This is a genomic window from Nocardioides sp. NPDC058538 (genome assembly GCF_042719275.1).
In the GTDB taxonomy this organism is placed as follows: domain Bacteria; phylum Actinomycetota; class Actinomycetes; order Propionibacteriales; family Nocardioidaceae; genus Nocardioides.
The window spans coordinates 1-41,053 of the sequence record NZ_JBHXNY010000042.1 but is presented as its reverse complement, the minus strand read 5'-3'; the positions used below and the strand labels follow the sequence as shown (position 1 = coordinate 41,053).

Genomic DNA, 41,053 nt, shown 5'->3' with positions numbered 1-41,053 from the left:
GTCGAGTTGGCGCGCATGTGCCAACTCGACCGACCTAGCTGACGCCTCGGCAGGGTTTGCCGGCCTGCGGCACTGATCGCAGCAACCGACCTCATTCAACGCGTGGCGACGGTACGTTGGCAGGGTGGTCGATCCTCCGTGGGACCTTCTGCTGACTGTGGCGTTCCTGCTCACGGGCACCGCAGGGATCTGGATCCTCGTGGTCTGCCCACCGTCAGGCACGGAGACCGTTCTCCACCTCAACCACGCCGTGATGAGCTCAGCGATGATCCTGATGATCTGGGTGATCGTCTCGGACGTCGCCATCTGGGCACAGGTCGCGCTCTTCGCGGTTCTGGCTCTGGCGCTGCTCCCGGCCCTGCGGGCGAGCGACGGGGCCCGGCGCGCCGACCTGATCGGTCATCTCGGCCTCAACGCCGCGATGATCTGGATGCTCGCCGCGATGCCGCTGCTGATGGCTGACGTGGGTGGTCTCGAGGGTCATGCGAGCCACGGCAGCGCGGCGGCGATCGCACCGGCCGGGCACACTCCGGGCTGGGCGGTCGCGGTCAACTCGCTGTTCGTCGTGATCTGCGCGGCCGGGGTGCTGTGGTGGCTGGTGCGGGCAACCTCGGTGCGCGAGCATCGCCTGCCGGCCCTCGGCCACGGACTGATGGCTGCCGGGATGGGCACGATGCTCGTCCTCCTTCCCGCGTGAGGATCAGACTCCCGCGAGCGGCCGGCCGCTGTCCCGCCAGCCGAGCACGCCGCCCTCGAGGTTGTAGGCCCGGCGACCGGTCGCGGCGGCCCGGGCGGCGAACCGCGCCGACCGGTCACCCGTAGGACAGACGAACACCACCCGGGACCCCTCCGAGAACGGCATCCCCGCCTCCATGACCTGCTCGAGCAGGTCGTCGCGGAGGTTGATCGCCCCGGGGATGTGGCCGGCCTGGAAGGCAAGCGCCGTGCGTACGTCCACCACGACCACATGCTCACCCGCAGCGATCCACTCCTCGAGGTCCTCGGGCACCGCCGTAGGCGCCGCCTCCGAGGCAGGAGCGGGGCTCGCCGCGCCGAACAGGTCGGGCCGGCGGTGGCGGTAGTAGGAGAGGTACGGCTCCATCCGGTCGCACGCGATCACGACCGCCGTGACCGGGCCGCCGGGGCCGGACAAGAGCCGTTCCCGAGCGGCGGCATAGGCCGCCCCGGTGGTAGGCCCGGCGAGTACGCCGTGCCGGGTGGCGAGCTCGAGGCTCGCGGTGATCGCGTCGGCCGAGTCGACGGCGGCGATCGCGTCGTAGAAGCCGGGGTCGAAGAGCCCGACCTCCCACATCTCCGCCGCCGAGCGGATGCCGGGGATGAAGTCTCCTTCGGTGGCGACGACGCCGACCACGGCGGTCTCCGGGTTGCGCTCGCGCAGGTACGTCGCCGCCCCTCGGGTGGAGCCGGTGGTGCCGAGCCCGCCCACGAGCAGGTCGACCGGGCCTGCGTCGCGATAGATCTCGCGGCCGGTCTGCTCGTAGTGGGCTCGCAGGTTGTCCTCGTTGGTGTACTGCGAGGTGTGGTGGTAGCGGCCTGGCTCACCCGCCATGAGGTCGCCGATCACCCCGAACACGTCGTTGGGCGCGGTCGGGTCCGGGCACTCCGAGAGTCCGGGCATCTCGGTCACCTCGGCGCCGAGCAGCGACAGCATCTCGCGGACCTCCCGCACCCGGACCCGGTTGGTGAAGGCCCTGAACCTGACCCCGTGCATCGAGGCGATGACCTGGAGCGCCTTGGCGGTGTTGCCGCTCGATGCCTCCAGGACGACCTGCTCCTCCTCGGCGATCGTGTCGATGTGGTCGCGCAGCAGCGCCCAGGCGACGCGGTCCTTGACGGAGCCGAACGGGTTCGCCGACTCCAGCTTCAGGAAGATCTCGGCCTCGGGCACACCGTGGGCGGCCGGATCGAGCCGCAGCAGCGGGGTCTCACCGATCATGTCCAGCACGCTGTCGTAACGCATGGTCAGCTCCCGTGGTGGTCGTCTGCGACGAAGGTGAACCGTTCGCCGTCCCAGACCGCCGCGACCTTGGGCGGCGGCGGATGCCCGCCGGCCGCGGATGCCGACAGGTCCATCTGATAGGCGGCGGTGTTGACGAACGCGAGTACGTCACCGCTGCTCGGCTCGGCCTCGAGAAACACCTTGCGGCGGCTCACCAGGTCCGACTCCAGGCACAGCCGGCCGGCGAGGAACACGCCTTCCGCCGGCGGCTCACCACGTCCGTCGAGGAGCACCGGGTCCAGCAGGACCTCCTGGTCGGCGGGGGTGATCTGGTTGCGGGAGAGGTCGAGCACGACGAGGTCGCGCCCGGCGGCGCGCTTGCGGTAGAGCACCGAGGCCAGGGTGACCCCGGCATGGTCGACCAGGGCCTTGCCCGGTTCGATCCACAGCGTGAGCATGCACTCGCGCAGGACCTCGGCGACGGGTCGCCGTTCGATCTCGGCGGTCAGGAACCGCTCCAGGACGTCGGTGCCGGGGCGGTGGTTGCCGTACTTGTGCGCGGACGGAGCGCCTGCGACCGCTCCGGCTCGCCGGAGCCCGAGGTCGTGACCGGGCCACACCAGCTCACCCGTTCCAGCGGCGACCGCCTGCGAGTACCGCTGGAAGGGCTCGGGTTCCTCGACGAAGCGCTGGCGGAACCCGCCGCCGATGTCGATCACCGACGGCCGCAGGCCCTGCCGGTGGGCGGCGGCCACGACCGCCATCGACTCGGTCAGCGAGTCGACCCTGGCTGCCGGGTCGGCCGTGTCGAGATGGAACGCGACACCGCGCAGGTCGAGGCCGGGGGCGCGGCGTACGGTCTCGAGGGCGGCGCCGGCATCGGCGAGGTCGATGCCGAACCGGGACTGGGGCACCGCCGGCGAGGCGAACCCGGAGAGCCGCAGCAGCACCGGGACGGCGCTGCCGGCCGGCGCGGCGGCCGCGAGCCGGTCGAGCTCCCAGAGGTCGTCGGCGTTGGCGGTGACCCCCAGCGCGGCGATCCGTTCGATGAACGCCGGCGACTTCGGCCCTGTCGCCTCGATCCGGTCCGGCGTGAACCCCGCGGCCAGGGCCCGGTCGAGCTCGGCCGCTGAGGCGACGTCAGCGCCGAGCCCGGCGGCGGACGACTCGGCGAGGAGCGTGGCCGAGGCGTTCACCTTGTGCGCGTAGTAGATGTCGTACGGCAGGCCATGTTGCCGCAGCACGCCCGCGAGCGCAGTGGCGTTCTCGGCCACGACCTGAGGAAAGACCACGTGGAGCGGCGACCCGAACCGTTCGATCGCCTCACTCACCGCGGCGGCGTCGTCGAGGAAGCGGGCGGCGAGGGGGTGCCGCGCGGCGGGAAGCGGGTAACGAACGCTCACCCGTCGGCCACCGTGTAGCCGGAGTCGCGCAGGTCGGCGTAGACGCGGTCGCGCTGCCCGGCGTCGGTGAATCTGGCCCGCACGCGCTTGCCGTGCAGGTCCACCTCGATCAGCTCGGCGGCCTGGGCGTCGAAGACGGCGGTGATCGTCACCCGGCAGTGCCGGCAGGTCATGTCCGGGACCCCGAACTCCTGCTCCCCCGCGGCGAAACGGACCTCCCCGGCCCCGGAAGCGGGAGCCTCTGCGATCCGCACCGACTCGACCGCGGACCGGAACGCGCTGGTGAGCGCCTCGGCGACGGCGGCGAGCGGCTGGACGCGCTGCCCGTCGACCTGATGGGCCCGCTGCCCGAGGCAGACGGGCCGCTCCCCCGCCGGTAGCAGGGCGTACTGTCGCGAGATCTGGTCGAGCTCGACGTGGTAGCGCTGGATGGCTGCCCGCGCTCCCAGGCCGGCCTCGCGGGCCTGGTCCATCACGTCGTTGGCGTCGGCGATGGTGCGGAGCTTCATCTCGGCGAGCAGCGCGACGGTCTCTGTGGTGTAGCGCAGCCGCCCGCCGGTCCCCTCCAGGCTCGCGGGGATCATGCCCCTGCGGTAGGTGGAGGCCTGCAGCTCCCAGAACCAGGTCGAGGCCACCGTGCCGTAGAGCCCGGAGGCGCACATCGCCTCGGCGAACTCGACCGGGTCCTCAATCCCGACCTGTCCGGCGAGCATGCCGTGCTGGACGAGCGCGCGGCCGGCGGCCTCGGCTCCGACGCGGAAGATCTCGGCGGGCTCCTGGTCGGTGGTCGTATCGGCCAAGACGTCGAGCGCGTCGTCGTCGAGCGCGTCCGAACGCGCGGTGACGGGATCGGCCTCGGCGATCGCGTCACCGACCGCGATCACGGCCTCCCTGGCAGCGATCGGCAGGATCGGGCCGAGCGGGCCGGGTCCGATGTGGCCGCTGTTCGCGATCCCGCGGGAGTCGCGCCAGGTGATGCGGTGGGTGGCGCTGACGACCTGGTCGGGCCGGCACGGCCGCATGTAGGACTCCAGATAGCGCCGCTGACCGGTGGTGAGCGATCCCTCCGATTCCGGCCCGGGCTCCGGGCTGAGCTCCTCGACGCGGTACTCGACCGACACCTCGGCCACAGCCGGGGCCGGGCCGGCCAGGCCGGCCAGGAAGTCGGCACCGGCGACCTCGGCCAGGATGCGGGCGGCGGCGGCGCGGTCGTACCTGATGCCTTCGTTCTGCACGTGTCAGTCCCTTTCGGCAGCGGCGGCGAGGCCCTGCAGGAGTCGGTCGACGTCGTTCTCGTCGTTGTACAGGTGGAAGCTCACCCGGACCGCGTCCTCCCGCGGCCCGTCCAGACAGTGGTCGCCGGCGCGGACGTACACGCCGCGGCGTTCGAGGGCGAAGGCGACATCGGCGCCCGCCTGGCCGTCGAGGGCGAAGGCGGCGATCCCGCTGTGCGGCCGTCCCGGATCGACCGGCGGCCCGAGGAGGGTGACGCCTCCGATCCGGGCGGCGCCGTCGGCGAACCGGGCGGCAAGGGTGGCCAGGTGGCCGCCGACGCGGTCGAGGCCGATGGTGTCGAGGAACGCGGTCGCACTGGCGAGCCCCGCGGCGCCGGCCCCGTCGAGGCTGCCCTCCTCGGCGGCGTCGGTGAGCGGCGAGACGTGGCGCGCCGGCCCGCTGCGCGCCGCCGCCCGGTCGACCGCGATCCGATGATGCTGATCCCGGCGTACGTAGACCGTGCCCGTGCCGGGAGGCCCGAACATCTTGTGGCCCGAGACGACGGCGACCTCGGCCCGGGAATCGGCCAGGCGCAGGGGCAGCCGCCCGGCGCTCTGGGAGCAGTCGAGACAGACCGTCGCTGCCGGCGGGATCCCCAGCGCGTCGAGGTCGGTCAGGGTGCCGTGGAGGTTGTGTACGTCGGTGACGACGACGACCGCGGTGCGGTCGCTCGCCGCTCGGGCGAAGTCGTCGGGGTCGATGCGCCCCAGCCGGTCGCGGCGGTACGCCACCGCCCGAACGCCCTGGTGGCGCATCCGCTCGGCGAGCCGGAGCCATGGCCGAACCGTCGAGAGGTGGTCGCCCGGGCAGTAGAGGATGTCCCCGCCGTTCGCGAGCGCCGCCGGTGCCCAGCGGTCGGCGAGGAACGCCATCGCACCGGTGGCACCGCGGGTGAAGGCGACCTCGTCGGGGAACGAGGCGCCGAGGAACGCGGCAACGGTGGCGCGGGCATCCTCGAAGCGGCGCAGCGCGTCCCGGGCCCACGGATGTCCACCCCTGCCGGGGTTGGCAGCGGGCCCGCGCAGCTCGGCGGTGAGCTGGGCGATGACCGGTTCGGGACAGGGGGTGCCGGACGCGGCGTCGAGGTAGACGAGCTCAGGTTCGGCGGTGAGGGCCGGAAAGTGCTGACGGGAGCCGAGGCCGGGCACGGACGACTCCTCGGCCGGTCAGGGTTCGCGAGCGATCGTGAATCCGGCCTTGGCGAGCGTGGATCTGACGACCCTCGGTTCGAGCGGTCCGTCGGCGGTGACGCGGGCGCTCGACACGGCTCCCGGGTTCAGGTCGACTACGACCCCCTCGACGCCCTCCAGGCCACCGAGAGCGCTCGTCACGGTCTCGACACAGCGGTGACAGGTCATTCCATCGATGCGCACTTCGAACTGAACCGACATGAAACTGCCCTTCAGTAGGACTTCGGTGGTCGCCCAAAAATATCACCGAACGAGTGGCCGCGAGGTCGGTTCGCGTCGGTCGGCGCTCAGGCCGTGACCTGTGCGATCCCGCGAGCCACGAACAGCACGCCGAAGGCGAGGAGCACCACGATGCTGATGACGTGGTTGTGGGCGAGGAGCCATCCGGTCGCGGACCGGAGCCAGCCGCGGCCACGCTCGCCGGCAAGGACGAACACGAGCAGGGGGACGACGAAGTCGATCATGCTCGCCCCCAGCAGCAGCACGATGCCGCTGATCTGCGCGCTGAGTCTCACATCGGCGGTGACCACGATGCCCAGACCGGAGATCAGGATGGCCACGTTGGGGTTCACCACCGCCAGCAACAGGCCGGCGACGAGCACCAGGCCGACGGACGGATCACGTAGTCCCGAGACCCAGCCGGGCTCCTCCGTGGCCGCCCGGTGCGTCGCCCGTACCGAGGCGGCACCCGCAGCTGACTGCAGCCGCGGTCGGAGCCACGATATGACCGCCAGGGCGAGGAAGAAGACGCCGACGACGATGCTCATCCAGCCACGAGTCGTCGCCGGATCGTCATTGGCGGCATCAGCCGCGCGGCCCGCCGCCAGCGCGGCGACCGACAACACCCCGTAGACAGCGAGGAACGGCAGCGCCAGCGCGACGACGTTGCGGAATGGGTGCGAGGACCCGAGCAGCAGCAAGCAGGCGACAACCGCAGCCGGGGTGACCGCCAGCCCCACCATCTCCGGCAGCAGCTGCCCGGCGAGTTCCCACATGGGCACAACCTCGCCAACCGCCCGGCCGCCGTCCTCACCCCTTCCGGGGGAAACCGGTTCAGTCGCCTGCGCGCACGACGCAGCGGAACCCGACGTGCGACGTCGTGTCTCGCACGCCGTGCCCCTGTCGCGCGGCGGGCCGGTAGCGGCGGCAGTACTGCGGCGAGCACAGGTGCGACCCGCCCTTCGTCACCATCCGATCGGTCTCCTTGACCTTCTCGGCGCCGGTACCGGGGCGTTGGCTGCCGCCGCAGCAGGAGGGCGCAGCGACGTCGACATGCGGCGAAGGCGTACCCGACCCGGCCCGGCCGTGAGGTGGCGCGATGAGGTCACGGTGGTCGGGTGTCCAGGGAGTGCGGGTCCATTCCCACACGTTGCCGACCATGTCGTAGAGACCATGCCCGTTCGGCGGGTAGGAGGCGACCGGGCTGGTGCGGTCGTGGCCGCGAGGATCCTCGCTGCGCCACGGCCACTGTCCCTGCCAGGTGTTCGCCATCAGACGCCCGTTCGGAGACAGCTCGTCACCCCACGCGTAGTCGGCGCCCACGAGGCCGCCGCGGGCCGCGTGCTCCCACTCGGCCTCCGTCGGAAGCTCCTTGCCTGCCCAGTGCGCGTACGCTAGGGCGTCCTCCCAGCCGACGTGCACGACCGGGTGGTCCGGAATCTCGGTCCAGTCCGCGACCTGGCGTCCGGGCCGGCTCCCCACGTCGGCTGCGGGGCCGTCCGGGTGGCGCCACTGGGCACCGGGCTGCCAGCGCCACCACCGGGTCCAGTCGTGCAGCGGGACCGGCCCCGGGGCCTGGGTGAACACCTGCGAACCGGGCACCAGCAGCGCCGGGTCGGCACCAGGGAAGTCGGCCGGGTCGAGGTCGCGCTCGGCGACGGTGACGTACCCGGTGTCGTCCACGAAGGCCGCGAACTGCGTGTTCGTCACCGGGTGCCGATCCCACCACACGTCACCCACAGAGACCTCGACCACCGGGTGCTCCTCGGGGTAGAAGCGGTCGCTGCCCACCAGATCCAGGCCACCGGTGACGAGCACCTGCCCGGTCCTGGCGGTCGGTGAGGTCTCGACCTGGCGGGAGCCCATCTCTCAACATCCTCCGGTAGAAGCGCGGGTATCGCGATCGGTCGATCGTAGAAACGGGACGATCCCCTACGCACCACCCGAGACGGGTGAGGCGCCGGGCACGGCCCGGGCTCAGTCCAGCAGCGCGGCGAGGTGGCCGGCGACGGTCGAGGGATCCATGCCGAGGGCCCCCTGACCGACCGTCATCTCGGTCACCATCCGACCCGGCTCCTCGGCCGCCGTCCAGGGCCTGCTGAATGCGAGCGACTGCTCCTCCATCTCGGCGAGAAGACGGCTGTTGACCTGGTCCGGGTCGCCCGCTGCGTACAGCAGGAACGTGTTGGTGTGCGGCACGGGCGGCTGAACGGTGATGTAGGCCGGCAGGGCCGCGGCCAACGCCCTCCCCCAGATCACGCACTGGCCGATGTGCGGGAGCCGGTCCCGCAGGCCGACCAGCGCGGCGACCGCCTCGGCGGTGGACCGGTAGAGGGTGCCGCCCATCCGGTGCCGCCACAGCCGGGCCTGCGCGACGAAGTCCTCATCGCCCAGCAGCGCAGCGCCGGCGAGGCCGCCGAGTCCCTTGTAGAAGCTGGTGTAGACGGTGTCCGCGAGCCCGGCGATATCCGCCAGCGGCTTCCCGAACCACTGCTGCGACTCCCAGATCCGGGCGCCGTCGAGATGGAAGGCGATCCCGCGCTCACGGCAGCCTTCGGCCAGCTCCGCGAGCTCGTCGAAGGTCGGCAGCAGGCAGCCCGCGTCGCGCAACGGGATCTCGACCAGACACGCAGCCAGCGGCCCCGGGATCGCGTCCAGGTGAGCCTTCGTCGGAGTCGTACGCCCGGTGGTGAGGTGTTCGATCAGCAGGTCCTGAAGGATCCTCGGGCCGTCGTCCTCGTGGACGAGCAGGTGCGAGAGGTCGGGCATCGCGACCCGCCGGCTGCCCGCGTTGTCGGCGTGGATCCGCAGCGCCACCTGCTGCGCCATCACCCCCGAGGGGAAGTACGCCGCCGGCTTCCCGAGCAGCTCGCCGACCTCCGCCTCCAGCCGCGCCACCGGCCCCCGCTCGGCATAGACGTCCCACTCCTCGATCCCCAGCTCCCGGCACGCCTCGGCCAGCCCGTCGAACACCTCGGCCGGGCTCGCGTACGCCGGGAACACGCTCTCGCGGCAGGCGATCATCGCCGCCCGCAGCCGCTGCTCCAAAGACTGATCAGTCGCCGTCCCCACCGCCGTCGACCGCATCTCCGCCACCTTCGGGGCCGCGCGGGATCACATCCTCGAGCTGGTAGGCGATGGTCTCCTCCAGCGGCACCGACGGCGGGAGCTCGCTGAAGTCTTCCGGGGGCTGGTTCGTCATCCTCCGAGTATCGCCCCAACTCAGCGCTCCGTGCGCGGAATCGAGGCAGCGGCGCCCATGGGTAGATCGACCCACTACCCACCGCAGGCGAATGCGCCGTACGACCGACGCGGAGCGGCGAGGCGCGGACCTAGCGTCATCAGCATGGACACCACACACATCGAGACGATCATCATCGGTGCCGGCCAAGCGGGCCTGGCGACCGGCTACCACCTGCGCCGCCGCGGTCGCCCGTTCGTGATCATCGACGCGAACGCTCGGGTCGGCGACAACTGGCGGCGCCAGTGGGACTCGCTCCGGCTCTACTCCCCTGCCAAGTACGACTCCCTGCCGGGCATGGCGTTCCCGGCGAAGCGGTGGTCGTTCCCCGGGAAGGACGACGTCGCCGACTACCTGGAGACGTACGCCCGCACCTTCGAGCTGCAGGTGCGGCTCGAGACCCGAGTCAGCGGGCTCGAGCGGGACGCAGACGGCTTCCGGGTGACGACGGACCGCGGCACCTGGACCTGCGACAACGTCGTGGTCGCGACCGGTTCCTTCGGCCGTACGCCGAACGTCCCGGCCATCTCGGCGCAGCTCGACCCGGCGATCCTGCAGCTCCACTCCAGCGAGTACCGCCGGCCCGGGCAGCTGCGCGAGGGCCCGGTGCTCGTGGTCGGCGCCAGCCACTCGGGCTGCGACATCGCCTTCGAGGTCGCCGAGTCCCGGCCGACGATCCTGGCCGGCCGCGACTGTGGCGAGATCCCGCCGCGCCTGGAGTCGCCGGTGATGCACGTGATCTTCCCCGTGCTGCTCTTCGCGTGGCGCCACGTCATCACCCGGCGTACGCCGATCGGCCGCAAGGAGATGCCGGAGGTCCGGCGTCACGGCGGGCCGATGCTGCGGGTGAAGCGCTCCGACCTCGCCGACCGAGGCGTCGAGCGGGTCACCTCGAGGGTCGAGGAGGTCCGCGACGGGCTGCCCGTGATCGACGGTGCTCCGCGCGAGGTCGCCAACGTCCTGTGGGCCACCGGCTTCCGGCAAGCCTTCGACTGGATCCACCTGCCGGTCCTCGACGAGGACGGCTGGCCGCGGGAGATGCGCGGCGTGGTGGCGGAGGCCGACGGGCTGTTCTTCTGCGGTCTCAGCTTCCAGTACGCCTTCAGCTCGATGCTCCTGGCGGGCGCGGGACGCGACGCTGCCCTGGTCGCCGACCGGGTCACGGCCCGGATGCGGCAGTCCGCACCCCACTCGCTGGCCGCCTGATCCGAGTACGCTCTCCAGTGGAGGTGCCTGCTGTGGCCGACGTCCTGCTGGAGAGCGCCCGCGCCGACTTCGGCCGCGGTGACTGGGGCGCGGCGTACGCAGCCTGGTCGGGGGCCGACCCGGAGGTGCTCTCGGCCGAGGAGCTCGAGGACTTCGCCGTCGCCGCCGAGCTGACCGGACACCACGACGACACGGTCGCCGCCCTGCACCGGGCCTTCCGCATCAGTCAGGACGCCGCCGACCTCGGCCGCTCGGTCCGCTGCGCTTTCCGGATCACGATGACCGCCCACGTGCACGGGGAGAGTGCCCTGGCCCGCGGCTGGACCTCACGGGCGGAGAGCCTCGTCGCGGACGTGGACGACGGTGTCGAGCTCGGCTGGGTCGACTTCCTGCGGATGTTCCGGGCGCTGAGCGCCGGCGACTTCGCCGCGGCCGGCGGATTCGCCGACAAGGTCGCCGAGCGCGGCCGGCGCTACGGCGAACCCGACCTCACCGCGCTGGGGCTCTGCTCCCAGGGCCGGATGGCGCTCTACTCCGGCCGGGTCGCCGAAGGCCTCGCCCTGCTCGACGAGTCCATGATCCGGGTGATCGCGGGCGAGGCCTCCCCCGTCGTGGCCGGGCACGTCTACTGCACCGCGATCGAGGGCTGCCAGGAGATCAGCGACTTCGGCCGGGTGGCGGAGTGGACCGCGGCCCTCGAACGCTGGTGCGCCGCCCAGCCCGGCCTGTTGACGTTCACCGGCCAGTGCGCGGTCCACCGCGGCCAGCTGCTGCGGCTGCACGGCGAGTGGCAGCAGGCCCTGGAGGAGTTCGAGCACGCGATCCGCCGCTACCAGGAGGTGCACGCACCTGATGCGGCCGGGCTCGCGGCGTACGAGGCCGGCGAGGTGCTCCGGCTGCGGGGTGACCATGCCGAGGCGGACGCCGCCTACGAGCGCGCGGCCGACCGGGGGTTCGACCCGCAGCCCGGCCTCGCGCTGCTCTGGTCTGCTCGCGGCCAGCGCGCGGCGGCGCTCACCGCCGTCGAGCGGCTGCTGGTGGGGACCGATGGTCCCGTGCAGCGATGCCGGCTCTTGCCTGCCTCCGTCGAGGTGCTGCTAGGTGCCGGCGAGGCCGACCGGGCCCGGCAGGTCGCGGACGAGCTGGACGGGCTCGCAGGACACTTCGGCTGCGTCTGGCTCGAAGCCGCCGCCGCGCACGCGCACGGCGCGGTCGAGATCGCTGCGGGAGACCCCGCCGGTGCCCTCCCCTACCTGCGCAAGGCCCAGCAGCTGTGGGCTCGGGCCGAGGCCACCTACGAGCGGAGCCAGGCTCGACTGCTGACCGGGCGCGCACTGGCCGGCGTCGGCGACACCGAGTCGTCTCGGCGTGAGCTCGAGGCGGCGCGTACGGTCTTCCGACAGATCGGCGCCCGGCCTGCCGCCGACGAGGCCGACGGTCTGCTCGCCCCCGCGTCTCTGCCCGGCGGCCTCACCGCCCGGGAGGCCGAGGTCCTCCGCCTGGTCGCCTCCGGCCGCAGCAACGCCCAGATCGCCGCCGACCTGGTCCTCAGCGAGAAGACCGTCGCCCGTCATCTCTCCAACATCTTCACCAAGCTCGACGTCCGTTCCCGGACCGCCGCCACGGCCTTCGCCTTCGAGAACGGCGTGGTCTGAGCCACAGCGTTTTCCGGCAGCCGGTGCAGATGGATTTCACCCGGACCGGATGAGGACGCCACGACCTGGCCCGTCGAGGATGACGGTGTGTAGGGAGAGGGAGGGTGGCCGCCGCGATGGACCAGGTACTGACGCGTCGGTCGACCCGGCTCAACCTCGTCGCCGCCGTCGCCTTCGTTCTCGGTGGCTCGTTGTTCGCCCTGGGGGCAGCTCTCGCTCAGCTCGGAGTGACCAGCCTGCCCACCGTCAACCTCACGTACCTGGTCGGGGGCGGCTTCTTCACGCTCGGTGGCTACGTCTCGATCCTGCTCGCCGACGATGCCGACAACTCCGACAACGACCAGCGCATGCGCTGGTGGAGCTTCAGGCTGCGCCCACGCAGCTGGCGGAGCGCCTTCGTGCTGTTCGTGGGGACACTGTTCTTCGCCATCAGCCTGATCGCCGCCTTCGTCGCAGGCCTGACCCCGCGTCAGTCCGACGGCTGGATCTGGCTCCCCGACATGACCGGCTGTGTCTGCTTCCTGGTCTCGGGTCACCTGGCGATGCTCGACGTGGGCGCGGGGCACGTACGGGTGCTGGCCCACCTGGTCGGCTGGTGGGTCGTCGCGGTCAACCAGCTCGGGTCGGTCCTCTTCTTCCTCGCCGGCATCGCCGCCTTCACCCGCCCGGCGACCTCGAGCGCGATCGATACCGGCCTCGTCAACTGGGGGACGTTCGCCGGAGCAGCGTGCTTCGCGGTCGGCGGAGTCATCCAGGCATTCGACACACCCACTCCGACAAGAACGGTGATTCAGCAATGACACGACTCAGTGACACAGAGGCCGAGGGGCTCTACGGCAACCGGTTCCTGACGGAGGCGGCCCCGTCGACCGCCTTCCCCGAGACCGGAATGCGCCCCGTCGAAGCGATGCGCCTGATCGGCGAGGACCTGGTCATGGAAGGTGACCCGCAACGCAACCTCGCGACGTTCGTGACCACGTGGATGGAGCCGGAGGCGCAGCGGATCATCGCGGAGAACCTGCACCGCAACTTCATCGACCACGCGGAGTACCCCATCTCCGCCGAGATCGAGCAGCGCTGCGTACGGATGCTCGCCGACCTCTACCACGCCCCCGGCGAGACGACCGGCTGTCGCACCCAGGGCTCGTCCGAGGCGATCATGCTCGGCGCCCTGTCCCTGAAGTGGAAGTGGAAGCAGCGCAGGCAGGCCGCGAACGCCTCGGTGGACCGGCCCAACCTGGTGTTCGGCGGCGACGTCCACGTCGTATGGGAGAAGTTCTGCCGGTACTTCGACGTCGAGCCGCGGATCGTCCCGCTCGAGGAGAAGAGATACACCATCGGCCCCGATGACGTGGCGCCCCACCTCGACGAGAACACCATCGGCGTGGTCGCCGTCCTTGGCACGACGTTCACCGGGCACATGGACGACGTCGTCGGGATCAACCAGCTGCTGCTCGACGTCAAGAAGGACAAGGGTCTCGACATCCCGCTGCACGTCGACGCGGCCAGCGGTGGCTTCGTGTGGCCGTTCCTCTACCCCGACTCCCCGTGGGACTTCCGCCTCGAGCAGGTCCGCTCGATCAACGTCTCCGGACACAAGTACGGGCTCGTCTACCCCGGCATCGGCTGGCTGGTGTTCCGCGAGAAGTCCGACCTCGCCGAGGAGCTGGTGTTCTACGAGAACTACCTCGGCAAGACCGACGCGACGTTCACCCTGAACTTCTCGACGGGCGCGGCGATGGTGCTGGCGCAGTACTACAACTTCGTCAGGCTGGGTCGCGACGGCTACACGTACGTGATGAAGCAGATGCAGCAGAACGCCAAGGCGCTGGCGAAGAACCTCCGCGACAGCGGCCGGTTCGAGGTGATCGGCGACGACCTCGAGCAGCTCCCGCTCGTGGCGTTCCGCCTCACCGGCGACCGCACGACCTACGACGAGTCCGACATCGCCTGGCAGCTCTCGGCCGAGCGCGGCTGGATGGTGCCGGCGTACACGCTGCCGCCCAACGCCGAGAACGTGAAGATCATGCGCGCGCTGGTCAAGGAGACGATGAGTCGCGAGCAGGTCGAGCGGCTCACCCGCGACCTCGCCGACGCCTGCGCGACCCTGGACGAGAAGGGCGGCGCCCATCCGTCCGAGCGGGCGCAGGTCAAGCGAGGCACCGGGTACTGAAACTCGGTCAGAGGCCACGGATCCGGCAAAAGATCAACGTTGTCTTTACCCAGGCCGCCTGGTCAACGAGCTGGATCGGCGTACCGCGAAGGAGATCTCCGACTTCGAGGAGGAGCTGGAGGCGCACCTGGGCATCGATCTCGACCGCTTCACGGGCAACGATCACTCCCCGGATGATCTGGACATCGACTGGGACAGCATCCGCGACGATCTCCTCGGCGACCCGTCCATCGATAGAGCGATCACCCAGGTCTGGCCCCGGCTCGTCGCCGACGATCTCGTCCGCGACCTGCTGAACGACCTCGGCGTCGACCGTGGCGACGGGTGGAGCGACGCAGACCTCGCCCTCCTGGACGAGGCCCGCGCCCTCGTGGACGGGGCCCCGGAGACGACCTACGGCCACATCGTGGTGGACGAGGCGCAGCAGCTCTCCGAGATGCAGTGGCGCGCGCTGATGCGCCGCTGCCCGAACCGGTCGATGACGGTCGTCGGCGATCTCGCCCAGGCGGGCCCCTCGACCACTCTTCGGACCTGGGACGAAGCCCTGGAGCCGTTCGTCGGTGAGCGGTTCGCTCACCACAGACTGACGGTCAACTACCGTACGACGACCGAGATCCTGTTCGCGACCGAACCGCTCCTGGCCGAGATCGCCCCCGATCAGCGGCTCTCCAGATCAATCCGCCACGGCGAGCAGCCACGCATCGTCGAGGTGACCGAGGAGAGTCTCCACTCCACGCTGAGCACCCTGATCACCGCGATCGCCGACGAGCACCCGGGCGAGCTGATCGGAGTCATCGCCACCACCGAGCGCTCGCCGGCTCTGGAGGTGCACAGGGCAGGCGCCACGATCGTCGCCGCACCCGAGGCTCGCGGGCTGGAGTTCGACACCGTGATCATCGTCGACTCTGCGGGCGTACGAGCCGCCGGCGACGCCGGCCCGCGCGATCTGTACGTCGCCCAGACCCGAGCCACCAAACGCCTCCTCAGCCTGGAGTTACGATCTCGACCGTGAGGCCCACGGCCCGCCCCGCCGGGCAACGAACCCGCCCTCACCCTGGCCGAAGGAGCCCGATGTCCGCCGTTCACGTACCTTCCGGGTCCTCCGAGGGGGACTACATCCGCACGCCGAGCGGCGTCCTCGTTCCCGCCGAGATCGACGCCTTCCACCGGCATCTCCACCACGTGGCTCCCTCCGGTCTGGTCGACCAGACCGGGCAGACCTCCGGGATGCGGCGCCTCGAGGCGGTCAGCGGCAAGACCGTCGGCGCGAAGAACCTGTGGATGGGCCAGACCCACGTCCCCGCCTCGACCGCCTCGGCCAACCACCACCACGGCGCCTCCGAGACCGCGATCTACGTCGTCTCCGGTAGCCCGGTCTTCGTCTTCCTCGACACCGAGGGGGACGAGCCCGTCGAGACTCGCGTGGAGACCGGCCCCGGCGACTACGTGTTCGTGCCGCCGTGGGTCCCTCACCGCGAGGAGAACCCCGACATCGACACCGAGGCTGTCGTCGTGATCGCCCGCACCACGCAGGAGGCGATCGTCGTCAATCTCGACGGGCTCGACTGGTCCGAGGTCCGCCTTAGCGGCCAGAACGGCTCCTGAGTCTGCGGGCGTCGCCGTCAGCGCTGCGGGGAGTCCGATTCGGCGCGGTTGAGGAAGTCCGAGAGTGGTCCTGGCATCTCAGCGCTCCGATCCCCCCAGTCATAGACAACACAGGTCCTGGCGATCAAGTCGTGGAAGGAACGATGTTCACGCTGCACCACGATCAGGAGCAGACCGATCCCGAAGAAGATCACGCTGAGGGGAAACACCAGCGTCCTGACGAACATGGTGCGCACCCCTGGTGCAGCGCCGTCGGCGCGGACGACGCGCAGTCCGGCCAGTCCCTTCCCGATCGTCCGGCCGGTGATGGCGAGGCTGATGAAGACGTAGGAGAAGGCCCAGATCGCGAAGCCAGCGATCCCGAGCAGGGTCGAGCGGCCGCCGGTGAGCGAGACGGACGTGAACATGTCGAGCAGGTAGCCGAACCCGGCGACGCCCAGCGTGTAGAGGCCTGCGATGAGAAAGCCGTCGATGGCAGCAGCAGCTGCCCTGCTGATCGCACCCGCATAGTGTCCGGACACCGAGCGGCGCACCCGGCGGGTCATCGTGCTGCCGTTCCCTGGTCGGGCGCTCCTCGTCGGGCCGCAACCAGGTTGGGCGGCCCTTCCAGTCGCTCGTCCTCGCTCCGTCGCATCAGCCGGTCTACGATCCGGTCGACGACGACATCGAGCCCCACCAGCTGTCGCCGGGCGAGATCGAGGGCGGAACCGGCCATCGAGTAGGTGCTCTCCGCGACGATGTCGGGGATGCCGGAGCGGCGTACGAGCGCTTCGAGGTCGACGTTCCTCAACAGGGCGTCCAGATCTACGTCGGCGAGAAGCGTGTTGAGGTCGACCCGCGCGAGCAGCGCATCGATATCGACCCGCGCCAGGACAGCGTCGAGGTCCACCCGGCTGAGCAGCGCGTTGAGGTCGACGTGTTCCAGGACGATATCGGGGTCGACGGTGACGACGACCCTTTCCGTCACCGCGCCGGCGACCCGGCCGAGGAGCCTCTTGCCGTTCTGTCGACCCTCAGTCATGACATCGTCGAATCGGACACGCGTAGCGTCACGGCAGTCAGCCGGTCAACGACTCGGGGGCGACGACCGTTCCGGAGACGCCCTCGAGCACGGATGTGTTCTTGGCGCGTGGCGCCTTGCCGTTGACGCGGTAGGGACGGTCACCACCTTGGTCGTCCTCGTCGATCCAGAAGTCGTCGTCGATCGATGCCAGCTTCTGCCGCATCCGGAACTGACGCACGTCTGGGTCGTCTCGTCGTGCGCGCAAGATTCCCATCGCAGGTTCCGTCTCCTCCAGTCGTGGATCGCTGGAAGCCTAGAGTCGTCTGAGCTGTCTCTCATCACCCGCGTCGGGTGATTCAGCGGCCTCAAATGGCCGGTCGCTGACGCCTCCGGTCCCCGCTTCGAGCCTCACGCAATCGGCTTTGACGGCCGTTGGAGACGCACTTTCGACCTGATGGGCCCAGAATGGGCCGACGGCGACGCCGACAGGCAATGTGGTGAACCTGGCAGACAGGTGCAAAAAACGCCCCTGACCTGCGATGCAGGTCAGGGGCGAATCTGTCGGGCTGACAGGATTTGAACCTGCGGCCCCTTGACCCCCAGTCAAGTGCGCTACCAAGCTGCGCCACAGCCCGAAACTGCGAGTGGATTTCTCCGCTCGAAGCGATCCGAACATTACCGCACGGCTTCACGCGCTCACCAATCGGTATCCCCGTCCGGCGGGTCGTCGGCGGAGGCGAGGGCTTCGGCGGCTTCGTCGATGATGGCGCGCATGGCTTGCTCGGCGGCTGACGGGTCGCCGTTGCGTACCGCGATCGCCACCTTCTCGTGCAGCTCGATGGCGGTGGGGTTCGGCTTGTCGGGCATCAGATGGTGGTGCGTACGTCCGGCGAGGAGCTCGGCGACGAGGTCACCGAAGGCGGCGAGCATGTCGTTGCCGCAGGCGTTGAGCAGGACGCGGTGGAAGGTCGTGTCAGCCTCGAGGTAGGCCTCCAGGTCGCCGGCGGCGGCGTGGACGACCATGTCGGCGACGGATCGAGCGAGGTCGCCGTGGTGTTCCGGCTCAGCCCGCTCGGCGGCGAGCCGGGCCGCGATCGGCTCGAACCCGCGGCGCAGCTCGGAGAGCGACAGCAGCTGCTGTCGCCGGCCGTCGCCGTCGAGTCGCCAGCGGATCACGAGCGGGTCGAAGACGTTCCACTCCTGCCGCGGGAGGACGGTGATGCCGACCCGGCGCCGGGTGGCGACCAGGCCCATGGCCTGGAGCACACGCACTGCCTCCCGCGCGACCGGGCGCGACACGTCGTACGTCGCCTGGATGCCCTCCAACGTCAGCACGGCTCCGGTCGGCAGCTCTGCCGAGACGATCTGGCGCCCGAGTGCGTCACGGACGCTCTGGTGCAGTCGATGTACTGCCTCACCACTCGAACTCGTCACAGTCGCATCGTCGCACAATCCAAGCGCGACGTAATCAGAATCCGTTATGACACCTCGCCTTGCCAAACGGATGCCTTTTGATGCACCCTGTGACGCGTGACACAGAACCCTCTCCTCGTCGTCATGGGCGTCTCCGGCTCCGGCAAGTCGACCGTCGGCGCTGCGATCGCGCAGCGCCTCCAGGTCCCCTTCGCCGACGCCGACGACTTCCACCCGCCGGAGAACATCGCGAAGATGGCCTCCGGTCGCGCGTTGAACGACCACGACCGGCAACCCTGGCTGGAGACGCTCGGCGGCTGGCTCGCCGAGCACGAGCGCACCGGCGCGGTGCTGAGCTGCTCGGCGCTCAAGCGCAGCTACCGCGATCTGCTCCACAGCCGCGCCCACGGACTCCGGCTGCTCCATCTCAGCGGCACCCCGGAGGTGGTCGAGGCACGCCTTGCCGCCCGCGCGGGGCACTTCATGCCGCCGTCGCTGCTGCGCTCGCAGTTCGCGACCCTCGAGCCCCTCGAGCCCGACGAGCAGGGCACGACCATCGACATCGACCAGGACATCGACGCGATCGTCGAGCGCTACCTCACCACCATGAACCCGACCTCGAACCTGACCAGGGAGTCCGCATGAACGAGCGCAAGCGAGTGACCATAGGCTTCAGGCCGCCGCGTCCGTATGCTTCACCTCTCCCGACGGAGGTGGCGGCATGATCCTCCTCGCCGCGCCAGAGCCGGTCGCACCGGTCGCCTCCGGCGGCGTACTCCTCGCCGCCGCACTGGCCTCGATCGCCCTGATCGTCGTCCTCATCACCTACGCCAAGCTGCACCCCTTCCTCGCGCTCCTGCTCGGCGGCGTCGCGGTCGGCGTGCTGGCGGGACGCAACGTGATGGACGTGATCACCTCCTTCGGTGAAGGCTTCGGCGCGACCGCCACCAGCGTCGGCCTGCTGATCGCGCTGGGCGCGATGTTCGCCAAGCTCCTCTCCGACTCCGGTGGCGCCGACCAGATCGTCGACACGATCGTGGGCAGATCCTCGGTTCGTACGCTGCCGTGGGCGATGGCGCTCGTGGGCGCCATCATCGGCCTGCCGATGTTCTTCGAGATCGGCCTCGTGCTGCTGATGCCGGTCATCTACCTGGTCGCCCGCCGTGCGCAGGTCTCGCTGATCACCGTCGGTATCCCCACCCTCGCGGGCCTCTCGGCCATGCACGGCCTGGTGCCACCGCACCCGGGCCCGCTGGCCGCGATCGGCGCTCTCCAGGCCGACCTGGGCACGACGCTCGCGCTCGGCGTACTGGTCGCCATCCCGGTCATCGTCGTCAGCGGTCCGCTGTTCGGCCGGCTCGCGGGTCGGTGGGTCGTCGTCGAGGCTCCGCACACCTACGACGCCACTCCGGTGGGCGGCCCGGGAGCCGCCACAGCCACCGACATCCGCCGCCCGTCGTTCGGCGTCACCCTGTTCAGCGTCCTGCTGCCGCTCGTGCTGATGCTCGCCAAGGCGATCGTCGACATCGTCATCAACGACCCTGAGAACAATGTCCAGCAGGTCTTCGACGTGATCGGCTACCCGCTCGTCGCGCTGACCATCGCGGTCATCGTCGCCATGTTCACACTCGGCCGCGGGTCCGGGATGGACCGCCGCCAGATCGCCAAGACCGTCGAGATGTCGCTGCCGCCGATCGCGGGCATCGTGCTCATCGTCGCCGCCGGTGGCGGGTTCAAGCAGTCGCTCATCGACACCGGCATCGGCACCCAGCTCGCCGACTGGGCTCAGGGCTCCGGCGTGTCCGCGATCGTGCTGGCCTGGGTGCTCGCGGTCCTCATCCGCCTCGCCACCGGCTCCGCGACCGTCGCCACGATCACCGCCTCGTCGCTTGTGGTCGACCTGGTCGCCAACATGCCAGCCGCCGAGGTCTCGCTCGTCGTGCTCGCCGTCGGTGCCGGCTCGGTGTTCTTCTCCCACGTCAACGACGCCGGGTTCTGGCTGGTCAAGGAGTACTTCGGCCTCGACGTCGTCCAGACGATCAAGTCCTGGTCGCTGATGGAGACGGTGCTCTCCGTGTCCGGTCTGGTGTTCGTGCTGGCGCTCAGCATGGTGATCTGACACCGCCCTCACGAAACTGTCGGTGCTGTCCGACACAATCACTCCTGACACATGGATCACACCCACCACAGGAGCTCACCGTGTCGGACTTCCCCCTTGCTGACAACACAGCCCCGGGCAACGCAGCACCAACCAGCAAGCTCGACCCGATCTCCCGCAAGGGCACCCCTGCCCATCGCACCAAATCGAAGCGGGAGGGCGCCGGGCGGCGCCAGGGCATGCCGGTGCAGGCGATCAGCCTCTCCGTGCCGGCATCCCTGGCGGCGCAGTGGAAGACCTACAGCCAGGAGGTCCCACGCTCGCTGGTCGACGTCATGCTCGACGCCGTCGCGGCGACCCGCCCCCGGCTGACGGTCCTCCTGCGTGCCCACCAGGCAGCGCTGCGCGAGAAGACCAGGCCCGTCTCCGACGGCACCTTCATGCGTACCGTCCCCCAGCCGAAGCGCCTCGAGGACCCCTACGTCACGATGCCCCTGCGTCTGCTGGCGACGAACGTCGACGTGCTGGACGCCATGGTCCACGAGATGGCCGCGGAGTCCCGCTCGCAGCTGGTCGTCGTGGCACTGACGGCGTGGCTGGCCGACCGGCGGGCCGAGGAGCAGGTCTACGCCGAGCAGCTCGAGCTCGAGGTGCCCGAGGACCCGTTCGACCGTCCCTGAGCGCGGCCGGGACGGGCCGAGACGACCCGTCCCGACTGTGCCTGGGTCTCAGAGCACCTTGGTGCCGTACATCTCCCCCAGCGGGTCGGCGAGGAGCTCGAGCCGCTCGCCGTCGGGCCCCTTGAAGTAGATCGACGACTTGGACTCGACCATGTAGTCGACGCCCGCGACGTCGAGCTTGGCACGCAGGTAGTCCCAGTTCTCTGGCGTCACCGAGATCGCGATGTGGTGCAGCCCGCCGAGCACTTCGGCGTACGGGCCCAGGTCGAGCCCCGGAAGCGTGAAGAAGGCCAGCAGGTTGCCCGCCCCGACGTCGAAGAAGAAGTGGTCGGAGCCGGCGTAGTCGCGGTTCTCGAAGATCTCGGTCAGCGGGAACTCCAGGAGCCCCTGGTAGAAGTCGATCGATCTGCGCACGTCCGAGGAGAGCAGCGCGGTGTGGTGGATCCCGCGAGCCGTGCTGGCCGGGCGGAGGCCCTCCTCGTGGAGGTACTCCTTCTTGATCCGCTCACGGTCCTTCGTGATGAAGTCCATGTCGATGCTCATCGTGCTCTCCTCATGCCAAGACGTCTCGGATCCAGTCTAGTTTCTGCGTCAACAGTTGCCAGAGGCGGGCGGCGGTGCTGAAAGCGCAAGCTACGACTCGGTAAGGTGTGCCTTATGGATGAGGTCAAGTGGCTCAGTAACGACGAACAGGTGGCGTGGCGTGCCTGGCTCGCCGTCAACGCACAGCTCACCTCGCGGATGAACCGCGACCTCCAGTCCAAGAACGGCCTCTCCCTCGCCGACTACGACGTGCTGGTGAACCTGACCGACGTCCCCGACCGCTCGCTGCGGATGTACGAGCTCGGTGACAAGCTGCAGTGGGAGAAGAGCCGGCTCTCGCGCCAGGTGATGCGGATGGCCGCGCGCGGCCTCGTGGAGCGCCGCGAGTGCCTCGATGACCGGCGTGGCGCCTTCGTCGACCTCACCGCGGCTGGGCTGGAGGCCATCGAGGCCGCCGCTCCCGAGCACGTGAGTCTGATCCGCCGCGTCATGTTCGACGCGTTCACCGCCGAGGAGGTCGCCGCCCTGACCAAGCTCTACCACGGCGTGCTGGAGCGTCTCGAGGTCAAGTCCCCGTCGGTCGCCGCGGACGGCTCCGCCGCCTGAGCCCGGTCCGAAGACGTACGTCAGGCCCGCAGGTCACCACCGGTGACCTGCGGGCCTGAACTTTGTGGGCTGCTAGCGCTTGACCCCGAAGGCCGAGACGACCTTCTGGGTCACCGTGTTGCCGGCGTCGTCGCGGGCGGTGGCCCGCAACGAGACCAGGTCGGCGCCGCGCGCGGGGATGCGCAGGCGCGTCTCCCACCGGTCACCGTCCTTGCGCAGCTTGGCCGCCGTCCAGGTCGACCCGCCGTCGTAGCTGACCTCCAGCGTCGCCGCCTTCACCGCGCCGGCACGCTCGGCACCGGGCACCGTGTAGGGCACGAGCGCGAACGGGACCTCGGCACCGGCACGAACCGTGCCGTCGAGCGCCGTGTCCACGTCGTAGTCGAGCTGCAGCAGGGGCAGGGGTGTACCGGCCTCACCGGACGGGACCGGGTCGGCCTGGTCGGCCACAAACGTCCAAGACGTACGGGTGCTGGTCGAGTACCGGTGGGCGTCGCCGGCCGCGTCGGTGTCGATCTCGAAGCGGTACGTCTGCGGACCCTCGGCCACGGGGACAGCGGTCTGAACCGCGTGACTGATGCTCTCCCGCACCAGCGTGTCGCCCTGGAAGAGACGTGAGGTCACCGGGGTCTCGCCCCACGGGAACCCACCGGTGATACCGGCCGTCCCGCTGGCGTCGGGGACGTTGACCTGGAACCAGTCGCCACTGTGTCGCGGACCCCAGTAGCCGTCGCCGGTTCGGGGCGCGGTCACCGGAGCGAACCAGTTGCGTACCGTGGTGCTGCGCGGCTCGTACGCCTGGCGCACGCCCCGCTGCTCCCAGCTGCTTTCGTGAGCCACGTTCTCGTACCAGGTGACGCCGTCGTAGGTGGAGACGTAGTCGGTCCGGTCGGTCGCCGTGGGCTGCAGCGCCCGGACGCTGAGGCACGGCGGCCACTGGTAGTCACGGCAGTCGGCACGGTCGTCGACGGCGAGCCGCTCGCCGGTGTCGTGGTAGCGGCTCTCCACGGTGGCGAGCTGCCGGGTGGTCGGCGCCAGCGCGAGCTCGGCCGGGATCTCACCGGGCCAGCTCTTGGAGATGTCGTAGAGGTAGTTCGGGAACTCCACGGCCTTGCCCTCCAGGGTCACCTTGCCCTTCGCGGCGGCAGCGACGAGCTTCTCGCCCTGAGTCGAGCGCACCGAGACCACGGGCAGGTCCTCCTGGGTGACGAAGTCGACCAGCGGGCCCGGACGGTCGTTGACGACCACCAGCAACGCGGCACCGGCAGCCTGCGCAGCGGCCTCCCGCTCCTCGGCGGTGACGGCGTCGTCCCTGGTCACGAGGACGGCCCGACCCTTGGCGTCGACGTCCTCGTAGTCGGCGGACGTGCCCGTGCCGGCCGCGACGGCCCGCAGCGAGACCCGACCGTCGAGGCTGGTCGAGCCGAGCTGGTAGACCGGGTCGAACGCGAGCGTCCGCGAGCTACGCGCCGTCACGTCGAGCGCCGGCTCGATGGCCCGCCAGCGTACGGCGAAGTCGAACTCGGCGCTGTCGACGGGGCCGGTGGCCTCGGCGTAGATCGAGTCGACGTCGACCGGGACGGCGTAGGTGGCGCCGAAGGTCGCGTAGAGACCGCCGATGCCGGAGTCGTTGAAGAACTGGAACCGGCGGTAGGCGACGTCGCTGTCCTTGGGCGTCTTCAGGGTGAGCTCGTCCGCCTCGCGCGCGTCGAGCACGAGAGCCTGGTCCTTGTCGGTGACGACGACCTGCGGGTCGCCGACCAGTGCGACGCCGGTCGAGCCGGGGCCCTGGGAGCCGGCGACGTCGAGGAACGCCGTGGCCGAGTACGTGCCGGGCTGCAGACGCTGGGTCGGCACCGTGCCCGTGGCCGGGTCGATCGGCAGGCTGCTGACGAACTGGTCGCCGTAGCGGTAGAAGTCGACGTAGCCCGTCGCGGGCTCGCCGGACCGGTCGAGCGCGGTGATGTCGAGGCCGTAGCGCTCCTCCTCCTTGACCAGCGCGGTCGCGGTGCGCACGGTCATCTCGCCGGAGGTGGCGACGACGGCACCGCTGTACTTACCGGTGAGGGCGGCGTCATCGGCGTCGGCCGTGATCGTGACCTCGGCGCTTCCACCCGCCGGGACCACGACCTCCTCCGCGGAGAGCGAGACGAGGCCGCTCGCCTTGCCGTCGGGCCCGACGACGTCGGTGCTCAGCGCGAGCCTCACCTCGGCGTCGGTGGAGTTGGTGTAGGTGATGGTCTCGCTGACGGGCTCGTCGCCGTCGTGCGGCCAGCCGTAGAAACCGAGGAACCCGTCCCCGGAGCCGTCCACGCCGTCGAGAGCGGCGGGCACGTCGAGACGGCCGGTGCCGACCTCGTACGCCGGTGCGTCGATGTCCGCGGCCGAGGAGACCAGGGCGTTCTTGAGCTGCTTGCCGGTGAGGTCGGGGTGGGCGCCCTTCAGGATCGCGGCGGCTCCCGCGACGTGCGGGGTGGCCATCGAGGTGCCGTTCATCGAGGTGTACCAGCCCTCGCCGGATGCCTGCTGGGAGCGGGCCGCGACGATACCGACGCCGGGGGCGGTCAGGTCGGGCTTGATCGCGTGGTCGCCGACCCGCGGACCGTAGCTGGAGAAGTCGGCGCGTACGTCACCGTCGTCCACCGCACCGACTGTCAGGGCGGCGTCCGCGGTGCCGGGGCTACCGAGCGATCCTTCGGCGTAGCTGTTGCCGGCGGCGACGACGAACAGGGCGCCGGTCTGCTCGCTCAGCGCGTTGAGCGCCTGCGCCATCGGGTCGGTGCCGTCGTTGAGGCTGGAGTCGCCGAGGCTCATGGAGACGATGTCGGCGTTCGCGGCACCCCACTCCATGCCGGCGATGATCCAGGAGTCCTGACCGTACCCGGCGTTGTCGAGGACCTTGCCGACCAGCAGGTCGGCGCCGGGGGCGACGCCCTTGTAGGAACCTTCGCTGGCCGAGCCGGTGCCCAGGACGGTGGAGGCGACGTGCGTGCCGTGACCGTGCTCGTCGCTGGTGGCCTCCTCCCCCGGGACGAACGACTGCGCCTCGTCGACCTGGTCGGCGACGTCGGGGTGGGTGGCGTCGATGCCGGTGTCAAGGACCGCGACGGTCGCGCCCTTGCCCACGAAACCCGCGGCCCACGCCTCGGGGGCACCGATCTGCGCGGTGCTGCGGTCCAGGGTGGTCTCGGCCTTGCCGTCGAGCCAGATCTTCTCGACGCCGCCGCCGAGCTTCCCGGCCGCACCCGCGGCGCGCGCGGACGCCCCGCCGTCGGTGGCCACAGCCGACCAGAACGCGGACGACTTCTTCTTGCTCACCGCGACGGCGTCGGCGGCGATGCTCGGCAGGTCGAGCGTACGCTCGGCGCCCGGCAGCTTCGCCGCCTTGGCGCGGCTCGAGGCCTGCTCCAGGATCAGCGGAGTGGCGTCCACCGTCTCGTCGTCGTAGCGCATCTCGAGGAGCGCGGTGACGTCGAACAGCCGGCGATCGAGGGTGCCCGCGGCCAGGTAGGGCTTGGCAGCGGTGGGGATGGCGTAGAGGTGGTCGCCCACCTGCTGTGTCTCGATGGCAGCGCCGGCGGGGTCGAGTCCGAGGGTCAGGACGCCGTCGTCGGTCGCGGTCACGTCGATGACGTCGCCGGTCACGAGGGTGATCGTGGTCCGTCCGTCGTCGAGGGCGGGCGTACGTGGTGCCGTGCCGGCAGTGGTGCTGCCGGCATCGGTCTGGGGGCCCTCAGGCGTGGGGTCGGTGCCTGGGGTCGCATGCGCGCTGGTGGCCATGGTCGCGACCAGGGCGGTCGCCGCAGCAGCTGCCGCGACGGCCTTGGTAGCGGCCGAGAGGCCGGAGGTGGTTGGGGGTCTCATGGGGATGGACCTTGTCAATGGGGCGCGACAGGCGACAAGAGCGTTGTCGTGGCGGTTTTACGGCATGGCGAGACTCCGTCAGAGCTGGAACGCCCCCGGTCTGTCGCAGAAGTGCCATGCTCGGCGACGTGCTCGGTCTGACCCCTGATGAGACCCTCGCCTATGGCGAGCTCATCGCGATGCCCTCCGCCACCGCCGCCGAGTTCGCGGCTGCCCTCAGCGCCTTCGGCACCTCCCCGGGAGAGGCTCATCTGCTGCTGCGCCGCCTCGAGGAGCACGGCCTGGCCGCTCGGATCACCGGCGACGAGCGACGCTTCGCCGCGGCACCGCCCGCGATCGCGCTCGGCGCGCTGCTCGCCCGGCAGCAGGACGAGGTGCGGCATGCCGAGATCGAGCTCAGCCGGCTCGACGAGGCCTATCGCGTGGCCGCCGCCGGCCGTGGCCCCACGGACGTGGTCGACGTCATCCACGGCGAGGATGCCGTCCGGCACCGGTTCGAGCAGGTCCAGCTCGGCGCGCGCGAGCGCGTCTACGCGTTCGTCCGCCCACCGGTGATCGTGACCTCCAGCCAGGAGAACTCCGCCGAGAACAAGGCGGTCGCGCGCGGGGTGCTCTACCGCGTCGTCGTGGAACGCAGCATGCTGGAGAGCCACGACGTGACGGTCGACGAGGCGATCGAGGCGACCGACGCGGGCGAGGAGGTCCGGTTCGCCGATCAGGTGCCGCTCAAGCTCATCATCGTGGACCGGCGGCTCGCCCTGATGCCGCTGACCTCCTCGGGCGACGTCGTCGGTGCGCTCCTGGTCCGGGAGAGCACCCTGCTCGACGCACTGATCGCCCTCTTCGAGAACGTGTGGGACCAGGCGACACCGATGCTGGTGGGCACCTCAGGTCTCACCGGCGACGTCGCACAGCAGGTCGACGACGAGGACGCGCAGGTCCTCGGGCTGCTGCTCGCCGGGCTCACCGACCAGGCCGTCGCCAAACAGCTCGGTACGTCGCTGCGCACCGTGCAGCGCAGGGTGCGGGCGCTGCTCGACCTGGCCGGCGTGGAGACCCGGATGCAGCTCGGCTGGCACGCCGCGAACAACGGCTGGGTGCAGGCGGGGGCGGACGGTCAGCTGACCCCCGCCCCGCCTGACCACTAGCGCTTGCGCTTCTCCCGAACCCGCTGCTGGAGCACGATCGGGGTGCCGACGAAGCCGAACTCCTCACGCAGGCGGCGCTCGATGAAGCGCTCGTAGGAGGCCTCGAGCTTGCCGCTGGTGAACAGCACGAACGTCGGCGGCGCGGTCGAGGGCTGAGTGCCGAAGAGGATCTTCGGCTGCTTGCCTGACCGGACCGGGTGCGGGTGCTCGGCCACGAGGCGGCCCAGGAACGAGTTGAGCGCGCCGGTGCCGATCCGCGTCTCCCAGCCCTCGAGCGCCTTGTCGAGAGCGGGGACCAGGCGGTCGACGTGCCAGCCGGTTCGGGCGGTGACGTTGATCCGCGGGGCCCACTGCACCTGGACGAGATCGCGCTCGATCTCGCGGTCGAGCTGCCAGCGACGGTCCTCGTCGACGAGGTCCCACTTGTTGAACGCGATCACCAGCGCCCGGCCGGCCTCGCGGACGGTCTGCAGGATGCGGATGTCCTGCTCGGAGATCTTCTCGCCACCGTCGAGGACGAGCACGGCCACCTCGGCGCGGTCGATGGCGGTGGTCGTGCGCAGGGAGGCGTAGTACTCGTGGCCCGAGGCCTCCTTGACCCGCTTGCGGATGCCGGCGGTGTCGATGAAGCGCCACTCGCGGCCGCCGAGCTCGATCAGCTCGTCGACCGGGTCGACGGTGGTGCCGGCGACGTTGTCGACGACCGCCCGCTCCTCCTTGGCCAGCTTGTTCAGCAGGCTCGACTTGCCGACGTTGGGCTTGCCGACCAGCGCGATCCGACGCGGGCCACCGATCTCGGTGCCCTCGGGAAGCGGCGGCGGGTCGGGGAGCACCGCGAGGATCGCGTCGAGCATGTCGCCCGAACCGCGGCCGTGCAGCGCGGAGACCGGCCAGGGCTCACCGAGCCCGAGGTTCCACAGCGCGGCGGCCTCGGCCTCGGTGCGCATGTCGTCGACCTTGTTGGCCGCCAGGACGACCGGCTTGCCGGACTTGCGCAGGATGCGTACGACTGCCTCGTCGGAGTCGGTGATGCCGACGGTCGCGTCGACCACGAAGAGGACGGCGTCGGCCAGGGAGACCGCGATCTCGGCCTGGGCGGCGATCCGCTCGGCCAGGCCCTGGGCGTCGGGGTCCCAGCCGCCGGTGTCGACCAGCGTGAACGCCTTGCCGTTCCAGTCGGCGTCGTAGGAGACGCGGTCGCGGGTCACGCCGGGGACGTCTTGGACGACGGCCTCGCGACGACCGATGATTCGGTTGACCAGGGTCGACTTCCCGACGTTCGGGCGGCCGACGACCGCCAGCACCGGCAGCGGGCCGGTCGGGGTCTCGTCGGTCTCGGTCAAGTTCCGTACGTCCTCGTACGAAACGTCGGGGTCAGTCATTGTTCTCCTCGCTAGGTAGCGGACCGGGCAGTTCGCGACCGGTCAACGCCAAGGCATGGTCCTGTTGGACCTGCATGTGCTTCTGGATCAAACCCGAGACAAGCCCGACTTGTTCCCTCGTACGCGGCCAGCCTACGCGCTCGACGGCGAAAGGCTCGCCATAGACGATGTCGATGCGCGCACCCTTGTGCGGCAACGACGAGATGCCACCGCCCGGCTCGCGGCTGCCGAGCATCGTCACGGGCACCACGACAGCGCCGGAGGCGAGGGCGAAATAGGCCGCTCCGCGGTTGAACCGCACCAGGTCGCCCGCGCCGCGGGTGCCCTCGGGGTAGATCCCCATCGCGTTGCCCTCACGCAGCACCCGCAACGCCAGCTTCACCGCAGCCGGGTCGCTGCCGAACCGGTACAGCGGGATCTGGCCCGCCCAGCGCAGGAACGGACCGAAGAACCAGTGCTCGAACATCTCCGACTTGGTCAGCGCATGTACCGGACGTGGTGTGAAGATCGCCAGCAGCGGGCCGTCGATGATGCCGACGTGGTTCGATGCGAAGACCACCGGACCCGTGTCCGGGATGTTGGCCGTCTCGTGCAGCCGGACGTCGAAGCGGCGCCGGATCAGCCACCGCGCGTAGACGTTGATGTGATACAGCGCCCACCGGCTTGGATGCGGGACCCCGTCCAAGGAGGGGAGCTCGGTGCGGGGCGTACCCGCGCGTGGGCTCGCGCTCACTCCCCCGCCTTCTGAGCGAGGTCGACGACGAGGTCGATGACCTCCTCCAGCGTGTAGGGCGTGGTGTCGAGGTGGGTGGCGCCGTCCGGCACCGCCGCACCGCCCTTCGTGGAGTCGATCCTGTCGCGGTTCTCCAGCGACGCGCGGACGGCCTCCGCGTCGGTGCCACCCTCCTCGGCCGCGCGGCGCGCGGCGCGGGCGGCGGGGTCGGCGGTGACGTACAGCTTCAGGGTGGCCTCCGGCCAGACCGCGGTGCCGATGTCACGGCCCTCGACCACGATGCCGGAGCCGGCGGCGAGCGCTTCCCGGATCTCCTGCTGCTGGAGCGCGACCAGCCGGGCGCGGACCTCGGGGACGGTGGCGACCGGGGAGACCGCCGCGTTGACGCGGTCGCTGCGGATCTCGACAGAGACGTCGGACCCGTCGAGGGCGATCGTCGGTCGGAGCGGGTCGGTGCCGGAGGTGATCACCGGCTTGCCGGCCGCTGCGGCGACCGCGTCCGCGTCGTGCACGTCGATGTCGTTGCTGAGCATCCACCAGGTCATCGCCCGGTACATCGCACCTGTGTCGAGGAAGCGCATACCCAGGCGGTCGGCGACCCCGCGGGAGGTGCTCGACTTTCCGGAGCCGGAGGTGCCGTCGACGGCGATGACGATGCGTGCGGGGTCAGTGGTGGGGTTGCTGCTGCTCACGGGCGGGATCCTACCGGTGAGCGACCCAACCCCGAGACTCCAGAACCGCCTGCATCCTGTCGGCCGCGTCGGCGGCCACGATCAGCTCCATGACACCGACAGGGCGGCCGGGGTCGTGGTCGATGCGTACGTCCTCGATGTTGACGCCGCTCTCCCCCGCGTCGGCGAAGAGACGGGCCAGGTTGCCGGGCTCGTCGGGCACCGTGACGTAGATGGTCGCCTGCGCGGTCTGCGGCCGGCCGTGCTTGCCCGGGATCGCCCTGGTCCCGGCCTGACCTTCTTTGAGCAGTACGTCCAGAGCGGCCGCGTCGCCGGTGCCGACCGCCGCGATCATCTCGTCGAGCTGGGCGCGCACCTCGGTCAGCAGGTCGGTCACCGCGCGAGCGTTGCCGGCCACGATCTGGCCGTAGAGGCCGGGGTCGCCGGCGGCGACGCGGGTCACGTCGCGTACCCCTTGGCCGCTGAGGCCGAGGTGTCCCTCCGGCGCCACCGCGAGCCGGCCGGCCACCAGGGCGGCCATCAGGTGCGGCACGTGGGAGGTACGGGCTACAGCCTGGTCGTGGTCCTCGGGGCTGAGCGTGAGCGGAACGGCTCCGCACAGCGTGGCGAGCTCGCCGACGAGCTCGGTCGCCTCGGGGTCGGCCTCCGCGTGCGGCGTGACCGCCCAGGGCCGCCCCTCGAACAACGTCGCGGTCGCGGCCAGCGGCCCGGAGCGCTCGCTGCCGGCCATCGGGTGCCCGCCGACGTAGCGGCGTACGTCGCCGGGGCAGTTCTCACGGACGTAGGCCAGCGGCGAGGCCTTCACGCTGCCGACGTCGGTCACGACGGTGTCGGGGCTGTCGGCGAGCGCTCGGGTGATCACCTCGCCGAGGTGTGCCGGCGGGACCGCTACCACGACCAGCTGCGGCGTGTCGCCGGGCTTGCGGCGGCGGCCGGCGCCCAGGCCGGTCGCGGTGCGCACGTGGCTGGCGACCGAGTCGCTCAGCAGCACGTCGAGACCGGCCTCGGCGCAGGCGAGCGCGACCGAGGTGCCGAGCAGGCCGACACCCACGATCTCGACCGGCCCGGTCAGCGCTCCCCCGGTTTCACTCATGTCCCCAAGGCTAAAGGGTCGATACTGCCGAACTCTCTTCGTCTCAGCGCCCGTGGTGCGCTATCGCGACCGACAACCAGGGTGTGCGATATCGCCGTGCGCTCATGATGGCTGGTAGCTGCCGAAGGACCACGAGTTGCCCTCTGGGTCGGTCACCGTGCCGCCTCGGCCGCCGTAGTCCTGGTCGACCATCGGGCGGTCCACGGTGGCGCCGGCGGCGACCGCCTTGTCGAAGAGGGCATCGGGGTCCTGGTCGATCAGGTAGACCCCGGAGCCGCCGGCGACCTTCAGGCTCCCACCCTCGCGTAGCTGCCCGAACATCAGCCCTCCCCCGCCGGGCCAGAGCCATTCTGCGTGGACGACGATGCCGCCTTCGCGGTAGGTGGAGTGCTCGACGAAGCCGACTGCGCTCAGCCACATCATCATCGCCTCGGCGTCCTGGAACGCCATCGACTGCCAGTACTTGATCTTCGCTACATCGAACTTCTGCTCATTGCTCATACATCCGAGTCAATCGCCTGCGGGTCGGCCAGGTCTTGAACGAATGGGAACTCCTCACGCAACCAGGTAGTCGGCGTACACCCGGCGAACTCCTGCCACTCACGGGTCAGGTGTGCCTGGTCGGCGTAGCCGCCAACAGTCGCCGCCCGAGCCAGCGGCATCCGGCCGACAAGGCCACGGGAGCGGTCGAAGCGGGCCAGCCGCTGGAACTGCTTCGGCGCCACCCCGGTCTCGGCGCGCACCAGGTCGCTGATCCGGCGGCGGCTGTACCCGACGTCGTCGGCCACCTCCTGCACCCCCACTCCCCCGGTCAGCAGCGCCAGCGCGCGGCCCACCTCCGCCCTCGGTCCGGGCTCGCCGTGGCGCGCCAGCGCCTCGACCAGACCGGCGACCACCACTCGTTCCCACGTCTGCGGGGCGGCCTCGGCCAGCTGCTCAGGAAGATGACGTACGCCACCGGGCGCCGCGACCGCGTCGAGGGCCAGCAGCTCGCCGCGCCACGCCGCGGCCGGCATCCCGAACAGCGCCCGCACTCCGGCGGTCGTCAGCCCCAGCTGCACGCCGCGTTGGTAGCCGTGATGATGGATCGCCGCCGGCCGGGTGTGCAGCCCGGAGACCAGCGACCATGCCGTGACCGGCTCCGTCCCGCTCCCCCACGAGGTCACCAACGGCTCGTCGACCGAGAGCACGAAAGTGATCTCGGTCGACGGCATCCCCCGATGCACCCCCGGCGCCCCGAAGTCCACGTCGTAGGTGACCAGCGAGGTGACATAGGGCCGCAGCACCTCCGGCACGGTCATGTCTCGATGGTGCCACGGTCGCCGCGGGTTGCCCATGCACTATCGCCCGCGACGGAAACGATGTGCGATAGCGCCCAGCCGTGTTGGATCCCGGAGGGTGCGTGGATAGTCGGGGATCAATCGGTCGGTTACTCGCAGGTAGACCGACCGTTTGATCCCCGACTATCGGCCGCTGGGCGCCCTCACCCCCGCCAGGACACTGATAGCGCTCCAGGAGCGCGGCGGTGACTCGCTCCATCGATCCGACGGTCCCGCGATGGACCATCACGACCCGTTCTCGGGAGCCATCGGCGGCGTCGTAGCTCAGATCGAACCGCTCGGACTGGTTGAAGTCGACCTAGAGCGGCAGCCCGGAGCCGGCCAGTGGGTCGGTGGCGAAGATGGCGAGGTCGCGGTTGAGGTCTCGATGGTCGAAGCGGAGCCCGAGACTGTCTGCGGGATCGAGGTTCATGGGTGTGCTCCTGGGTTTCGGCCACGGAGCACATCCACCAGAGACGAGAACCGCCCCGGAGCACTGCTCCGGGGCGGTCTGCGAAAAAGTGACAGCAGGTCAGCGCCGGAGTGGGTCCGGCGTCGTCGTGCTCATCGCGCGCTGCTGCATGCCGATCACCCTAGCGGCTCGGGCCGGCGTACGCACCAGGGTTTCCGGCCGCCCTCAGAGCTCGGTGGTGTCGAGGAGCTCGCCGAGCTCCTCGCGGGAGAGGTCGCGCATCTCACCGGGCTTCATGGTGCCGAGCCGGACGGGGCCGATCCGGGTGCGGGTCAGCCGCGTGACCGGGTGGCCGAGGTGATCGAGGAGGCGGCGAACGATGCGGTTGCGTCCCTCGTGGATGACCAGCTCGATGATCGACTTGTCCTTGCGGGTCTCCATGATCCGGGCCTTGGTCACGGTCACCGGGCCGTCCTCGAGGGTGACACCGGCGAGGAGCCGCTTGCGTACGCTAGGGAAGATCTCGCCGGTGACCTCGGCGACATAGGTCTTGTCGACCTCGTAGCTGGGGTGCGCCAGCCGGTGGGCGAAGTCACCGTCGTTGGTCAGGATGATCAGGCCCTCGGTGTCGGTGTCGAGACGGCCGACGTGGAAGAGCCGCTCCGGGCGGTCGGCGACCAGGTCGGAGAGGTTGCGGCGACCCTCGGGGTCACTCATGGTCGAGACCACACCACGCGGCTTGTTGAGGGCCAGGTAGACCTTGCCGGAGATCGGCGGGAGCCGCTTGCCGTCGACGCGTACGACGTCCTTGCCGGGGTCGACCTTCGTGCCGAGGCGGGTGACGACCTCGCCGTTGACCTCGACGGAGCCGTTGAGCATCAGGAGCTCGCTGCCGCGACGCGACGCGATGCCGGCCAGGGCCAGCAGCTTCTGGAGCCGGATCAGGCCCTCGTCGTCCAGCGGCAGATCATCACGCTCAGGAAGGTCACTCACGCGGCCACCTCCGTAGCGCAAGCGCCAGTGTACGGACGCGGCGGCGTGATGATTGTCTGGTTCACTCGCTGGCGCTCACTCACGGATTCGATTCTCCCGCATCCTCCGAGTCGGACCCATTCGCCGCAGCCTCCTCGGGCTGCGCCGCGAGCGCCTCCTTGCTGACCTGCTCGGTCAGCTCCTCCTCCATGTCGGCGAGGTCAGGCAGATAGGGAGCCAGCTCCGGCAGCTCGCCGAGGTCGGTGATGCCGATCCGCTCCAGGAAGTAGCCGGTGGTGCGGTAGAGGTTGGCGCCGGTCTCGTGATCCTGACCGGCCTCTTCGACGAGACCGCGGGTGAGCAGCGTACGCATCACGCCGTCGACGTTGACGCCGCGGATCGCGGAGACCCGGGCGCGCGAGACGGGCTGCTTGTAGGCGACCACGGCCAGCGTCTCCAGGGCCGCCTGGGTGAGCCGGGCCTGCTGGCCCTCGAGGACGAAGCCCTCGACGACGGCGGCGTACTCCTCGCGGGTGTAGAACCGCCAGCCGCCCGCGACGTTGCGCAGGTCGAAGCCGCGGCCCTGCTCGGTGTATTCGGCCGCCAGCGCCTGCAGAGCGTCGATCACCGCGGCGGTGGGGTGGCCCACCGCCGCGGCCAGCGATTCCGCCGCCAGCGGCTCGTCGGCGACCATCAGGACCGCCTCGAGCGCGGGCCGCAGGTCGGCGAACTCGATCGCCAGGGTCTCCTCGGTGGTCTCCCCGGTCGCAGCCTCAGTCATCGTCCTTCTCCCCGTCATCGGCGCCGCCCTCCGCGGGCGGCTGCCCCTCGAACTCGTCCTGGATCAGCTCATCGACATCGAGCGCCTCGTCGCCGGTCCAGCGTACGGTCAGCTCGCCCAACGCGGTGACCTGGTCGAAGGCGACCGCACCTTCACGGAAGAGCTCCAGCAGCGAGAGGAACCGGGCCACGGTGGTCAGCGTGTCCGGCGAGTCGGAGCACAGGCCACGGAAGGTCACCTGCCCGCCGGCGCGCAGCCGCTCGATGACCAGCGCCGCCTGCTCCTTGACCGACACCTTCGAGCCGTGGATGTGGGCGAGCCCGATCTCGGGTGGCCCCGGCTTGGGCGCCATCGCGGCCGCGGCGAGCTGGGCGAACTGGTCCAGCCCGATCCCGATCAGCACCTCGGGCAACAGCCCCGCATAGCGCGGCTCGAGCTGCACCGAACGCGGGTGACGCTTGGACTCCTTCGCGAGCCGCTCACCGAAGACCGCCGCGACCAGCTTGAACGCCTTGTACTGCAGCAGTCGCGCGAAGAGGAGGTCGCGCGCCTCGAGCAGCGCGAGGTCCTCCTCGTCCTCGACATCGCCCTGCGGCAGCAGCCGGGCCGCCTTCAGGTCGAGCAGCGTGCTCGCGACCAGCAGGAAGTTGGAGGTCTGCTCGAGATCCCAGGACCCGCTGTCGGCGGCGCCCTTCTTGACGTAGGCGATGAACTCGTCGGTCACCGTGGCCAGGGAGACCTCGGTGATGTCGAGCTTGTGCTTGGCGATCAGGCTGAGCAACAGGTCGAAGGGACCTTCGAAGTTGCCGAGGTGGACCTCGAAACCCCCGGTGCCGCTCGACTCCTGCTCGGCCCCCGCAGGGGCATCTGTCATCTGCGCGGCCGTCCGACCATCGAGCACCGTCACTCGGCGAGCCGGTGCACGAGGGCGCTGTCGTCCCCGTACTCCTCGAGGTCGGCCAGCACGATCGCGAGCGCCTCGCGCACCAGCCGGCCGCGGTCGACCGCGATGCCGTGCTTGGCCCGCAGGTTGAGCCGGGCGTGCTCGAGGTCGAGCAGCTCCTCGGAGGTGATGTAGACCGTCATCTTCTCGTCATGACGTACGCGGCCGCTCGACCGCTTCTTGGCGGCCGGCGTCTCCTCGTCCGGCTCGGGCACGGCGTGCACCGGGCGGGCCTTCGCCTCGGCGGCAGGCCCCGCGGCGGCAGCGCCGTCGGACGTACGCCGGAAGAGGTCGTCGGCGGCCGGAACCCTCACTCGCCGCGTTGCCATCGGGCCAGCACCTCCTTGGCGAGCATCCGGTAGGAGTCGGCGCCGGTGGAGCTGGAGGCGTACTCGGTGATCGGCTCGCCGACCACGGTGGAGTCGGCGAACTTCACGGTGCGACGGATGACGCTGTGGAAGACACGGTCACCCCAGCCGTTGACCAGGGTCTCCATGACCTCGCGGCTGTGCATGGTGCGGCTGTCGTACATCGTGCCCAGTATTCCGTCGATCTTCAGGCGCGGGTTGAGCCGCTCCTGAACCTTGTCGATGGTGTCCTTGAGCAGGGCGACGCCACGCAGCGCGAAGTATTCGCACTCCAGCGGCACGACGACGGAGTCGGAGGCGGTGAGCGCGTTGACGGTCAGCAGACCCAGGCTCGGCTGGCAGTCGATGAGGATCACGTCGTAGTTGGCGACGGCCGGAGCCAGCGCGCGGGCCAGGGTCTGCTCGCGGGCGACCTCCTGGACCAGCTGCACCTCGGCGGCGGAGAGGTCGATGTTGGCCGGAAGAAGGTCGACACCGTCGATGCCGGAAGGGACGACGACGTCGTCGAGCGTGATGTCACGCTCCATCAGCAGGTTGTAGACGGTCAGCTCGATCTCGTTGGGCTGGAGACCCAAGCCGACCGAGAGCGACCCCTGCGGGTCGAAGTCGACCATCAGGACCTTGCGGCCGTGCTCGGCCAGCGCAGCGCCCAGGTTGATGGTGGTCGTGGTCTTGCCGACGCCACCCTTCTGGTTGACCATCGCAACCGTACGCGCGGGCCCGCCGGTGGCGGGGCCGGGCTCGGGGAGGTGCGGCCAGGGGCGACCGGTCGGGCCCAGCTTGTTCTTGCCCGGGGAGTCGAAGGAACCCGCGTCGGGATCGGGGGCATTGGCGCGCAGCCGGGCCGAGGGCGGATAGGCCGGCGGCGGGGCCGCCGGCGTCTGCGGAGGCATCTGCGGCGCGGTCGCACCACCTGCTCCGAAATAGCTGTCTTCCATTCCTCCACCCCCGGTTCAGTTGCCGCGGCCCTGGGACGATCACGGCGTGCGGGTCTATATGTCGACACGGCGACTGTAAGACCCAGATCTGCGCGACTGTAGGAGCCGCGCCGGGCGTGTCACAAGGCAAATCTGGGTGATTCTGCTACGGGACCCGAATCTGTTGATGGCCTGTGCACTTGGCGCACCGCCTGGCCCACAGGAAGGTCCCTCGCTGTGGAGAAACCTGTGGAGGAATCTCCGCTCGATCAGCCGGTCTCAGTGCGACCGGCGGCGCTTCTGGAACTGGTCGTAGGCCTTGCTCGCAGCGTCCTTGATCTTCTTCTGGTTCTCGGGCTTGCGAGCCTCGTTGGCGATCTTGGCGATGGCCGCGACGACGACGGGGTTCTTCAGTAGCTTGCGCACGCCCCAACGCTAGCGGAACGGAGCAACCCTTCACAGCCGACGCATCGCCACCGTCGCCAGAACCAGCTCGCCGGCCTCGTCGCTAGCGTCCAGATCAGCCACCGCCTCGATCACCCAGTCGTGGTCGCCGGCCGGGTCGTCGAGGGTCTGGGTGACCCGCCAGATGCGGGTCTCGTCGTGCGTCTCGTCATCCTCGTCGACTCCCGCGGGAGCGCCACGCTCGGCGGTCCAGGTGAGCAGCTTGGGCGAGCGCGAGTCGGCGGAGATGCCCACGTCGTCGTGCTCGGCGAAGTAGGACTCCAGGGCGTCGTCCCAGCGGGACCTGGTCATCACGACGTCGCGCGCGGGCTCGAAGCGGTCAGCGGCGGCGCGTTCGAGACGCATCAGCGCGTCGAGATCGTCGCGCGAGACCGCGTCGATCCGGGCCCACATCGCGTTGCGGACCATGATCTCGAAGGCCCGTTGCTGCTGCGACAGGGACCGCGGCGGCGGAGGCGCCTCGTGGTGGGCGACGGCGGACGGGATGTGCTCGGGATCGGAGAGCGCCTCCCACTCGTCCAGGAGACTCGAGTCGGTCTGCCGGATCGTCTCCCCCAGCCACTCGATCAGGTCCTCGATCTCAGGGCTCTTGTGGCTCTCGGGGACCGTGTGCCGGAAGGTGCGGTAGGCGTCGGTCAGGTAGCGCAGCACCAGGCCCTCGGAGCGGGCGAGCTGGTAGCGGCGTACGACGTCGGTGAAGGTCATCCCCTGCTCGTACATCTCGCGCAGGATCGACTTCGGGTCGAGCGCGTCCTCGGGCAGCCACGGATGGGTGCCGCGGTAGACCTCGAAGAGCGCCTCGAGGCGCTCGGCCATCGGCTTGGGCCAGGTGATCTCCTCGATGAGGGCCATCCGCTCGTCGTACTCGACGCCGTCGGCCTTCATGTTCTCGATCGCCTTGCCTCGGGCCTCGTGCTGCTGGGCGAAGAGGATCTGGCGCGGGGGCTCGAGGACGGCCTCGATCACCGAGACGATCTCGAGGGTGTGCTCGGGCGACTCCGGATCGAGCGTGTCGAGGGCTGCAAGGGCGAAGTGCGCCAGCGGCTGGTTGAGCGCGAAGTCGGCGGGAAGGTCCTCGGTCAGCACATAACGCCGGCCGTACGCATCGGGCTCGGCGAGCCTCGTCAGGACCCCGCTGTGGACCAGCGAGCGAGTCAGGCGCAGGGCCCGGCGGGCGAGCTTGAGCTGGGTGCGCCGCTCCTCGTGGTTGTCCATGGTGATCCGGCGCATCACCTCGAACGCGTCCTCGTCGCGGGCGACCACGTTGAGGATCATCGAGTTGTCGACCTTCATCCGGCTCTGCAGCGGCTCCGGGGCGCCGTCGACGAGCTTGGCGAAGGTCGCCTCGGTCCACACGACCGTGCCCTCGGGCGGCTTCTTGAGCTGGGCCTTGGAGTTCTTCTTGCCCGCCTTGCGGCGCTCCTCGGACTTCGCCTTGGCCTTCTCGTTCTCGATGATGTGCTCGGGTGCCTGGACGACGACGTAGCCCTGGGTGTCGAAGCCCGCCCGGCCGGCTCGTCCGGCGATCTGCAGGAACTCCCGGGTGCGCAGGATGCGCTGGCGGCGGCCGTCGAACTTGGCCAGGCCGGTGAAGAGCACGGTGCGGATCGGGACGTTGATGCCGACCCCGAGGGTGTCGGTGCCGGCGATGACCTTGAGGAGACCAGCCTGGGCGAGCTGCTCGACCAGCCTTCTGTATCGGGGCAGCATGCCGGCGTGGTGGACGCCGATGCCCTTGCGCAGCAGCTTGGAGAGGGTCTTGCCGAAGCCGGCGGCGAAGCGGACCGGCTCGAGCCGCTTGGCGATCTGGTCCTTCTCCTCGTTGGACAGCTTCAGCCAGCCGGCGTTGAGCAGGGAGGTGCCGTGGGTGACGGCGTCCTTCTGGGTGAAGTGGACGACGTAGGCCGGCGCCTGGCCGGTGGTGACGAGCTCCTCGAGGGTCTCCTGGAGCGGCGTGAGGCGCCAGTCGAAGGTCAGCGGAACGGGTCGTTCCGCTTGGTCGACGAGGACCGTGTCGCGGCCGTTTCGCCTGGTCATGTCCTCGGCCAGGGCGCTGGTGTCACCGAGTGTCGCGGAGAGCAGCAGGAACTGGGCCTGCGGCAGCTCGAGCAGCGGCACCTGCCAGGCCCAGCCACGGTCGGGCTCGCCGTAGTAGTGGAACTCGTCCATGATCACGAGCCCGACGTCGGCGTGCTTCCCTTCTCGCAGCGCGAGGTTGGCGAGCACCTCTGCGGTGCAACAGATGATCGGGGCATCGGCGTTGACGCTCGCGTCCCCGGTGAGCATGCCGACGTTCTCGGCGCCGAACGTCTCCACGAGATCGAAGAACTTCTCGCTGACCAGCGCCTTGATCGGGGCGGTGTAGAAGGAGACCTTGTCCTCGGCCAGCGCCGCCGCGTGCGCGCCCGCGGCCACCAGCGACTTCCCCGAGCCCGTCGGAGTAGCCAGGATGACGTTGTCGCCGGCCAGGATGGACATGATCGCCTCGTCCTGGTGGGGATAGAGGCTGCGCCCACTCCCCTCGGCCCAGGCTACGACCGCCTCGTAGACGTCATCGGGGCTCGCCCCGACCTTGGGGATCCAGTCGCCGGCTTTGGTCGAAACGGTCACAGGGCCCTCGGGTGTGCGGTCGCGAAGACCTCTCGGAGATTGTCCACGGTGACAAGAGTGTAGATCTGCGTCGTGGTCACCGACGCATGGCCCAGCAGCTCCTGCACGACACGTACGTCGGCGCCACCGTCCAGCAGGTGGGTGGCGAAGGAGTGACGCAGGGTGTGGGGCGAGACGTCCTTGTGGATCCCGGCGCGCACGGCGGCACGGGTCAGGACGGTCCAGGCCGACTGGCGGGAGAGGCGGCCGCCGCGGGCGTTGAGGAAGAGCGCGCCACCCGAGCGGGCGGCTGCGAGGTCAGGGCGGGCCCGGGTCAGGTAGGCCTCGACCGCCTCGATGGCGTAGGAGCCGACCGGGACGATCCTCTCCTTGCCGCCCTTGCCGCGCAGCAGGACCACGTGGTCGACCCGGTCGAGGTCGTCGACGTCGAGGCCGACCGCCTCGGAGATGCGGGCGCCGGTGCCGTAGAGCACCTCGAGGAGGGCCCGGTCGCGCAGCGCGAGCGGCGTCCCGGGCGCACCGGCCGCCTCCAGGATCGCCTCGACGTCGGCCAGCGGCAGCGCCTTCGGGAGCCGCTTCTCCGCGCGCGGCGGCTTCACGTGGCCGGCCGGGTTGGCCTCGACCAGCCCGTCGGCCACCGCGAACTTGTGGAACCCACGCACCGCGACGACCGTCCGCGCCGCCGAGGTCGCGCTGAGCGCCGGATGCTCCTCGCTGCCTTCGCGCAGGTGTGCCAGGAACCCCGACACCGTCGCCTCCGAGACCCCGGCGAGATCCTCGACGCTGTGCTGGGCGAGGAACTCGGCGTACCTCCTCAGGTCACGCCGGTAGGAGGACAGCGTGTTCGCCGCCAGCCCCCGCTCGACGGTGAGGTGGTCGAGATACGTGCGCATCGCGTGCTCCACCCCTGAAGCGGAGCTCGAGCCGATCGATTCCGCAGTCACGTCTCCATCCAACCAGCCGAGTCGGCTCATCCTGACCAAACACACCGCCGAGCCGGAGGGCACCTTCGGTGACTGTGGAAGTTGAAGATCGTGGCTCGGTTCCGGTAGCGCTGTGACCGGGGCCGGGCCACGATGGTGTT

The 41,053-nt window shown here is 70.2% G+C and carries 42 protein-coding genes and 1 tRNA gene; 12 read left to right on the top strand and 31 right to left on the bottom strand.

Annotated features, from left to right (window positions below; genetic code table 11):
• The first annotated feature begins 124 nt into the window (after window positions 1-124).
• Entirely contained in the window at window positions 125-697 is a 573-nt protein-coding gene (locus ACFWQC_RS25215) for a DUF5134 domain-containing protein (RefSeq protein WP_378684538.1), read from the top strand.
• 3 nt (window positions 698-700) lie between these two features.
• Here ACFWQC_RS25215 and ACFWQC_RS25210 read toward each other — a convergent pair whose 3' ends face one another.
• The 9 genes from ACFWQC_RS25210 to ACFWQC_RS25170 all read right to left on the bottom strand — a co-directional run bounded on the left by ACFWQC_RS25210 (window position 701) and on the right by ACFWQC_RS25170 (window position 9,249).
• On the bottom strand, window positions 701-1,981 hold the full coding sequence (locus ACFWQC_RS25210; RefSeq protein WP_378684535.1) for a pyridoxal-phosphate dependent enzyme: 1,281 nt from the start codon (window positions 1,979-1,981) through the stop codon (window positions 701-703).
• Between the two features lie 2 nt (window positions 1,982-1,983).
• On the bottom strand, window positions 1,984-3,363 hold the full coding sequence (locus tag ACFWQC_RS25205; protein WP_378684532.1) for an alanine racemase: 1,380 nt from the start codon (window positions 3,361-3,363) through the stop codon (window positions 1,984-1,986).
• On the bottom strand, window positions 3,360-4,598 hold the full coding sequence (locus ACFWQC_RS25200) for a copper chaperone (RefSeq protein WP_378684529.1): 1,239 nt from the start codon (window positions 4,596-4,598) through the stop codon (window positions 3,360-3,362). Before ACFWQC_RS25200 ends, ACFWQC_RS25205 begins: the two co-directional genes overlap by 4 nt.
• A 3-nt stretch (window positions 4,599-4,601) precedes the next feature.
• Window positions 4,602-5,786 carry an aminotransferase class V-fold PLP-dependent enzyme gene (locus ACFWQC_RS25195; RefSeq protein ID WP_378684526.1) on the bottom strand — a complete coding sequence of 395 codons (1,185 nt, stop codon included), beginning with the start codon at window positions 5,784-5,786 and terminating at the stop codon, window positions 4,602-4,604.
• A gap of 18 nt (window positions 5,787-5,804) precedes the next feature.
• Entirely contained in the window at window positions 5,805-6,029 is a 225-nt protein-coding gene (locus ACFWQC_RS25190) for a heavy metal-associated domain-containing protein (protein ID WP_160023692.1), read from the bottom strand.
• Window positions 6,030-6,115: 86 nt separating this feature from the next.
• Window positions 6,116-6,823 (bottom strand): GAP family protein, encoded by a 708-nt coding sequence (locus ACFWQC_RS25185; RefSeq protein WP_378684522.1) that lies wholly within the window; start codon window positions 6,821-6,823, stop codon window positions 6,116-6,118.
• Window positions 6,824-6,881: 58 nt separating this feature from the next.
• On the bottom strand, window positions 6,882-7,913 hold the full coding sequence (locus ACFWQC_RS25180; RefSeq protein ID WP_378684519.1) for a formylglycine-generating enzyme family protein: 1,032 nt from the start codon (window positions 7,911-7,913) through the stop codon (window positions 6,882-6,884).
• 111 nt (window positions 7,914-8,024) lie between these two features.
• Window positions 8,025-9,134: a threonine aldolase family protein gene (locus ACFWQC_RS25175; RefSeq protein ID WP_378684516.1), complete on the bottom strand. Its 1,110-nt coding sequence runs from the start codon at window positions 9,132-9,134 to the stop codon at window positions 8,025-8,027.
• Window positions 9,103-9,249 (bottom strand): hypothetical protein, encoded by a 147-nt coding sequence (locus ACFWQC_RS25170; RefSeq protein ID WP_378684513.1) that lies wholly within the window; start codon window positions 9,247-9,249, stop codon window positions 9,103-9,105. Before ACFWQC_RS25170 ends, ACFWQC_RS25175 begins: the two co-directional genes overlap by 32 nt.
• Before the next feature lie 144 nt (window positions 9,250-9,393).
• On the opposite strand from ACFWQC_RS25170, the gene ACFWQC_RS25165 reads away from it, so the two are divergent.
• The 4 genes from ACFWQC_RS25165 to ACFWQC_RS25150 all read left to right on the top strand — a co-directional run bounded on the left by ACFWQC_RS25165 (window position 9,394) and on the right by ACFWQC_RS25150 (window position 14,322).
• Complete coding sequence (locus tag ACFWQC_RS25165; RefSeq protein WP_378684510.1) at window positions 9,394-10,494, top strand: flavin-containing monooxygenase; 1,101 nt, start codon at window positions 9,394-9,396, stop codon at window positions 10,492-10,494.
• Between the two features lie 32 nt (window positions 10,495-10,526).
• Window positions 10,527-12,149: a LuxR C-terminal-related transcriptional regulator gene (locus tag ACFWQC_RS25160; protein WP_378684507.1), complete on the top strand. Its 1,623-nt coding sequence runs from the start codon at window positions 10,527-10,529 to the stop codon at window positions 12,147-12,149.
• A 116-nt stretch (window positions 12,150-12,265) separates the two neighbouring features.
• Window positions 12,266-12,949, top strand: a complete 684-nt coding sequence (locus tag ACFWQC_RS25155; RefSeq protein WP_378684504.1) for a hypothetical protein — start codon at window positions 12,266-12,268, stop codon at window positions 12,947-12,949.
• Window positions 12,946-14,322, top strand: coding sequence for a glutamate decarboxylase (locus ACFWQC_RS25150; protein WP_378684501.1), 1,377 nt, complete (start codon window positions 12,946-12,948; stop codon window positions 14,320-14,322). Before ACFWQC_RS25155 ends, ACFWQC_RS25150 begins: the two co-directional genes overlap by 4 nt.
• 7 nt (window positions 14,323-14,329) lie before the next feature.
• On the opposite strand, the gene ACFWQC_RS25145 is transcribed toward ACFWQC_RS25150, so the two are convergent.
• Window positions 14,330-14,488 (bottom strand): hypothetical protein, encoded by a 159-nt coding sequence (locus ACFWQC_RS25145; protein WP_378684498.1) that lies wholly within the window; start codon window positions 14,486-14,488, stop codon window positions 14,330-14,332.
• A 204-nt stretch (window positions 14,489-14,692) separates the two neighbouring features.
• Here ACFWQC_RS25145 and ACFWQC_RS25140 point away from each other — a divergent pair, with 204 nt between their 5' ends.
• Window positions 14,693-15,334 (top strand): hypothetical protein, encoded by a 642-nt coding sequence (locus ACFWQC_RS25140; RefSeq protein WP_378684495.1) that lies wholly within the window; start codon window positions 14,693-14,695, stop codon window positions 15,332-15,334.
• Window positions 15,335-15,393: 59 nt separating this feature from the next.
• Window positions 15,394-15,927 (top strand): cupin domain-containing protein, encoded by a 534-nt coding sequence (locus tag ACFWQC_RS25135; protein WP_378684492.1) that lies wholly within the window; start codon window positions 15,394-15,396, stop codon window positions 15,925-15,927.
• A gap of 17 nt (window positions 15,928-15,944) precedes the next feature.
• Here the strand turns inward: ACFWQC_RS25135 and ACFWQC_RS25130 are convergent, their stop codons facing one another.
• The 5 genes from ACFWQC_RS25130 to ACFWQC_RS25110 all read right to left on the bottom strand — a co-directional run bounded on the left by ACFWQC_RS25130 (window position 15,945) and on the right by ACFWQC_RS25110 (window position 18,364).
• The gene (locus ACFWQC_RS25130) at window positions 15,945-16,472 is read right to left on the bottom strand and encodes an RDD family protein (protein WP_378684490.1); all 528 of its coding nucleotides are present in this window, start codon (window positions 16,470-16,472) and stop codon (window positions 15,945-15,947) included.
• Window positions 16,469-16,948 carry a hypothetical protein gene (locus tag ACFWQC_RS25125; protein WP_378684487.1) on the bottom strand — a complete coding sequence of 160 codons (480 nt, stop codon included), beginning with the start codon at window positions 16,946-16,948 and terminating at the stop codon, window positions 16,469-16,471. The genes ACFWQC_RS25130 and ACFWQC_RS25125 overlap by 4 nt, the downstream gene beginning before the upstream one ends.
• 37 nt (window positions 16,949-16,985) lie before the next feature.
• Complete coding sequence (locus ACFWQC_RS25120; protein ID WP_378684484.1) at window positions 16,986-17,168, bottom strand: hypothetical protein; 183 nt, start codon at window positions 17,166-17,168, stop codon at window positions 16,986-16,988.
• A 323-nt stretch (window positions 17,169-17,491) separates the two neighbouring features.
• Window positions 17,492-17,565: transfer RNA gene (locus ACFWQC_RS25115), tRNA-Pro, on the bottom strand.
• Between the two features lie 61 nt (window positions 17,566-17,626).
• On the bottom strand, window positions 17,627-18,364 hold the full coding sequence (locus ACFWQC_RS25110; RefSeq protein ID WP_378684481.1) for a FadR/GntR family transcriptional regulator: 738 nt from the start codon (window positions 18,362-18,364) through the stop codon (window positions 17,627-17,629).
• 123 nt (window positions 18,365-18,487) lie between these two features.
• Between ACFWQC_RS25110 and ACFWQC_RS25105 the strand changes: the two genes are divergently transcribed.
• The 3 genes from ACFWQC_RS25105 to ACFWQC_RS25095 all read left to right on the top strand — a co-directional run bounded on the left by ACFWQC_RS25105 (window position 18,488) and on the right by ACFWQC_RS25095 (window position 21,121).
• Entirely contained in the window at window positions 18,488-18,988 is a 501-nt protein-coding gene (locus ACFWQC_RS25105; protein ID WP_378684544.1) for a gluconokinase, read from the top strand.
• Window positions 18,989-19,064: 76 nt separating this feature from the next.
• Complete coding sequence (locus tag ACFWQC_RS25100; RefSeq protein ID WP_378684478.1) at window positions 19,065-20,462, top strand: GntP family permease; 1,398 nt, start codon at window positions 19,065-19,067, stop codon at window positions 20,460-20,462.
• An 80-nt stretch (window positions 20,463-20,542) separates the two neighbouring features.
• Window positions 20,543-21,121 carry a hypothetical protein gene (locus ACFWQC_RS25095; RefSeq protein ID WP_378684475.1) on the top strand — a complete coding sequence of 193 codons (579 nt, stop codon included), beginning with the start codon at window positions 20,543-20,545 and terminating at the stop codon, window positions 21,119-21,121.
• A gap of 48 nt (window positions 21,122-21,169) precedes the next feature.
• Here ACFWQC_RS25095 and ACFWQC_RS25090 read toward each other — a convergent pair whose 3' ends face one another.
• Entirely contained in the window at window positions 21,170-21,664 is a 495-nt protein-coding gene (locus ACFWQC_RS25090; RefSeq protein WP_378684472.1) for a VOC family protein, read from the bottom strand.
• 114 nt (window positions 21,665-21,778) lie between these two features.
• On the opposite strand from ACFWQC_RS25090, the gene ACFWQC_RS25085 reads away from it, so the two are divergent.
• A complete protein-coding gene (locus ACFWQC_RS25085; protein WP_378684469.1) occupies window positions 21,779-22,270 on the top strand; it encodes a MarR family winged helix-turn-helix transcriptional regulator in 492 nt (163 codons plus the stop codon).
• Between the two features lie 72 nt (window positions 22,271-22,342).
• Here ACFWQC_RS25085 and ACFWQC_RS25080 read toward each other — a convergent pair whose 3' ends face one another.
• On the bottom strand, window positions 22,343-26,134 hold the full coding sequence (locus tag ACFWQC_RS25080; protein WP_378684466.1) for a S8 family serine peptidase: 3,792 nt from the start codon (window positions 26,132-26,134) through the stop codon (window positions 22,343-22,345).
• A 116-nt stretch (window positions 26,135-26,250) separates the two neighbouring features.
• Between ACFWQC_RS25080 and ACFWQC_RS25075 the strand changes: the two genes are divergently transcribed.
• Window positions 26,251-27,282, top strand: coding sequence for a helix-turn-helix domain-containing protein (locus ACFWQC_RS25075; protein WP_378684464.1), 1,032 nt, complete (start codon window positions 26,251-26,253; stop codon window positions 27,280-27,282).
• On the opposite strand, the gene der is transcribed toward ACFWQC_RS25075, so the two are convergent.
• From der to xerD, 14 genes are all read right to left on the bottom strand, one after another.
• Window positions 27,279-28,664: a ribosome biogenesis GTPase Der gene (gene der, locus ACFWQC_RS25070; RefSeq protein ID WP_355017255.1), complete on the bottom strand. Its 1,386-nt coding sequence runs from the start codon at window positions 28,662-28,664 to the stop codon at window positions 27,279-27,281. The genes ACFWQC_RS25075 and der overlap by 4 nt on opposite strands.
• A complete protein-coding gene (locus ACFWQC_RS25065; protein ID WP_378684460.1) occupies window positions 28,657-29,349 on the bottom strand; it encodes a lysophospholipid acyltransferase family protein in 693 nt (230 codons plus the stop codon). Before ACFWQC_RS25065 ends, der begins: the two co-directional genes overlap by 8 nt.
• Before the next feature lie 44 nt (window positions 29,350-29,393).
• Window positions 29,394-30,089 (bottom strand): (d)CMP kinase, encoded by a 696-nt coding sequence (gene cmk, locus ACFWQC_RS25060; RefSeq protein ID WP_378684457.1) that lies wholly within the window; start codon window positions 30,087-30,089, stop codon window positions 29,394-29,396.
• Window positions 30,090-30,099: 10 nt separating this feature from the next.
• On the bottom strand, window positions 30,100-31,182 hold the full coding sequence (locus ACFWQC_RS25055; RefSeq protein WP_378684454.1) for a prephenate dehydrogenase: 1,083 nt from the start codon (window positions 31,180-31,182) through the stop codon (window positions 30,100-30,102).
• Window positions 31,183-31,284: 102 nt separating this feature from the next.
• The gene (locus ACFWQC_RS25050; RefSeq protein WP_378684451.1) at window positions 31,285-31,683 is read right to left on the bottom strand and encodes a VOC family protein; all 399 of its coding nucleotides are present in this window, start codon (window positions 31,681-31,683) and stop codon (window positions 31,285-31,287) included.
• Window positions 31,680-32,483, bottom strand: coding sequence for a helix-turn-helix domain-containing protein (locus tag ACFWQC_RS25045; protein WP_378684448.1), 804 nt, complete (start codon window positions 32,481-32,483; stop codon window positions 31,680-31,682). The genes ACFWQC_RS25050 and ACFWQC_RS25045 overlap by 4 nt, the downstream gene beginning before the upstream one ends.
• A 655-nt stretch (window positions 32,484-33,138) precedes the next feature.
• The gene (locus tag ACFWQC_RS25040; protein ID WP_378684446.1) at window positions 33,139-33,906 is read right to left on the bottom strand and encodes a pseudouridine synthase; all 768 of its coding nucleotides are present in this window, start codon (window positions 33,904-33,906) and stop codon (window positions 33,139-33,141) included.
• Between the two features lie 79 nt (window positions 33,907-33,985).
• Window positions 33,986-34,666, bottom strand: coding sequence for an SMC-Scp complex subunit ScpB (gene scpB / locus ACFWQC_RS25035; RefSeq protein WP_378684443.1), 681 nt, complete (start codon window positions 34,664-34,666; stop codon window positions 33,986-33,988).
• On the bottom strand, window positions 34,659-35,540 hold the full coding sequence (locus ACFWQC_RS25030; protein WP_378684440.1) for a segregation and condensation protein A: 882 nt from the start codon (window positions 35,538-35,540) through the stop codon (window positions 34,659-34,661). Before ACFWQC_RS25030 ends, scpB begins: the two co-directional genes overlap by 8 nt.
• Before the next feature lie 29 nt (window positions 35,541-35,569).
• Entirely contained in the window at window positions 35,570-35,938 is a 369-nt protein-coding gene (locus tag ACFWQC_RS25025; protein ID WP_378684437.1) for a hypothetical protein, read from the bottom strand.
• Window positions 35,920-36,870: a ParA family protein gene (locus tag ACFWQC_RS25020; RefSeq protein WP_378684541.1), complete on the bottom strand. Its 951-nt coding sequence runs from the start codon at window positions 36,868-36,870 to the stop codon at window positions 35,920-35,922. Before ACFWQC_RS25020 ends, ACFWQC_RS25025 begins: the two co-directional genes overlap by 19 nt.
• Before the next feature lie 303 nt (window positions 36,871-37,173).
• Window positions 37,174-37,320: a hypothetical protein gene (locus tag ACFWQC_RS25015; RefSeq protein WP_160023752.1), complete on the bottom strand. Its 147-nt coding sequence runs from the start codon at window positions 37,318-37,320 to the stop codon at window positions 37,174-37,176.
• Between the two features lie 30 nt (window positions 37,321-37,350).
• Window positions 37,351-39,969: a DEAD/DEAH box helicase gene (locus tag ACFWQC_RS25010; protein ID WP_378684433.1), complete on the bottom strand. Its 2,619-nt coding sequence runs from the start codon at window positions 39,967-39,969 to the stop codon at window positions 37,351-37,353.
• On the bottom strand, window positions 39,966-40,862 hold the full coding sequence (gene xerD, locus ACFWQC_RS25005) for a site-specific tyrosine recombinase XerD (protein ID WP_378684430.1): 897 nt from the start codon (window positions 40,860-40,862) through the stop codon (window positions 39,966-39,968). The genes ACFWQC_RS25010 and xerD overlap by 4 nt, the downstream gene beginning before the upstream one ends.
• Window positions 40,863-41,053 lie beyond the last annotated feature (191 nt).

Coding starts and splice junctions, on each gene's coding strand:
- ACFWQC_RS25185 (WP_378684522.1), bottom strand. CDS start 6,823: ATGTGGGAACTCGCCGGGCAGCTGCTGCCGGAGATGGTGGGGCTGGCG.
- ACFWQC_RS25045 (WP_378684448.1), bottom strand. CDS start 32,483: ATGACCGTGCCGGAGGTGCTGCGGCCCTATGTCACCTCGCTGGTCACC.
- ACFWQC_RS25075 (WP_378684464.1), top strand. CDS start 26,251: ATGCTCGGCGACGTGCTCGGTCTGACCCCTGATGAGACCCTCGCCTAT.
- xerD (WP_378684430.1), bottom strand. CDS start 40,862: ATGCGCACGTATCTCGACCACCTCACCGTCGAGCGGGGGCTGGCGGCG.
- ACFWQC_RS25180 (WP_378684519.1), bottom strand. CDS start 7,913: ATGGGCTCCCGCCAGGTCGAGACCTCACCGACCGCCAGGACCGGGCAG.
- ACFWQC_RS25130 (WP_378684490.1), bottom strand. CDS start 16,472: ATGACCCGCCGGGTGCGCCGCTCGGTGTCCGGACACTATGCGGGTGCG.
- ACFWQC_RS25085 (WP_378684469.1), top strand. CDS start 21,779: ATGGATGAGGTCAAGTGGCTCAGTAACGACGAACAGGTGGCGTGGCGT.
- ACFWQC_RS25105 (WP_378684544.1), top strand. CDS start 18,488: ATGGGCGTCTCCGGCTCCGGCAAGTCGACCGTCGGCGCTGCGATCGCG.
- ACFWQC_RS25030 (WP_378684440.1), bottom strand. CDS start 35,540: ATGACAGATGCCCCTGCGGGGGCCGAGCAGGAGTCGAGCGGCACCGGG.
- ACFWQC_RS25090 (WP_378684472.1), bottom strand. CDS start 21,664: ATGAGCATCGACATGGACTTCATCACGAAGGACCGTGAGCGGATCAAG.
- ACFWQC_RS25080 (WP_378684466.1), bottom strand. CDS start 26,134: ATGAGACCCCCAACCACCTCCGGCCTCTCGGCCGCTACCAAGGCCGTC.
- ACFWQC_RS25155 (WP_378684504.1), top strand. CDS start 12,266: ATGGACCAGGTACTGACGCGTCGGTCGACCCGGCTCAACCTCGTCGCC.
- scpB (WP_378684443.1), bottom strand. CDS start 34,666: ATGACTGAGGCTGCGACCGGGGAGACCACCGAGGAGACCCTGGCGATC.
- ACFWQC_RS25165 (WP_378684510.1), top strand. CDS start 9,394: ATGGACACCACACACATCGAGACGATCATCATCGGTGCCGGCCAAGCG.
- ACFWQC_RS25055 (WP_378684454.1), bottom strand. CDS start 31,182: ATGAGTGAAACCGGGGGAGCGCTGACCGGGCCGGTCGAGATCGTGGGT.
- der (WP_355017255.1), bottom strand. CDS start 28,664: ATGACTGACCCCGACGTTTCGTACGAGGACGTACGGAACTTGACCGAG.
- ACFWQC_RS25135 (WP_378684492.1), top strand. CDS start 15,394: ATGTCCGCCGTTCACGTACCTTCCGGGTCCTCCGAGGGGGACTACATC.
- ACFWQC_RS25025 (WP_378684437.1), bottom strand. CDS start 35,938: ATGGCAACGCGGCGAGTGAGGGTTCCGGCCGCCGACGACCTCTTCCGG.
- ACFWQC_RS25020 (WP_378684541.1), bottom strand. CDS start 36,870: ATGCCTCCGCAGACGCCGGCGGCCCCGCCGCCGGCCTATCCGCCCTCG.
- ACFWQC_RS25050 (WP_378684451.1), bottom strand. CDS start 31,683: ATGAGCAATGAGCAGAAGTTCGATGTAGCGAAGATCAAGTACTGGCAG.
- ACFWQC_RS25150 (WP_378684501.1), top strand. CDS start 12,946: ATGACACGACTCAGTGACACAGAGGCCGAGGGGCTCTACGGCAACCGG.
- ACFWQC_RS25210 (WP_378684535.1), bottom strand. CDS start 1,981: ATGCGTTACGACAGCGTGCTGGACATGATCGGTGAGACCCCGCTGCTG.
- ACFWQC_RS25125 (WP_378684487.1), bottom strand. CDS start 16,948: ATGACTGAGGGTCGACAGAACGGCAAGAGGCTCCTCGGCCGGGTCGCC.
- ACFWQC_RS25190 (WP_160023692.1), bottom strand. CDS start 6,029: ATGTCGGTTCAGTTCGAAGTGCGCATCGATGGAATGACCTGTCACCGC.
- ACFWQC_RS25100 (WP_378684478.1), top strand. CDS start 19,065: ATGATCCTCCTCGCCGCGCCAGAGCCGGTCGCACCGGTCGCCTCCGGC.
- ACFWQC_RS25175 (WP_378684516.1), bottom strand. CDS start 9,134: ATGCGGTCGACGGCGGTGGGGACGGCGACTGATCAGTCTTTGGAGCAG.
- ACFWQC_RS25170 (WP_378684513.1), bottom strand. CDS start 9,249: ATGACGAACCAGCCCCCGGAAGACTTCAGCGAGCTCCCGCCGTCGGTG.